The following is a 53,136-nucleotide window of genomic DNA, read 5'->3' on the forward strand; positions in this document are numbered from 1 at the left end:
TTGTCAGCTGTTTGAGGTGCTTTTTCATGGTGTGCAAATCAAGAAAAAATAGCGCTTCAAGCAGCAGTTTGCAAATTTTTCTTCGTGTACAGAGACTTTGCATAGTATTACATTTCTACCCGTTATGCATAAAATTTAATGAATAATGTCCTAAAATAGGTATGAATGCCAGCATCCTGTACCGGGAAAACGATAGCATCCTCGTCAGTTTCATTGACATGTGAATGCCACCATCCAGGTGGTGTTATAAAAGCTTTACCGGATTCCCATTGCATAATCACTGGATTAACATGCTGCCCATTATCGTCTAGTGTCTTACTCATAATCGTATACACACGTCCTTTAGATTTATCAGGTGCATAAAGACATAGATCTAATGCAACAGAATTATGTTGATGTGGTAATTGAATACTTTGTTTAGCAGTAATATTAAATAATGACCATAGAGTTGGGGTTACTGTTTTGGTTAAAGGACAGTCTTCATTAGACAATAAAATACCATTTCTATTTCGCTTTTTAGCATTGAAATCACTATTAAATTGTTTGACAAGTTCTTCAATTTCAGCCCTGCGGTAAATGCTTGAACTAAAAATCCTTGTGGTGGGTGTAGCACCAAGATATGACATCAGTGGTGCATCATTCACCCAATATAACTTTGCTGGTTCTGCGGCATAAATCATAATATTTTCAGTATAAGGAATAGTAATAATATCCCATTGCCCCATTTGGCAACAACCAGATTGTTTTGATGAGACTGTAACTGAACCAGAAATGACAATGAGTAAATTTGATGTGGCATTTGCTTGACAGTTAATATTCTGACCAGTGGAAAGATTAATAAAACTTGCCAAGCACGCTGGTGAAGTTGCAGGATAAGATGTTTCCAACATCACCGATAAATCTATAGGAACAATACCGTTTTCCTGCGAATCCATATAGTGTGGCAAAATTGCTGGCATTTTAACGTTAGCAGCTTGAGTATATTCAAAGTATTGTGGGCGAGATAGATGACTTTCAGTAATAGACATTATTTTCACTCCTATGCTAATTTTCAATTCTTCAGTTGATTAAAATGTATGAGTACCATTACCGTGAACAAGTTTTTTTCAAGGTGCAGAGACATTCTGCCAAATTATCCACGCTGACTCAACTATTCTGACTTATCGGGAGATATATACACTGCAAAATGATTTATGATGCTATTTATAAAATGCTGAAGTAGCATACTACCAGAAAAAGTAAGAGATAAGTAGAAGCTACTACATCTTTAAATGTTGATCAGGTATGATAGATTACCTTTTTATAAATCAGATTATTTTATGGCAAACACTCAAAAAATTGTTCTTGTTGATGGGTCATCTTATCTATTTCGCGCTTTTCACGCATTGCCCCAATTAACCAATCGCCAAGGTGAGCCAACGGGGGCAATTTTTGGCGTGATTAATATGTTAAAAAAATTGCCCAAGCAATTAAATACAGATCATATAGCTGTAGTGTTTGATGCTAAGGGCAAGAACTTCAGACATGATCTTTATCCAGAATATAAAGCCAATCGTAAAGCAATGGCAGATGAACTAAGAGCGCAAATTTCTCCAGTGCATGAGATAGTGCAAAAGCTTGGATTTCCGTTGATTATAGTGGATTCTGTTGAGGCTGATGATGTCATTGGTACACTTGCCAAGCGCTTTGCTAAAGAAGGGCATGAAGTGGTGATTTCAACAGGGGATAAAGATATGGCACAACTTGTCGATGCGCATATTACCCTAATGGATACGATGAAAAATGAAATAACCAATCGCGAAAAAGTCATTGCTAAATTTGGCGTAAATCCTGAGCAGATTATTGATTATTTAGCATTGATGGGAGACCCCTCAGATAACATTCCGGGTGTGCCAAAAGTGGGGCCAAAAACAGCAGTGAAATGGTTATCAGAGTACCAAAGCTTACAAGGTGTAATCAAAAATGCCGATAAAATAGCAGGGAAGGTAGGAGAGAATTTAAGGGAAAGTCTAGCCTTTTTACCTCTATCTTATAAGCTTGCTACCATTAAATGTGATTTGGATTTACCCTATACTGTTGATGATATGCTTTGTGTCCATCCAGATGTTGATTATCTTAAAAAGGCTTTCACACAATACGAATTTAAAGGCTGGTTGCGTGATCTTGAGCAGCAGTCAAATATAATGACTGATACACAAAATCATGAAGTAGAATCTATTAATGTCACATCGAGCTTGAATTATCAGATTCTTCTGACAGAGGAAGATTTCAGTGCTTTTTATGATGAATTTAAAAAGGCAGACATATTTGCCTTTGATACCGAGACAGACTCACTAGATACGTTTAATGTCCGTCTTGTTGGTATATCATTTGCATTAAAGCCGTATCATGCGGTGTATATTCCACTACAACATGATTATGATAATGCACCAATACAACTGTCATTAGATTGGGTTGTTCATAAAATTAAGCCGATTTTAGAAAATGATCAGATCGCTAAAATCGCACAGAATGCCAAGTTTGATCTAAAGGTACTAAGCACAGTTGGTATTAATGCTAAGGGGGTTAAATATGATACGATGCTTGAATCATATGTTCTAAACAGTTCAGTCACTCGCCATGATATGGATTCCTTAGCTAACCATTATCTGCAAGTCAAAACAGTAAGCTTTGAAGAGCTTGCAGGCAAGGGTAAAAATCAGCTGACCTTTAATCAGATCGATATTGCAAAAGCTGGATTTTATGCTGCAGAAGATGCGGATATTACTTATCGTTTGCATGAACGTATTTGGCATACGTTAAAGGATATAGACAGTTTACGTGAGCTGTATATCAAAGAAGAATTGCCGGTGAGTTTTGTTATCGATCGCATGGAGCGTATTGGTGTTAAAGTAGATGCAGATTTATTGAAAGCACAAAGTATGTCATTAGCAGAAAAAATTACCCAGTTAGAAAAAGAATGTATTGAATTAGCAGGTCAGACGTTTAATCTCTCTTCTCCCAAACAATTGCGTGAAATTCTCTATGATCAAATGGGCTTGCCAATTTTGAAAAAAACGCAAGGCGGACAAGCATCAACTGCTGAGGATGCTTTGCAGGAATTGGCTGAGATCTATGATTTCCCGAAGCTTATTATGGAGCATCGTCATTTAACCAAATTAAAGACAACTTATACCGATAAATTGCCATTGATGATTAACAGTAAAACATCACGGGTGCATACTTCTTATCAACAAGCAATAACAAGTACGGGGCGTTTATCATCGACTGAACCTAACTTACAAAACATTCCAATTCGCTCAAGTATCGGCCGCGAGATTAGAAAGGCATTTATTGCTGAGAAGGGATATAAGATTTTAGCAGCAGATTATTCACAAGTTGAGTTGAGAATCATGGCGCATCTATCACAAGATCCTAATTTACTTCATGCTTTTCAGCAAGGTTTAGATGTGCATCGCGCAACAGCTGCTGAGACATTGGGAATTAAGCCAGATGATGTGACTTCAGAGCAGCGCCGTCAAGCAAAAGCGGTTAACTTTGGGCTGATCTATGGCATGGGTGCATTTGGTTTGGCGAAACAGTTAGGTATTCCACGCGGTGAAGCGCAGGAATATATCGATATTTATTTTGCGCGTTACCCAGGAGTCAAGCGCTATATGGAAGATGCCAAAGTGTATGCCATGCAACACGGCTTTGTTGAGACGATCTTTGGTAGACGTTTGCATTTGCCTGAGATTAATTCACGCAATATGGCAAAAAAGCGTGCAGCAGAACGTGTCGCCATTAATGCGCCAATGCAAGGCTCAGCAGCTGATATTATCAAGCGTGCAATGATACTTATCGATAAATGGATTATCAAAGAGCATATTGATGCTAGAATGATTATGCAAGTGCATGATGAGTTAGTATTTGAAGTGAAAGAAGATCAGATAGAGAAGGTTGGTAAAGAGATCAAACAATTTATGGAATCAGCAGTTTTATTAAAAGTGCCGCTTATTGCGGATGTAGGTGTTGGTGATAACTGGGATGAGGCGCATTAAGTAGCCAAAAAATTAAGTTGAATTTCAAGCATTCCCCTTATCCGCGCAGCAAGCTACGCAACCTTTCTCATAAGGGGAGAAGTGACAGATGATGCCACTTGTTTTTTCTGTATTAAGCTAGGAATTGTTCAACAAGCTCACAGGTAAACCATACTCCAACGCCACTGATTTCAGTAGGAATAGGTGCTAAGCCATTCTTATGGCGACATGAAGCCAAGTCCATATGTAACCAACGGATATCTTTACCAACAAATTGCTGTAAGAACTTAGCTGCCAAGATATGATCGGCATTACCCGTGACGTAACATTGTTTCAAATCAGCAATATCGGAATCAAGTGCCTTAAGATAATGCTTATCCATTGGGAAAGGCCAAACTTTTTCAGCACATTTGGCACCGTATTTGACTAAGTTTGGTTGCCAGTCATAGTTGTTACTAAAAATTGCAGAGTATTCAGTGCCTAACGCGCGCACTGCAGCACCTGTTAATGTCGCATAGTCAATAATAACTTCAGGTTTATCTTGGCTTGCTAGACATAAGGCATCAGATAATGCCATGCGCCCTTCGGCATCGGTATCAACCACTTCAATTGTCTTGCCATTTAATGCAGTAACCACTTCATTTGGCAGGAAAGCATGCTCGCCAATGTTGTTGTTGGTAATTGCAAGATAGCAGTGCACCTGGTAAGGTACTTGCAATAGACTCAGTGACAATAAGCTACCAACGGCAACAGCACTGCCCATCATATCGTCATTCATGCCATACATATATTGTGGTTGTTTTAAGCTCACGCCGCCTGTGTCAAAGCAGATACCTTTACCAACAAGAGCGATGCTTTTATTATATTCTTTTGGGGTGTAGGTCAATTTAACAATGCCAGCCACTTCAGAAGCGCGTGCCACTGCACTAAAGGCGCCAGCTCCCATTTTGGCTAAACTTTCTTTGTCATAAAGCGTATATTGCCAGTCCTCGCGTTTGGCGATATCTTCTAATAGATTGATATAAATCTGTGGTGTTAAATAATTAGTTGGGAAAATAGTTAAGCGACGAGCTAGCGCATTACCATTATGCTTAGCTAGTACATCTAAAAAATCACTTTCACTGTAATCACCAATAATATTGATGTTAACCTCTTGTGTCTTATACTCGCGTTTATAATTAGGCATTTCCTCAGTGTGTGCTAATAGTGTACGCATACAGGCATCAGCGGTTGGCTCGCTGGCATGCTCAGCAAGAAAAACAATATTTTTCGCCTTAGCGATATTTACACCTTTAACAAGTTCGGACAAATCTTTAAGCCACAAGTAAAGCTCGCATTCATTAACATTTTCTTTGATGATAATATGGGTGCCTTTGGCATTGGGTAGTTGCGTGTGATAGCCTTTTTTACATTTGGGTGCTTGAGACTTTTTGCGTGAGTAAATAAGCTCACCTGATGGTAAGTTTTGCCATTGCGTTTCATTATCGGCAATCGCGACAATAAGATCTGCATTATGATGATTATCATCAAAGTGAGCAAAAAAGTGTAAGCGTGCTGATGCTAATGTATGTAGTGAATGCATTGATTTAAACCTATTGATAAAACTCATTAGGCACTTAGTATAAACACACTTTTAGGTAGTATGAATCAGAATTACCTATTTTTCGTAATAACTGCATGGGAAACAGCAGAATTATGCTTGCAAAACCAAGATGATGGGCTAAAATAGCCTGAAGTTTAAGGGCTCTTAGCTCAGTTGGTTAGAGCAGCGGACTCATAATCCGTTGGTCGCAGGTTCGAGTCCTGCAGGGCCCACCATCTTTAAATCCTTTCCCCATAATCTTTTGGTCATGTAAACAAAGTCTATAGAGCCATCTATACACTGAGTATGATCATGGGAAAGTTGAGTTGAACTATATACTCGCTTGAGTAAATGTCACTTTATATTCTTGGCTTATCGGTTGACCATCATATTGACAAACTGGTTTTGGATCATATTGTGTCCCTGCTTTGCACGAAGACTTTGGAACCTTACCTGGACAACCTGGCCATGTTGGTGGTGCAAGAGAAACTGCACAGCCATCACAACCTGGGGGAAATACGCCAGGAAGTGTCAGAATTTGACTTAAATTACTTGTGTTTAAGTTTATTGTTTTTCCTCCCGCCATTGATTCCACTTTAACATTAAAGTTTTGTCCATTGACCAAGCTAACATCATAATGATCGCTACCGCCTGAGTTAAGGACAAACTCAACTACCGTTGTTGGGCAGGGACCTAATGGCCAATGACCTTCACCAGAGCTTATATCTAAATGTAAAGTTGATGTGTGCGTAAAACCATCTAAAGGTATTGATTGACTATCGCCATTTGGAATTTTCACATGGCATGTTTGAGCGTTTCCTTGGCCACTGGTATAAAGGCATGGATATTTTAATTTCTTAAAGGATAGTTTAACAGCGGATGGGATAGTTGGGACATTAGCAACCATAAAATAGAAAGTTTGATCTTGACCTGTATTATTGATAATTGAAATTGATTTCCCAGTATTTGGGCTCCCTAATGTATCTTCAGTAATTGCAAATGATACCCCACTGATAGCTATTGCAAAAACACCTAAACATAGTTTGTGCATATTCATAAGTTGACTCCAATATTTTTTGCTTCCTGAGCAAGTATAGTCAATAATTTCTATGGTTCCATGATAAAATAAAAGCAATTGGGTGGGTATATACCTAACAGTTTCAAGACAGCATATGGTGTTGCCATTTAGCGGGAATTACTGTTTCATTGCCAAAAACTTAGTTACAATGCGAGCCTTTATTGTTAGGAGTCTTATCTGTGACCATCGTTAAGAATGCAGCTGTTGTGTTGATTTTGTTATCGATTAGCTATTAAGTATCAAGTGATGAATGAAACGACAACTATTTGTTATACCGCTGAGCAGCAGGCAATTATTGAACATAGCCTATCTCAACATGCGCTGGTTTCTGCAGTCGCAGGTAGTGGCAAAACACAAACTTTAATTGCACGGATTGAGTTTTTATTAAAAAATGCGGTTAATCCTAGCGAGATTCTGGTACTTATGTTCAATAAATCTGCGGCGAATGATTTCACACAACGATTGAATAAACTTAATATCAATGTTCGCATAGATATCAAGACATTTCATGCGCTAGGACTTAAAACCGTCAGTTTCCTAGAACAGAAAGGACTACTGCCAGTGGCACAATTAATCGATAGAAAGAGCATGCTTGAGAAGCTGGTGCGTGAAGCATTGCAAAAAACCAATCAGTTACTCAATGAAAAGGAACCAATAACGCCTGAGATTATTGATCGTTATCAGCAATATATTGGGCTTTTAAAGTCAAGTTTATATCTCAAGGAGATGCTTAAGCAGGTAGAGCCGTCTGAGCAAAGCAAAGTAGAAGCCTTTTTTCGTTTTTATGAGCAGTTAAGGGCATATTATCGTTGGCGAACATTTGATGATTTACTCTATGAACCCATGAAGGTGTTAAGTGCTAGCAAGGCTTTAGCAATGCGCTTTGGCAATCGCTATCGCTATGTGATTGTTGATGAATATCAAGATATTAACGATGTGCAGCAGTCATTGCTTAAATTGATTTCAAGTAATGCTCAATCGGTAATGGCAGTTGGTGATATCGATCAGACGATTTATGAATGGCGTGGTTCGCGGCCCTTTTATATGCTCAAAGGTTTTGTGCAAGATTTTAAAAATGCTAAAACTTACACTTTATCGCAGACATTTCGTTATGGACACTTGTTGTCAGTGATGGCAAATGAAGTGATTCAACATAATAAACAACGGTTAAAAACATTATGTTTTTCAGCACCTGCAGCTGCAAAGAAAACCGATGTGAATATCATTAGTAAAAATAAATTAAAGCTGTTGATTCAAGAGGTTGCCCAAAACATTCGTGATGGTGAGTATAAGCCTGAAGAGGTTACGGTTTTGGTGAGAAAATATAGCTCAGGTGTGTTGCTTGAATTGTCTTGTTTGCAAGAAGGCTTGAATTATCATATCGCTGGTGGTCAGAGCGTGTTTAAACTACCATTAACACAATCAATTTTTGGGTATTTATCGTTAGTTGATCAGGGTAAATATTTCCAGAGACTACCAGATCAGATACGTAAAGAAAAAGTCACGCAAATGTTATCATTTCCAAGTTTGTATCTAAATATCTCACAACTTGAGGGGTTAAGTGAATTACTCTGTGCAACCCCATTAAATCCAACAGTAGCATTGCAAAACTTCAAGCAACATTATGATCTGCCATTTTATCAAATATCACGTGTTAAAGAGCGTCTTGAGCTTTGGCAAAACATGCTTGATGTTAAGCCAAAAGCACCAGCGTCAACAGTGATGAAAATGCTTTATACACTACTGGATCTCACCACCTATTTGGCAAAAAAAGCGGCAGTAAGTCCTGTATATACTGATAGTGATGTTGCTGATGCCTGGCTTAATTTTAGCTTAGAAACAAAGCAAACAATCACTGATTTTTTAGATCATTTTAATGCCTTACAAGTGCAGGCAAGCCTGTCAAAACAGGATAAAAATGGTTTGCTTATTAGCTCAATTCATAAAGCCAAGGGTTTACAATGGCAACACGTGATTCTGTGTGATATGACAGAACAAAGCTTTTTTAGTAATAGCAAAGATAAGCCCCCTACACATGATGAAATAGAAAGTGAGCGCCGTTTGTTTTATGTAGCGATTACGCGCGCGATTTCAAAGCTAAGTATTGTTGCTGGTAATGATGTTGCCAAGCTTAATAAATGGTTTTTTGAAGGTATCAGTGGTGCACCACAGGGCTTACGTAAAACCAATTCAGTACGATTCTTATACGAAAGCCATCTGCATCAATGTGAAATTTTACTGAAAGCACATTTAGATCAAGATCAAATTGCATTAAAATACAAGTCAAAACACAGTGTCTCCATGGCAAACTATCTTAAAAAATTAGCAACAGTATTAGGGGACAACTGTTCTAAACATTAAATCCTTTAGCCTGCCAATCACCATGCCATAAGTTGATTAAAAATAGTCAGACACAATAAAAAATTAATCTGAAACTCTAAACTTCAGTACTCTTAAAATCAGGTAAACTATGGCCAAAACAACTTGCAGATATTTTACATAATAACTCATCATTAATTATTTTTTTAAAATTCTCAGAATAAGAATAGTTTGCCTTAGAGAATAGAAATGCACCCTCTTCGTCCCATGCTGACATCTCAGTTAAATCTTTTGACAGGTAATATGCATGATTTTTTGTCGAATTTATTGTGCCATAGTCTTCAGTTGAATGTAGCATATAAAGTTTATTAGTCGTCGAATAGATGCTTGGGTTATCATATTGATCCTTTTTGTAATCGCGCACTTTTAGTTCTCCTGTTTGTTCTCTCACCACAACTCTCAAATCTTCAATACCATTAGCATGACTTGCCTTCTTAGCTAATATTGGTATTAGATCAATTATTTGTTTACCAGTTAAAATATAGTATGAATTTTCTATTTGCTTATTACCTATTAATATACTTGCAATATCGGCATTATTTAAAGGTATTCCTAGATCTGAAAAGAAATATAACATTGCAGCATGACTACAACATGCTGAAAGTCCTGTGCTTTCTTTGACTACATTGAATAAAACAGGCACCTCAGACTTTTCAATTGGTCTAGGAGATGAATGATCTATGTTTATATCTTTAGTAAAATTCTTGTTGTTAATCGCTTTTTCTAACATGACCAGACTAATTTCTGAGGTAATAATATCTGGAGCTAATTCAAATACATGCCCACCTGGATCAACCCCCATTACTGGGTTATTATTGCCATAGTAATAACCATTAATTAATCCTTGATTATTGAACGCATAACTATCCACCTGCATAAAGCTTCTCAAATATGGATCATAATCACGTGCCTTTAAATAATATAAACCAGTCAATGGATCAAACATATAACCAGAATATTGCAGTGGATTAATAGCAAGATCTAATGTGCCACTGTCTGTCTTCTGAACTCCGTCTTCCGTCTTCTGAACCCCATAAACACTATATTGATAAAACTGCGTATTAGTACCTAATTCACCAATGACAGAATCATGACGGTTGTGTAAAAGCACAGTTGTATCACCATTAACACTACGCACTACCACACTATTAGCGATTAAATACGCGGATGAATGTGCACCATCGCTTGTGTTTAACAGTTGATTATGGCGTGAATAGTAATGCACAAGTATCTGAGTATTGCTTTGCACCACAGCACGCAGACCATTGGCGTAGTAATAATCGCTTTCTTTAGCACCTGAGGCGAGACTTACTTGTGTTAGTTCATTTGCAGTATTATAGCTAAAACGCGCGCGCTTATTGTCCGTAGATATATTACCATTGGAATTATAGTTAATTGTTGAGCTGATCAAAACACTGTGATGATTTACACATTTCTTACCCATTGATTTGATACCATCTAGCGAATATGCCATGCTTTGGGTGATCAAAAGGCATGATATTATCATGGCAATAGATAGCTTAGATTTATTATTTAACATTTTTTACACCATAATTGATTATTTAATATCTTGTTTATAAGTAAATAGGATTGAAATTCATACAGCAGGGTGAAAGTCAATAATAATTTACAGGCAGATGAATGTGCGAATTGAATCAAAATAATCTTGGCAAAATAGCTTACTCATCCTCAGACAATCGTGTTACTTTTACTCATTACCTAAAAAGAATCTTTATTTATGTCTATGTACGAGCAGTTACAATCGTTATTAAAAACGCGTATTTTACTTCTTGATGGTGCGATGGGCACGATGATTCAAGCCTATGATTTAACGGAAATGGACTATAGAGGGCGAATGTTTAAGGAGGTAGACACAGAACAAAAGGGTAATAATGATTTATTGAACTTAACACAACCGGAGATTATTCAAACGATTCATGAAAAATATTTGGCAGCTGGGGCTGATATTATTGAGACCAATACATTTAATAGTACCTCTATTTCTATGGCGGATTACGCACTTGAAGATCATGTCTATGAGATTGCTAAAGCTGGTGCCGAAATCGCTAGAAAAGCCACGTTAAAATACACGACAAAAGATAAACCACGTTTTGTTGCCGGCGTTTTAGGACCAACAAACCGTACGCTATCCATCTCGCCAGATGTTAGTGATCCTGGCTTTAGAAATATTACCTTTATGCAATTGGTTAGCGCTTATCAAGAGAATTTGCGTGGTGTAATTGATGGTGGTGCCGATATTATTTTGGTTGAGACGATTTTTGATACCCTAAATGCTAAAGCGGCAATTTATGCGATTGAAGATTATTTTGAAAAACACGGTATATCGATGCCTGTGATGTTATCAGGGACCATTACCGATCAAAGTGGGCGAACATTATCAGGGCAAACGGTGTATGCTTTCTATTATAGTTTAAAACATGCTAAAGCATTATCGATTGGGCTTAATTGTGCTTTGGGTGCGGATGATTTGTATCCACATATTGAGGCTTTGGCAAAGACTGCCGAGGGGTTTGTTAGCATGCATCCAAATGCGGGATTGCCTAATGCCTTTGGTGGTTATGATGAAACCCCTGAGATTATGGCAGATAAACTCAAACCATTTGTTGAGCACCGTTTGGTTAATATTCTAGGGGGGTGTTGTGGTACAACACCTGAGCATATTGAAGCGATGGCAAAGCTTATTGAAAATGTAGCACCAAGAGCGATTAAACAAAAAGCTAAAACGTTATGTCTATCAGGCTTGGAAAGTTTGGTGGTAACACCTCAAAGCAATTTTATCAATATCGGTGAGCGTACCAATGTCTCAGGGTCATTAAAATTTGCTAAACTTATTCGTGATCAGGATTTTGAAGCAGCCCTTCATGTTGCACAAGAGCAAGTTGAAAATGGCGCGCAAATCGTTGATGTCAATATGGATGATGGCATGCTAGAGACACGAGCTTGTATGGAGCGTTTTTTAAAGCTTATCGCCACGGAGCCTGATATCTCCAAAGTGCCAATGATGATTGATTCTTCTAAATGGGAGGTGATTGAAACTGGTTTGCAACAGATTCAAGGCAAAGGGGTAATTAACTCAATCAGTCTTAAAGAAGGCGAGGCTGAATTTATAAAGCATGCCAAACTGGCTCTGCGTTATGGTGCTGCCATTGTTGTGATGGCGTTTGATGAACAAGGGCAAGCAGACACCTTGCAAAAACGGATTGATATTTGCCAACGAGCATATGATCTTTTAGTCAAAAAGATAGGGTTTCCACCCGAGGATATTATTTTTGATCCGAATATCTTTGCCGTTGCCACAGGTATTGAGGCGCATCACAGTTATGGTATTGATTTTATTGAAGCAACTAAAGAGATTAAAAAGCGCTGCCCCCATGCACGTATCTCAGGAGGCGTTAGCAATGTCTCATTTTCATTTCGTGGTAATAATTTGGTGCGTGAAGCCATTCATTCGATCTTTTTATATCACGCGATTAAAGCAGGTATGGATATGGGAATTGTCAACGCCGGACAAATTACGATTTATGAAGATATTGACCCCAAACTTAAACAATTGATTGAAGAGGTAATTTTAAATACACGCAAAGCGGCGGCTGATGAGCTTGTTGAATATGCGCAAACCTTATCTGGCACAAAAACAGACAAAAAAGAAGATCTTTCTTGGCGCAAGCAATCGGTGAGTGAGCGCTTAAGCTATGCTTTAGTTAAGGGCATTAACCAATATATTATTGAAGATACAGAAGCAGCAAGAGTGGAGCTTGGTAATCCCCTAAGTGTGATTGAAGGCCCTTTGATGCAGGGGATGGATATTGTGGGTGATTTGTTTGGTTCAGGTAAAATGTTTTTGCCACAAGTGGTCAAATCAGCACGTGTCATGAAGCAGGCAGTTGCTTATCTTGAGCCATTTTTGCAAGAAGAGAAATCCCAAGCACAAAAAGCCAAAGGTAAAATTGTACTTGCTACGGTTAAGGGTGATGTGCATGATATCGGTAAGAATATTGTTGGCGTGGTACTGCAATGTAATAACTATGAAGTCATTGATTTAGGGGTGATGACACCCTATCAAAAAATTATCGAAACTGCCAAAAAAGAACATGCCGATATGATTGGTTTAAGTGGGCTTATTACGCCGTCACTTGATGAGATGATCACGGTTGCCAGTGAGATGGAGGCGCAAAATGTCCACTTACCCCTTTTAATCGGAGGTGCCACCACATCAAAGATCCATACTGCTATGAAGATATTGCCAAAACATGATTTTCCAACGGTGCATGTATTGGATGCATCGCGTGCAGTGTCAACGATGGCGAATCTTTTGGGTGATAATAAAGAGAGTTATTATCAGAAGATCAAAACGGAATATGAGCACTTGGTAGCGCATTACCAAAAGAGTAAACAAGCACGTGAAATCTATGCCTATGAGAAATGCAATAGCCAAAACTTGAAATTGGTATTTGATCAACAGACGATCCAAAAGCCTAAGCAGTTAGGGCGATTTGTATTAATGGATTACCCATTGCAAAATCTTGTTGATCGGATTGATTGGAGCCCCTTTTTCCATGCATGGGAATTAAAGGGGAGTTATCCTAAGATTTTGCATGATCCGCACAAAGGGCAGGAGGCGCAGAAACTTTTTAATGATGCCAAACAGATGCTAAAGCAAATTATTAATGAGAAATGTCTTCAAGCCAATGCCGTATATGGCTTGTATCATGCCAATAGTGTTGGCAATGATATTGAAGTATATGATACAAAGGGTTCAACCTTAGCAAGATTCCAGACATTGCGTCAGCAAACGGGTAACCCGAATAAGGCATTTGTCGCATTAAGTGATTATATCGCGCCAAAAGGTCTTAATATCGATGACTATATTGGTGCTTTTGCCGTTACTACGGGGATTGAAACGTCCGATAAACTTAAAACATTTGAGGAAAATCATGACCAGTATAATGCAATTATGTTTAAAGTATTAGCCGATCGCTTGGCTGAGAGTTTTGCTGAGCACTTACATGAGCGCATTCGCAAAGAGTTTTGGGGGTATGCTACAGATGAGTGCTTTGACAATGAGGCATTGATTAAAGGCAAATATCGCGGTATTCGTCCGGCATTTGGTTATCCGGCTTGTCCAGATCACACTGAAAAAGAAACCTTATTTCAGCTATTAAACGCGTCTGAAATGGGGATGCATTTGACTGAGTCGATGGCAGTAACACCTGCGGCAAGTGTTAGTGGGCTTTATTTTGCGCATCCTGAGAGTAAGTATTTTGGTGTAGGGAAAATTGCGGAAGATCAGCTTGAAGATTACGCCAAGCGCAAAGGTATGAGTATTACTGAAGCGGAAAAATGGCTGCGTCCTAATTTATTTTGAGATGCTAAGATTAAACTCGCCTAATCCCCAAAATCCATCTTTCCCAGTGACTGCTTGGTTATTATCTAGTGCTATAAAGCCTTTAATGGTACGAACAACGAGCCAGATTACCCACCAGATATACAAAAGATAACCAATGATAACAAAAGCTAAAACAATCGATAAGATCAGATAAATCAGACCATACCAAAAGGTTTTAATCTGAAAATCAAAATGAGTCTTAAGAGCGGATGTCACATCGTGTTCATTTCTTTTGATATACGCCATGATTAGCCCGATTAGCGCGGTAATGCCGGTAAATAGACCGACGATATAGAGGATATAGATAATTTTGGCATAGGTTTCATTTTTCATAGATGTCCTTGTTTTCTTTACTGTATGTAATCAATAAGAATTAAGTTGAGTTTTAATTATTCCCCTCACCCGCGCAGCGTAAGCTGCACGACCTCTCCCGCAGGGGGAGAGGTGAGAAATAGCGTAACTTATTTCTTCATCATTACTATATTGTTGACGACAGCTTGCCTTAAGCTTGCTAGATCTGCAAGCGTGTCAGTTTGATTAGATATAGCTGCCCTTGACAGAGTCTTTGGGCGCTCATTTGCTAAAACAATGAAACTATTCATTGTTTCTTAACGCATTCGTTATTGGCAAAATATCATCATGCAAAAGTGCTAAGTAGATAACGAAAATTATATAGAAAGCATCTGTGGGGTAGCGATAATAATGATGGACATTGGCACTGAAATCGCTGAAGATAGCAAGCATAATTAGCATGCCTTAATGTTCCATGAATTTACAGCAACTTGCCACACAAAGTGGATTGTCGATTAAAGCCACTGAGAATATTGTTTCATTATTAGCCGAAGGGGCAACTATTCCCTTTATTGCACGTTATCGCAAAGAGATGACAGGTGGGGCAAGTGACACAGATCTTCGAAATTTTTATGAACAGTATCAATATTTACAGAAGTTTGATACGCGTAAAGAGGAAATTATTCACACATTGAGTGAGCGTGGTGTCTATGATGAATTATTAAAAAAGGAATTTGAACGAGCCAATACATTAACTGATTTAGAGGATATCTATCAACCTTTTAAACAAAAGCGCAATACGCGTGCGCAGGTGGCGATTGAGAAAGGGCTGCAACCTTTAGCAGATACGCTACTTAAAGCCTATGATAGTGAGGTGGCATTTTATGATCGCGCTAAGTCATTTGTCAAAAATGGTGTGCAAACCGTTGACGAGGCAGTGCAAGGTGCGATGGATATTGTCGCGGAAATTTATGCTGATAATGCCAAGGAACGCGCCTATGTGCGCGATCAAGTATCGCGTTTTGGTAGCTTACAGGTTAAAGCCACCAAAACATGTAATGACCAAGGTAATTTTGCACAGTTCGACCAGTATCAATCTAATGTTAATAAAATACCTGCACATCGTTTGTTAGCGATTTTTCGTGGTGTGGCTGAAAAAGAGCTAAGCATTAAGATTGACATAGACCATAATCGCTATAAAGAAACGATCACACGTTTTAAGCTACCAAGGCACGCTGCGGGCGTATCAACATTGTTGATAGAGGCTTATTATGATGGCTACAAGCGATTGTTATATCCGTCAATTGAGCGTGAGGTAATCAGTACCCTAAAAGAGAAAGCAGAAACTTCAGCCATTTATGTTTTTGCTGATAACTTAAGTCATTTGCTGATGGTGCCACCAGTTAAGGCACATGCTGTGTTGGGTGTTGATCCTGGGTTTAAAACGGGTGCTAAGTTAGCAGTTATTGATGAAAAGGGCATGTATTTGGCAGAAGCTGTTATATATCCAGCACCTCCGCATAACAAAACAATAGAAGCTAAAAAGATCGTTAATGATTTAGTTAAAAAATATCACATTGATACCGTGGCAATTGGTAATGGTACGGCATCGCGTGAGTTACAAGATTTTTTCGCTAATTATAACAAAGACACAGAACAGAAGCTTCGCTATACCGTTGTCTCTGAAGCTGGTGCTTCAGTTTACTCAGCTTCTGAAGTGGCCGAAGAGGAGTATCCACAGTTAGATGTTACCGTAAGAGGGGCAATTTCAATTGCACAGCGCTTGCAGAACCCGATGGCAGCATTGGTGAAAATTGATCCTAAAGCCTTAGGTGTCGGTCAATATCAGCATGATGTTGATCAAAAGAAACTAGTGCAAAAACTAAGTGATGTTACAGAAGCGGCTGTGAATAGTGTCGGTGTTAATTTAAACACAGCATCAGCACAGTTATTAGCATATGTTGCAGGCTTAAGTCCACGCTTAGCAAAAGAAGTGGTGGCATATCGCAATAAAGTCGGTGGCTTTAAAAATATTATCGAGCTTAAGAAAGTCAAAGGTTTAGGTGATAAAGCATTTGAGCAGTGCTCAGGCTTTATGCGCATTCCTGAGGCGCATGATCTTTTGGATAATACTGGTGTGCATCCTGAGCATTATGCGATTGCTAGAGAACTATTAACAAAATCAAATGATGAGCTAAAGCAGATCGATATTGTAAGTTTTGCCAAAATGCATAATATTGGCGAGCCAACGTTAAGAGATATTATCAAAGAGTTACAAAAGCCAGGCTTTGACCCACGTGATGAATTGCCTGAGGTTAGTTTCAGTGCTGAAGCCTTAGATATAGACTCGCTTAAAGTCGGTATGATGGTTTCAGGTGTTGTACGTAACATCACAGACTTTGGGGTGTTTGTTGATATAGGTTTAAAAAATGATGGTATGATTCATATTTCTAAATTAAGCACTAAGCGCGTCAGTCACCCAAATGAAGTGGTCAGTTTAAATGAGCAACTGCCACAGATTAAAGTCATTAGTATTGACCTTGAACGCCAGCGAGTTGGGTTGAGTCTTGTTGGGTGATATAAAAAATATAAAGAATAAATGATTTAGAAACTATGAGTAACAGTAGAATAACGCGCTTATTGCACCTTGAAAACGATGATGCATATCAGGCGATGAGTATGCCGATTTATCAAGTGAGCACTTTTGACCAGCATAGTAGTAGTGCATTTGAATATTCGCGTGTGCACAATCCAACTCGTCATTATCTAGAAAAACAGCTGGCTATTTTGGATGAAGCGCATGCGGCATTTGCAGTTAGTAGTGGCTTGTCAGCACTTAATATCGTCTTAAGCATGCTAAAAGCAGGTGACGAGCTTATTGTTGGTTGTGATTTTTATGCAGGATTGTCATTTATTTTGGAAGAAATGTGTGAGGATCGTGGTATTATTATTACGCAAATTGACTTACAAGAGCCTAATAATTTATCTCAAGCAATAAGTACAAAAACCAAGATGGTGTTATGTGAGACGGTGTCTAATCCATTACAGAAAATAACGCCTGTTGCTGATTTGGCAAAGATCACTCAAACGAACAATATTTGCTTGGTGGTTGATAATTCTTTAATGTCATCTTATGGCTTTATGCCACTTTTGCATGGTGCTGATATTGCTTTGCAGTCATCTACTAAGTATCTCGTTGGACATGCAGATGTTACCTCGGGGGTGATTGCTACTAATGCACAGTTTAGAGAAAAAATTGCTAAGATTATTCGCCAAACAGGCTATGCGCTGGATCCATTTCAAGCATGGTTGTTATCCAGAAGTTTAAAAACAGTGCATTTGCGCATGGCTGAAATAACCAAGAATACAGCTGCTATTTATGCATTATTAAAAGAAAGTAAATGTTTTAAAAATATCTATTATGTCGGTGATTTAACACAAAAAAACGCACATTGGCTTAAGGAAAATTGTGAATCTTTGGGTGGGCTTTTGGCAGTTGAGTGTTTTGATCAGGCACAGTTTGAGCAATTTTATCAAAAAGTAAAAGCGTATTTCCCAAAAACGGTGAGTTTTGGTGCGGTACACTCATCTTTAAGCCATCCAGCAAGCATGTCGCACAAGGATGTTCAAAAACTGCAACAAATTCAATTACAAGTCTCGCCATGGTTGCTAAGATTATCCATCGGATGTGAGGTATTGGCGGATACGCTCATGGTATTTCAGGAGTTTGTCGATGAATATAATCAAACAGCAAAAGCAGCAAAAACAGAAAATACAAAAGAAAAGCAAGATTGCAAGAAAAGCATCAAGCAGTATTAAAGTCATATCACTTATTTTAGGTATCACTTTAACTGCTGTACTAAGTGCTTGTGCACCGGTTGTGATCGCCGGAGCGGGAGCCGCAGTTGTTGGTAGTAATGTTGCAGGCAGTAGTGTCGATGGCAAAACCAATGCTTCGGATAAATCAATTCAATTCAAAGCGATTTCATTATTAAATGATTACCCAGCGCTTAAGGGTAATTCCAATGTTGAGCCGGTAGTCTTTAATCATATCGTATTGCTATTAGGACAGGTACCAACCGAGACACTTAAAACAGAGATTGCCAATCGCATGGCTAAAATTCCAGGTGTCAAAGTCGTCTATAATCAACTAACCATTGGTGACCCAGTTGATATTGGTGATTATTTGGCAGATAGCTGGATTACGTCTAAAGTGATTTCGTCTTTGGTCTCAAGCGGTGTAAACAGTTTGAAGTTCAAAGTAGTAACCGAAAAAGGCGTGGTCTATCTATTGGGTGTTGTGACCAAAGCAGAGGGTAACAAAGCATCACGTATAGCTGCGAATGTTTCTGGGGTTAAAAAAGTCATTGAAGTGTATGATTATGTGTCTTATCCAGTTGAAGCGCCAAAAGCGGATAAACAAGCAATAGGGAAAGAAGAATGAGTCATTCAATGCAAGGACAGGATGAAATAAAGAGAAAAGAACGAAAGGAAAAAAGCGAAGTTCAATATGATTATGGTGTGTTTATTGGGCGCTTTCAGCCGTTTCATGTCGGGCATTTGTACAACATACGTTACGGATTGTTGTATGCGAAAAAAATTATTATTTTAATTGGTTCAGCTTTTAGGGCGCCAAGTATCAAAAATCCTTTCTCCTATGAACAGAGACGGACAATGATTCTGTCTGATTTGAAAGCTTCTGGTATTGATCTAGAGCGTATTATTATCGAGCCTGTTAGTGATTGGTTTTATAATGAAGCAGGCTGGCGTAATGAAGTACAAGAGCGGGTTGAACAACATGCAAATAAAGGAAGTAAAGTGGCTATTGTTGGGCATCAAAAAGATGCCAGTAGTTATTATCTGAAATGCTTTCCATTATGGCAGCATATCGATGTCACTAACTTTGATAACTTTAATGCAACAGATTTTCGTGTGAAGTTATTCAAGGATCATGTACTGGACCTGAATTATCTGATTGACAATGAGGATAGCAAAGGGAGTTTAAGAGTGTTGCAAGACTATATGCAAACACCAAGCTATAAAGTGTTGTGTGATGAGTTTAATTATATTGCAAATTACAAAGCTTCTTGGCAGGATGCACCATTTAAGCCTGTCTTTGTCACTACAGATGCGATGGTGCTATGCAACAAGCATTTACTACTTATTCAAAGAAAACAAGCACCAGGCAAAAATCTATGGGCATTACCCGGTGGTTTTTTAGATCAAGATGAGCGTATTATTGATGGTATATTGCGTGAGCTCGAAGAAGAAACAACACTGTCTATCTCTTTAGAAACAATAAATCAAACCTTGCTTGCTCAAGAGGTTTTTGACCATCCTGATCGTTCACTACGCGGACGTGTTATAACACATCTGGGGCTGATTATATTATCTGAAAAGCATTTGCCAAATGTTATTGCGCAAGATGATGCAAAGGCGGCAAAGTGGATTGAATTAAGTGAAGTACTTGAGAAGATGTCAGATTGTCTTATGGATGATCACTATCAGATTATTAAGTTTATGGCGTCTAAATATGAGTTGATTATCTAATTGATGTGAGATATTGCTGATTTTTAATGCAAACATTTTATTTTTTAAAATCTCCTACTAGACTTAAATACAACTAAGATGTGTTTGCAACCTAAAGGAGATAAGTTATGAAAAAAATGTTATCGATTATCGTTATAGGAATATTTTTAAGTGGCAATATGGCTTTTGCAGCTGGTACTGATTTTCCAGCAAATTCTGTTATGGGTAATAAGCTAATGAAAAAAGATTTTCAATCATCATCTGTACAGCGACAAAAAGCAACGGTATATTTTCAAGAAACAGATTTATAGAATTTGTATGTAGAAGTTTAGAGTAATGCATCCCTTTTACTCAATTCAATGGCATTGATAGAATTTATGAAAATTTTATTTGACTGAGTATGCTTTTTGCGCTAATTTCTTGCGAGAAAATAAGACAAATTATTTTCACCTTCCCCCTACTCAATGGTTAAATAAAATAGGAACTAAATATATTTATGAAATTCCATAGAAAAATGATTTTTAAAGCATTTTCATTATTAAGTATATCTGCTACAGCTTTAGCACTAAGTGCTTGTGGCGGTGGTGGTAGTTCTGGTGGTTCTGCTGCTTCACTGACATCTTTGAGTGTGAATTTGGATACGGCTTTAGCACCTGGTGAGTCAGCACAAATCAGTTTGCAGACTTCTTCGGATGTCTCAAGAGTTGGTGTTAATTATCAGCCTGTCAATATTGCAAAAGTGATATCAAGTATCAGAACGTTGGTTGGCTCTGACTTTGAGAAATACTTTACGATTAGTAATGGTAATTGTGGCACTGAGTTACAAGCTCAAGGTGGTGAGTGTCAGTTACAAATTACAAGAAATAATGCTCCTAATGAAGGCACCACTACACAGGAATACACTAGTACAATCACCATAAATGGTGTTGAGCAAAGTATGAATATTGGCTATGAGCTAATTGGTACGAGATTTACCATTGAAAATGGCAATAATCTAAAAGTTACTCTGTATACCAATGTCGAAGAAGCAAATGCACCAATGTATTTTGCAGTAGATAATGCGACAGCACAATTGGCTTTATCACAAGAAAGTCAATCTTTTTGCTCGCTGACAAAAGTAAGTCAATCAGATAGTCCTGTATACAAGTTAGTTAATAATTCGCAGAAGCATGAGCTGTGTACCTTGGTAGTAACAAATGCAGCAAATGGAAAATTAATGAAAGCCTATTGGCAGTATCAAAATAATAAGCTAACTATCCCTGTCGTTAATGGCAAGTTTGCTATCAATAATAATGTCTTAACGCAAGTGACAAATTAACTTCACTTTGATAAAAACTTTATGGATTAAGCTTGGATAAGGATGTCTGCTGCTAGTATTATTTCAGATGGACTTATGCGCTTGTTATACAAATCTGCTGTTGATTATAATTAATTTAAAATAATTCCTTGAAAAGCGCAAAAGCGCCCGCAATTGTTACGCCGTAATAAAAAACCTAAAAAATAATTTAAGGCGTATCAATGTCACACAAACATCCAAAGCAGCACGAAGAAGATTTTGAGTTGATGGCAGGAGAAACTGCTGAACAAGAGACGACTGAATCTCAAGATATGGTTGATGAAGTCATTGCACTTCGCAAGGAAAATGAGTCGCTTAAAACAACGATTGACAACATGCAGGAAACGGTTGCCACTGCCGATGATAAAGTATTGCGTGCCCATGCTGAGATGGAGAATATTCGTCGTCGTGCACAAAAAGATGTTGAGAATGCACATAAATTTGCCTTAGAAAAATTCGCTAATGCATTGTTGCCTGTGCTTGATAGCATGGAGAAAGCTGCTGAAGTCTCAGCTGAGTCTGAGGAAGCCAAAGCAATGTCTGAAGGTGTCATATTGACGATGAAAATGTTAGTGGATACGCTAGAGAAATTTGGTGTGACACAGCTTGACCCACAGGGTGAGGTGTTTGATCCGAATAAACATGAAGCGATGGCAATGTCACCTAACCCTGAAATGGATGACAATATGGTGATGAATGTGTTTCAAAAGGGCTATGAACTAAATAATCGTGTTATTCGTCCGGCACGTGTATTGGTGGTTAAAAATTAAGAAATAATCAAAATAAAAACAAATAAAAACTTGAAAAATAAAAACGCGTCAACATATTTTTGAGCGTTGAAATAAAAGGAGATCGTAATGGGTAAAATTATTGGTATAGATTTAGGTACAACCAACTCTTGTGTTGCGGTAATGGATGGCAAAACTGCTCGTGTTATCGAAAATGCAGAGGGTGCGCGTACAACCCCTTCCATCGTAGCATATACTGAAGGTGGTGAGATTCTAGTAGGGCAAGCAGCTAAGCGTCAAGCGGTAACGAATCCACACAATACACTATTTGCCGTGAAGCGTTTGATAGGACGCAAGTTTGACGAGAAAGTGGTGCAAGATGACATCGTTAAAAAAGTCCCTTATAAAGTAATTAAAGCCGATAATGGTGATGCTTGGGTTGAAGTGTTAAAAGATAAAAAAATGGCTCCCCCGCAAGTATCGGCTGAAGTATTGCGTAAAATGAAAAAAACCGCAGAAGACTTCTTAGGTGAAACCGTCACAGAAGCCGTAATTACTGTTCCTGCTTACTTTAATGACGCGCAACGTCAAGCAACAAAAGACGCAGGTCGCATTGCTGGCTTGGATGTTAAACGTATTATTAATGAGCCAACAGCAGCGGCACTTGCTTATGGTATGGATAAGCAAAAAGCAGATCAAACGATTGCCGTTTATGACTTAGGTGGTGGTACATTTGACGTATCTATTATCGAGATTGCTAATGTTGATGGCGATAGCCAAATCGAAGTATTAGCAACCAATGGTGATACTTTCCTAGGTGGTGAAGATTTTGATGTTGCGTTAATGAATTATCTCATTGACGAATTCAAGAAAGAAAGCGGTATTGATCTACACAATGATACGCTAGCTCTGCAGCGTTTACGTGAAGCAGCTGAGAAGGCTAAGATTGAATTATCATCCGCGCAACAAACGGATGTTAACTTGCCATATATCACAGCGGATGCAAGCGGTCCTAAGCATTTAAATATCAAAGTAACACGCGCTAAATTTGAATCACTGGTTGAAAACCTAGTTAAACGTTCGATTGATCCGTGCAAAAAAGCATTGCAAGATGCTGGTTTAAAAGTATCTGAAATTACCGATGTGTTGTTAGTTGGTGGTCAAACACGTATGCCTAAAGTGCAAGAAGAGGTTAAAGCATTCTTTGGTAAAGAGCCACGTCGTGATGTTAACCCTGATGAGGCTGTTGCTATGGGTGCAGCTATTCAAGGTGGTGTCCTAGCCGGTGATGTGAAAGACGTGTTACTTCTTGATGTAACACCATTATCATTAGGTATTGAGACTATGGGTGGTGTGATGACTAAGTTGATTGAGCGCAACACGACGATCCCAACGAAGAAATCACAAATTTTCTCAACAGCAGAAGACAATCAACCAGCGGTTACGATTCATGTGTTGCAAGGTGAGCGTGAAATGGCGTCTGCGAATAAGTCATTGGGTCGATTTGACTTATCTGATATCCCACCAGCACAACGTGGTATGCCACAAATTGAAGTCACTTTTGATATCGATGCCAATGGTATCTTAAATGTATCAGCAAAAGATAAGGCAACAGGCAAAGAACAGAATATCGTGATTAAAGCATCAAGCGGTTTGTCTGAAGATGATATTAATAATATGGTTCAGGATGCTGAAGCAAATGCTGAAGCCGATAAGAAGTTCCACGCGTTAGTCTCAGCACGCAATACAGGGGATAACTTATTACATAGTGCACGTAAATCGTTAAAGGATTTGGAAGATAAAATCTCTGAAGATGAAAAAGCGAAAGTTGAAGCTGCATGCACTGAATTGGAAGCTGTGTTAAAGACAGATAACAAAGATGACATCGAAGCAAAGACTAAAGCATTAGAAGAAGCATTTTCACCGATTGCGCAAAAAGCCTATGAGCAGGCACAAGGTCAAGCGAATGCTGAATCCGGAGCTTCAACGGAAGAGCCAAAGCAGCAAAAAGCAGATGATAATGTCGTGGATGCTGAGTTTGAAGAAGTTAAAGATGATGATAAAAAATAATTGATTTAAATAAACTATAACTTTTAACTTGAAAAATGCGGGCATGTCCCGCATTTTTTATAGCGTTTTGAATTGAACTAGAATAATGGTAGTACTATGCCTAGAGATTATTATGAAATATTAGGGGTATCTAAAAGCGCAACAGAGCAAGAGCTTAAACGTTCATATCGTAAATTAGCCATGAAATATCATCCGGATAGAAATCCTAATGATAAAGATGCGGAAACGAAGTTTAAAGAAGCGTCTGAAGCTTATGAAGTTCTAAGTGATCCACAAAAGCGTGCCGCTTATGATCAATTTGGTCATGCTGGTGTCAATCAAGGCGGTGGCCACGGTGGCTTTAGTGGCGGGCAAGGGTTTGGTGACATCTTTGGCGATATCTTTGGTGACATTTTTGGTGGCGGTGGTCAAAGATCAGGGCGTTCATCGCGTGCACAAAGCAGGCGTGGCAATGACTTGCAATATAATCTAGAGATTACACTTGAAGAAGCAGTACACGGCACGACCAAGAAGATCAAAGTGCCAACCTATGTTTCGTGTGATAGCTGTCATGGCTCAGGTGGCTCTGGTAAGCAAACATGTGGCACATGTCATGGCGCGGGTGCTGTGCGTATGTCACAAGGTTTCTTTTCAGTTGAGCAGACATGTCCTACTTGCCACGGTGCCGGCTCTACGATTAAAGATCCATGTCGCGCTTGTCATGGTCAAGGACGCAAGCAAGATGTTAAATCACTTTCTGTGAAAATTCCAGCAGGTGTTGACACAGGTGATAGAATTCGCTTATCAGGTGAGGGCGAGGCTGGTGAAAATGGCGCACCTGCGGGAGATCTATATGTTCAGGTGCATGTTAAAGAGCATGCGATTTTTGAGCGTAATGGTTCTGATCTGTATTGTGAAGTGCCAATTAGCATTATGACAGCGTGCTTGGGTGGTGAGCTTGATGTGCCAACGATTGATGGTAAAGTGAAGCTCAAGATTCCAGCTGAAACACAAACAGGTAAAATGTTTAGGCTACGAGGCAAAGGAGTTAAAGCCTTGCGTGGCAATAGCATGGGAGATTTGATGTGTAAGGTGACTGTAGAGACACCAATTAATCTCAATAGTAAACAGCGCGAATTATTAGAGGCTTTTGGTGAGTCCATTGGTGAGCATCAAACGCATTCACCAAAATCAAAATCCTGGTTTGATAATGTCAAAGAGTTTTTTGCTGGGAATTGATGATTTTATTTTATGCATAATCTGTATTGGTCTGGATATAATCTGACGTAAAAAATCAAATGGATATTTGTTTTTATGATGATGTTTAGTAAGTTTCTTCACTTACATTAAGGTCGCAATAACAAATAAACGCATTTTCGGTATACTGGCAAGTAAGATAATCAACTGAGATTTTGACGGGTGTCATTTGTATATAGATGTTGTCATTTAAAGTGGAAATATGTAGTTTCGCTGTTTCGCTCATTTTTGTAGTATCATTTTGGTTAAATAAAACAAGCTCGTACACGTTAACTGCATTAATACCAAGCGCTTTTTGCCTATCTTGAATCAATAGAGTGCTATTATATATTTCTTGCAGCGCTATCTGGCTTAACGCAGCAACTGCAATATCGTTTTCGCTTACTAACGTTGGACTAAAGTCGATTGCTTGAATTTGTTGTAAAAGACGCTTTATGCCCAGATAATAATGATCAGTTGCAAGCCCTAATTCGCAGCGGCTAGTGATTTTTAGATTAAGTATTGCTTGCGCTAAGTTTTCAGTATTATTTTCTTCATAAAGGGTATTTCCTGATGCCGCATAGTGAATATTGTTGATAAAATTTTTACCCGAGTTTTCTATTTCTTCCAGAATACCATTTGAGTCAAAGTGAGATTTGCTTGGGTCATCAAAGGGAAGTTTGTCTTTTATTGTTAGAGGGTTCTCAACGTCAGCTAACATATAAGACCAAAAAGAAACAGGGTTTGATAGCCAAGCTAAATCTGTAATCCCATCAATAAAGCTTGCAGTATAATGCGCAAGTGCTTTTTGGTTATCCACCCATGATTCAGCCACTCCTGTGATAAAGCCATCACGCTCTATATTTTCTCGTGTATTTCTAGCTAGGCTTGCAGACTTATCTACTAGTTCGACCATCATGACAACATCAGCTGCTTTACCTGCAGCCTTTGCAATTTTGGCTCCTTTGACTGCGATAGATTCTGACTTTAAAACTTGACTTGTTTTCGTACTTATAGGCGCAATATTTTCTGCTATTGTAAGAGAAGTAATTTTATCTGGTTGATGAAAATTGCTAACAACAGAGCGAAACTCTAAGCTATCGATCTCACTGGCTGTATTTTTAGCTGTTTTATAATCAAAATCTGAGGTTGATTTTGCCGTTTTGTAGTCAGATTGAGAAGCATTTTCTACAGATTTAAATGCATTATTATCAGAAGCACTAATAGCACCATCAATATTCTCTGTAGCTATTTTGTGCGTGGTTTCTTGATTAAATTGGATAAGATTTTCATAAGTTAAGGGTGCTGGTTTTTTAGGTAATCTTGCTTTTAATATTTCAATGGTCTCATTTTCCCATTGTTGTAATTCGTCTGCAGATAACCTTAATGTATGTTTACTTGGAGTTAATTGGCTAATTTGTGTTTTTAATTCTGGGTATTTTGCAATTAAACGATCTTTAAGTGCTTGTTGAAGTTGTGGGTAAATGTTCATCAGAAAATCACTTTCAAATTTAAATGGATCATTAAGCCATTGCCTGATATCGTCTTGATTAAATACTTTATCCTTTAATAAATGTGAAAAATTAGGATGTTGATTTTGAATACGTTGCTTGAGTAGATTTCTCAATGTTTGATAGTTGGTGTCTATAATCTTGTGCCCATATTGGTTTTTAATCCAGCGACTTAAAAAATTATCTTGTACGCCTGGGTGAGTACGTTCGTGTGCTAAAGCTAAGTCAGCTAAATCATCAGGCAAAATTTGAGCGGGATTCATATGATCTTCAATAGTTTGATTAAGTAACTTCTTACTGCCGCGATATAAACCTTTTAGTTTCTGCTGCATAGATAGATAATTATCATAGGTGTTAAGATATGATTGCTTTAAGTCAGGATAAGGAATGTGTGCTTTAGTATAATTTAATTGAAAGGGAGACTTAAAACCAATATGATCACGATATCCTAAGATCTTCATCTCAATATCAACTTCTTTTATTTTAAAAAGATCTAGGTTTTTATGTTTAGAAAAAAGCTTAATATCATTAGGGAAAACAACCTTACGATCACCCAATATTTCTTTGAATTCATCAGCAGTTTTAACGCCATATTCTCGAGTGATTGCTTTTAGGATATTATTAGCATTGTCATGGACAATGATTTCTTGGGCAGTTGCAAGCTTTAACTCATTCTCAAGCTGAAGATATCGATCAGATAATATATTCCCTGATTCAATCTCATATAGCAATTGTCCATACAAATCATCACGCCAAGTGTGTGCTCGTAATATAGAGCGTTCGCCTAAATCTTGCATGTATTCCATTTTTGCTGATGCAATTTTGTGAATATCACGTTTACTAGATGGTGTGTTTTTAAGGCCAGATTGAATCTCTCGTGGGTAATCTGGGTCTAAAGCGCCTTTTTTAAAATTATCAGATAGAATTTTGGTTTCACGGTCAGACAAAGAGGAAATAGGCTTCTCTAAAAAGTCTGCAGTTTGTCCGTATTTAAGTAGATGACTTTTTATTTTGAACAACTCTGCATCACGCTTAAGTTTAAGTGCATTAAATGCAGTTATCTTAAGGTTCATTGTGTTAGTTTGGACTTTGGTTATAGCATTTTTTAGCTCTACTGTCGTATCAGCAAGTGTATTTTCTATTGCTTTGACCCGTTGGCTAAAAGCGCTATTTTGCATTTGATTATTTTTATTGCGTTGAAAAATGGTATGAAGAAGTGGTATGTTCTTTGTCGACACAAGATGACGTTTAGGTTTTACTCTTTCTTGGGATAATGTGTTAGCGGTTAGATGAGACATGAGCTGTCTTACAATCTTTTGATTAAAAGTCGTGATGGTAGAATCGGTTAGTCTGTCGTTTGTAAATGACATATCATAAAATGTTTGGTGATTATCTGCTATAAATAGCGTAGGACTTAAGAGTTTAACTAATTGGTAATGTTGTGGCTTTTGATTGTTATGTGTTGTAGATTCTGGTTGAAGTGCATAAAGTAGTGACAGCTGCCCTTTTTCGTTATAAGCAAAGCCACTGATTGTGTTGTCTAGCTCTTTGATCATGATAATTTGATTATTATGATAGAAGTATTGTTCACTAAAATATTGTGTTTGATTTTTTTGTTCAACGATATAATCAATATGTGTTAATTGATGATGTTTATAGCTGAATTGAACATGGATGGTTATATCGTCATTAAATGGTGTTAGTCTAACAAGCGATAAGCGATCTAAAGCATCTTTCTTGGCAATAATCTCTGCACTTTGGTCAATGGATTGCTTCAATTGAATTAAATTTTTGTGATAGACAAGGTCATAACTTATGTTGGAGTCAGTATGAATTTTGGTTAACGCATAGGCCTGATAATCATATTCATCCCAATGATCAGTATCTGCATTTAAGAGTAGTAGACCGCTTTTCTTATCGTAATAGTAGCGCTCTCCATCTAGCTGATCAAAGCGGTATACGTTGCGTAGAGACCCTTCAACTTCCATGGTTTCATTAACAGTATTATCTTCTTTGCTGTAAATGCAAGAAAGGTTATTCGTTAGCAATAAGGTGTTAAACGATGGTATAGCAGCAGTATAATCATTTAACTGTTGATCAGGAGTCGATGTGAAATGATTGCTACAATAATATAAAGAAAGATATTCAAGTAGTTTAATGATAGTGCTACTACTAATGGGCATAAGTATTTTTTGGAGATAAGTTGTGGGCTTAAGCCATAGAACTTCTCTTGGTTCAGTAGCAGATGTATTTGGAAACTTGATTTCTTGTACGGTAATAATAGAACCATTTAGTGTAAGTCGATCATTTATTACGGATAGTTTTATTTTTTCCGGATTCATCACCAGGTTATTTGTCAATATGACTGTATTGCCTTTTTTCTGCAGTTGATAGGCAGGCTGTACATTCTTATTTATGCTTATAGTAATTATCTTTTGTGCGATATTGTAGTCTATGTTAATAGTTTGTTGATCTATTTGGTAACTTTTAAGCTGATAAATATTTATATGTTGCTCATCTTTTAAAAAATGCAGCGTAATATCTTGGTGTGTAATGCTTATAGTATTGTTAGATAGATTCGTTTGAAAGCCATGAAGTACAATAGTATCACCAAAATAATGCAACATATATTTGCCATTATCATAGTGAATAAAGGGGATTGAGAGCTGCCATTGTGATAATGCAAAGTTAGTTAACATATTAGTTGTCACATTATTGTCTGTATTAAGGAAATAGCCGATTGGAAGAAGTAAGTTATGATCAGTATATACATTTTGGTGCATAATGGGCATTAATGGAAAAACGGTTATATTTTTATTTTCCGCATAGAAATATTTAAATGCCTTAGATTGTTGAGCAAATTTCCAGTTAGTAAGGATTTGATGTGTATAATTTATATTAATTCCACAAGCAGCTTTTATGAGCAAGATAGCCTGACATATTAACAGTAGAAGACGCATAATTTTATACCCCGCTATTTAAAGGTTAAGCTCTAGAATTTAAAAGCCATTGCTTATTCTATAAGCTTGTTATATCGATCTGTCAGATATGCGGGGTTATCTAACTAGAAGTGTAGATGGTTTTTTATTTAATGGGTGTTTTTATTCTAAAATATGATCGTTTTTTTTTGGGTGATTACATGTTGTCTGCTCTAGTGGCATGCGTTTCATTTGGCTTAGAAATGTCTTAGGCAACTTTCATTCTTTAACGTTGGAAAGCGAATAAGTTTTTATCAAGCCAAAATTCAAAAAATCTCCAATCTAGTAACAACAAGCAATTATTAATTCTTTTTAAGCACAGACAGAAATGCTTCTTGTGGCACTTCAACGTTACCGACTTGCTTCATACGTTTCTTACCGGCTTTTTGTTTTTCAAGTAGCTTGCGTTTACGTGATACATCGCCACCATAACACTTAGCAAGAACGTTTTTACGCATCGCTTTCACGGTACTTCTAGCGATAATGCTGCCGCCAATCGCCGCTTGAATGGCAACTTCGAACATCTGTCTTGGGATAAGCTCTTTTAAGCGTTCCACCAACTCACGTCCTTTATAAACGGATTGATCTTTATGAACGATACTGGCTAGAGCATCGACTTTCTCACCATTAATGAGAATATCTAATAGCACCATATTGGCGGCTTCATAACGTTGTAATTCATAGTCAAGCGAGGCATAGCCGCGACTAACGGATTTTAGGCGATCAAAGAAATCAGAAACCACTTCAATCATCGGGATGTCATAGACAATAGATACTTGGCGACCTAAATAGTTCATATCCACTTGCGTACCACGTTTTTCAACACAAAGTGTGATAATTGCACCGACATAATCCTGAGGTACTAAAATAGACGCACGAACGATTGGTTCACGTACCTCAGCAATGGCGGAAGGTTCAGGTAGCTTTGATGGGTTATCTACTTCAATTTCTTCACCATTTTTAAGGGTTACTTTATAGATAACCGTTGGTGCAGAGGTAATAAGATCAAGATTATATTCACGCTCTAGACGCTCTTGAATAATCTCCATATGCAAAAGTCCCAAAAATCCGCAACGAAAGCCAAAGCCAAGTGCTTGAGAGACTTCAGGTTCAAAGAAAAGAGAGGCGTCATTTAAGCTTAATTTTTCCAATGCCTCGCGAAATGCTTCAAAGTCATCTGCACTAATCGGGAACATACCAGCGTATACTTGAGGTTGAACACGCTTAAATCCTGGAACAGGTTTATCCGTGGGGTTTTTGGTAAGTGTCAACGTGTCCCCTACAGGGGCACCATGAATATCTTTAATGCCGGCAACGATAAAGCCAACTTCACCAGCTTTTAGTGCTTGTTGTTTATGCATTTTGGGTGTAAAAACGCCAAGTTGATCGACTTGATAGCTTTGTCCTGTCGACATCACTTTAATTTTGTCTCCTACTTGCAGCTGGCCATTGCGAATTCGTACTAATGAAACAACACCAAGATATGGATCGAACCACGAATCGATAATTAATGCTTGTAATGGTGCATTTAAGTCACCAACAGGTGCTGGAATTTTAGCAATAATCGTCTCTAAAACATCCTCTACACCCAAGCCGGTTTTGGCACTGCAAGTTGTGGCACCGACGGCTTCAATGCCAATAATATCTTCAATCTCAGCACAGACACGTTCAGGCTCAGCTGAAGGGAGGTCAATTTTATTAAGTACTGGGATTACTTCTAGGTTTTGCTCAATCGCGGTATAGCAGTTGGCAACTGTTTGTGCTTCAACGCCTTGGGCAGCGTCAACCACCAATAGCGCACCCTCGCAAGCAGCTAGAGAACGTGATACTTCATAGGAGAAGTCAACATGTCCTGGTGTGTCGATAAAGTTCAGCTGATAGGTTTGTCCATCTTTTGCTGTATAGTTTAAAGTAACACTCTGTGCTTTAATGGTAATACCACGCTCGCGCTCAATATCCATTGAATCAAGGACTTGTTCTTTCATCTCGCGGTCAGTTAGGCCTTGACATACTTGGATAAATCGATCAGAGAGCGTTGATTTGCCGTGGTCAATATGCGCAATGATGGAAAAGTTTCGGATGTGTTGCATAGCAGCTTGTGTAGTAGATATTTTGTTATGGCGAGCATTATGCCGAAAAAATGATATAAAAGGAATCATCAGTTGCGTGGCGAATCTGTTTACCTTTATCAAAAACGTAGTTTGCGTATAAAAATCCAACTATTGTCCTTTGTTATAGCCAAGGATAGTGATAGAATGCCTGCCAGCGGCGTAAGCTGCGAGGTAAATAACCTTAACTAAAATTATTATAACTATTAAAGAACAATAAAGAGGATATTACTATGTCTAGAATCGCATCTTTGCAAGACCCGTTTTTAAATGCGTTAAGAAAAGAGAAAATTTCTGTATCAATTTACTTGGTAAACGGTATCAAATTGCAAGGCGTTATTGAAGCGTTTGATCAGTTTTCTATCGTGTTGCGCAACAGCGTCAATCAGATGGTTTATAAGCATGCGATCTCAACGGTAGTTCCTGCTAAAGCAGTACGTTTGGTTTATAGTAATTACAATCCAAATCATAGTCAGCAAAGCCACAATTCAGATCAAGAAGATGACTTTGAGTCTATGGATGAGAGCGCATTTGAAGAGTCATATGATGATGTCAACGATGCAAATGACCACTATAGCCAGCAATCTGCACAACAACAATAATAGTTAACTACACAATTTAAGAGGATCTTTCTTTGGAGATCTTTCAAGAACATGAGGTAGGTGAGAACTGCCTGCTTATTGATATCAATTTTTCATCCAAACCTGAATTAAACGCCGAACTTTCTGAGCTCAATGGTTTAGTACATGCTGCCAATTGGCAAATTGTGCAGACTATTAGTGCAAGGCGTGCGCAACCTGACCCTAAATACTTTTGTGGTAAAGGTAAACTAGAAGAGATTAAAGCAATAGTTGAAAAGCATGAGATTGATCTAGTCGTCTTTAATCATAGTATTACACCATCTCAAGAGCGTAATATTGAAAAAGCATTACACTGCAAAGTAATTGATCGTACGCGTTTGATCTTGGAGATATTTTCACAGCGCGCGCAAACGCATGAAGGGAAACTTCAGGTAGAACTGGCACAGTTAAATTATGCAGCCACGCGTCTTGTGCGTGGTTGGACGCATTTGGAGCGGCAAAAGGGTGGTATTGGTGTTAGGGGAGGTCCAGGAGAGACCCAGCTTGAGCTAGATCGACGACTTTTGCGTCAACGAATTGCTCAAATTGAGAATCGTCTTGAAAAAGTTAAGAAACAACGCGGATTAAGTCGTGCATCACGTCAAAAAAATGACGTGCCAACGATTGCCTTTGTCGGTTATACCAATGCCGGAAAATCGACATTGTTTAATCAGTTAAGTGGTGCAAATGTTTTAGCCAAAGATCAATTATTTGCAACTTTGGATCCCACTTTGCGTCAAATTAATGTGCCTAAATTAGGTGAAGTTGTGTTATCCGATACCGTAGGATTTATTCGCAATTTGCCACACGATTTGGTTGAGGCATTTTGTGCAACGCTTGAAGAGGCGATTGAAGCAGATCTTCTGGTGCATGTTATTGATTATGCTGATGTACATCATCTTGCATATATCGAGCAAGTGAAATTAGTGCTAAAGCAGATTCATGCCGATAATAAGCCAATACTTAATGTCTATAACAAAGTTGATTGCTTAGACAATTTGTCACCACACATTGTCTATCATAAGGATCGTCCTGCTGATGTTTATCTTTCAGCACAAACCGGTAGAGGTGTTGAGTATTTATATGAATCGATTGCTAAGCACTTTAACCAAGAGTGGCTCAAAGGTGTTTTAACTTTAATGCCACATGAAGGCAAGATCCGTGCAGTCTTTTACCAACTTGGTGTGGTTGAAAAAGAACAGATCAATAGTTCAGGTGAATGTCAACTGACAATCCACATTGCCAAAAGTGATTTTGATGCGATATGTCGACATAATAAACTTGAGTTAATAGCAAAATTTAGTCACCATTAAAAGCACTGAAAGAGCAAATCAAAAGTAGTATCTATGGCATTGAAATTTTTGTCACGACATAAGGTCTTTAATCAAGGTCCACCGGACTTGGAAGAGGCGATTCGTCGATTTCTGGGCAAGGGACGTAAACAGGGTAATAACGCATCTGACAATAATCACGGTGGTGACCATAATAACAACAGTAACAACAATAATGATAATAATGAGCCGCCACGCAAGGATGATCATCAGCGTAAAAGCATTTACTCGCGTAGTGCCGATCAAAAACCATTGCCGGTGAAAAAAATCGCCATTGGTGTGATTGCTGCTATCATTATTATCTGGGCAGGTATGGGCATTTATGTTGTACAACCGGCGCAACAAGCCGCTGTACTGACCTTTGGTAAATTCTCAAGTATTGAGGGTCCTGGGATGCATTGGCATGCCCCGGGCTTTGTCAGTGTCATTAAAAAAGATGTCGAAGTATTAAATACGATTAAGCTTGATAAGCAAATGCTGACTTCTGAAGAGAATATTGTACATGTGTCATTCTCAGTGCAATATCGTATTGGTAATTTAGAAGATTACTTATTTGCCACCAATAATCCTGAACTTATCTTGCGTCAAGCACTTGAAAGTGCGGTACGTCAAGTCGTTGGTGAAAACAAACTAGAGAAGATACTTACCACCTCAAGAACCCAAATTACTTTAGAAGTGCAAAAAGAATTAGAGAAGCTATTGAATAAGTACAGAACTGGCATTTTGGTCAATGAAGTGATCATGCAACCAGCGCAAGCACCGGCTGAAGTCAAAAGTGCCTTTGATGATGTAATTAAAGCACGTGAAGACCGTGAGCGCGTACAAAACGAAGCACAAAGCTATGCCAATAAGGTTGTGCCAGTGGCTAAGGGTCGCGCGCAGCGGATCATGGATGAAGCACGTGCCTATCAGGAAAAAGTGGTGCTTGAAGCACAAGGTAACGTAGCTAACTTCAGTCAATTGTTGCCAGTGTATCAGCAAAATCCAAGAATTATTGAAAATCAATTATATTATCAGACAATGGAAAATATCTTTAAAAACAATAAGCTTTATATCGTCGATGGCGATGGTGCTAAAAATCTATTCTATGGTGATACATTATCACCGCTGGCAATTTCTTCAACCGTTCAAGGAGGTCAGCGATGAGCAATAAATCAATGGGTTTGATCGTCGTTGTAATCATTGTATTGTTGTTAATATTCAGTTCGATGTTTCGTGTCAACCAAGGAAATGAAGCTGTGATCTTAAAGCTTGGCGAACTAAACCAAACCAGTGATGGCCAGGTTAAAGTATACACTCCAGGGCTGCACTTTAAAATTCCACTGATTGAACAAGTCAAAATCTATGATATGCGTTTACGCACACTAACGGTGGATTCATCGCGCGTGGTGACCAATGAGCAAAAAGATGTGATCATCGATGCGTATCTAGAGTGGAAGATTAATAATATTTCTCAGTTCTATCGTAGTGTCTCGGGTAATGACTCAAGGGCTGAATTGTTATTAAGGCAATTCTTAGAAGCGTCGTTGCGTGCTGAGGTCGGTAAGATCGATATTCAAGGTTTGATCAATAATGAACGCGATCAACTGATGCAAACGTTAACCAAAAGCGTACAAGAGCAAGCTAAAAAGATTGGTATCGATGTTGTTGATGTACGTATTAAGCAGATTGATCTACCGGAAACAGTGACTGAGTCGATTTACCAAAGAATGCGCTCAGAGCGTCAAAAGGTAGCTGCATCTATTCGCGCGCAAGGTGAGCAGATGTCGGAATCTATTCGTGCCGATGCCGATGCCACCGTGACGATCACTCTAGCAAAAGCCGATCGCGATGCTAAAGAAATCAAAGCCAAATCCGATGCAAAAGCGGCTGAAATTTATGCGGATGCTTATGGCAAATCCGAGCGTTTCTATAATTTCTGGCGCAGCATGCAGGCTTATCAGATTAGTTTTAGTGGCAAAAAAGAGGATGTATTTATCTTAAAACCAGAAGGGAAGTTCTTTAGTTACTTTAATTCCTCCAATTTGCCTGCGGTAGTAAAAACCGCACCAGCACCGGCAAAATGATAATTTATATAATTCGATTTTCTCTGTTAATTCTTCTTGGAAATAAAAATATCTTATAATAATTCGTCGTATTGCTGGTTTTTTATTATTCTTTGGACGTTTAAACTATACAATAATATTAAATTTATGGAATAATGTTTAGGCGTTGTTTATAGCGCATTTAGAGCATTCGTCAGTGGATAGCTATTATGTGTTGTTAATGTTGGTTATAACTAAATTATATACCGCTCGTAAATCATTTTGCGGTGTTCGGTGCCGAAGAAGTTTTTGATGCTTTTGGGTGATTGGATTGCAGGTAATAGCTAGGACTATTGCCAAAGTTCAATCACCAAAAAGGGCGTAAAATTCAATGGCAGAAATGCTGTAAAATGGTTTATGAGCGGTATACTATGTAAGCGTGGACTGAGCATAAGTTGAAGTTCCTTGGTTGTTTCTAGAGTTGCCCTTTGACTTTGTCGAGGGTGCGATCGATAACCTGGGGTAAATGTTTAATCATAAGCTTAATATTAAGTAAATAAAGAATAATAATAAAAATGGGGCGGGCAAAAGAGAAATGAGTGTTGAGAAATTAAACTGGTCAGATGCGCGCATCTTGATGCACAAAGCCAATCCAGAGTTTGTAGCATTGCTAGATACTGTAGATGGCATTGAAAAATATGCGTTTACCAAATACAGCTATCGCTATGGTGATTTAGTCGGTGATGCTAATTATTTCTACGACCCGGATGGTAATACTGTCTCTGATAATATCCCTTTTGGCATGGTTGTTAAAAAGTCGATGCAGTTTTTTATGGAGCTAGGGGAGTATATTATCCCTGGTGAGTTGATAGTGCCAGGGGATTTTGCCTATATGAGTCAATTCTCCTATACACAAAAAATTAATATATTATCAACATGGAGTATGTGCGCAGGAACCAGAGTCCCAATTATAGTTAGTATCTATAAGCAATATTCAAAGTATGCTAGGATGCAAAGTGCCATGGGTGTAACTGAAGAGCTTTACTCGCCTTCTAATGATGGCACTGACTTTTCTGTTATTCGAAACATTGCTAGAGGGTTAAAGAGTGATTGGCGGTTTGTCTATATTGGATTTTCTGATGAGTTAACGGCATTGTTAAAAAGTAATAGTGATACTTGGCATATACGAGAATATATACTAAAGAAATTAATGAGAAGCAATCTATCGTCAAATACAAAGAGCTTATATCAAGATATTATTTTAAATTACATTAAAGTCCATCATTCAAGTATTAAGAACTTTTATTACTTAAGTAATGTTATAAATCATGTGCTTGATGCAGTTTGTGGCTATAGTATGATTCATAGATTAGCGGATAATGATATGACGTTACCATTACAAGAGATTCAGCAAGCATATCATGCGTTCTACAGGCCTAAGAATCCTCCTTTTATTTTGACCTCATCCAATTTTGCGATTAATCAAGATTATATACATTATTTTAGTATCCCGTACCATACGATGATGTATCGCCCAGAGCACATTGCCAATATTGTGGAGCTTTGCGTTAATGTCAAACGTTTAATTAGTGTATACTCAGGCGAGTTAAGTAATATCCCAATTGTGGGAGGTGGCGTGCTTTTGCAAAAACTGTCATCTATTAAATTCTCTGTCATAGCAGATCGACCCAATACATTTCAAAAGACCGATGATGTATTGCTGCTAAAGGAGTTGCCATTACACTGCAAAGACCTTTCAAAACAATTAAATAGTTATAGTTTATTAGATAAGAAATACACCATGCCTCAAAGATCAAGTTTCTTTTCCGGTGCCATCAACATGAGCTTTGAGTAAAGGTTTATTAGGCTTCGTTAAAAAAAGTACAACCATGCGCTTGATGACCAATGCAGCTAAACATATTCGTTCCCCCTTTTTTTAGTTATTCAAAAACATAAGTTCCCCTTATCAGATGATCGAATTTTACAAGGTTTTCAAAGGGAAGTTAATCGATTTTTCTCTGGTTTTTGTTGAGTTTCGTAATTTTCCACTCTATTAAATGCTAGGTTTTGCAATTATATCCTAAAATATAAACTATACTTATAATACGGATTATTAAGAGCTAAGGGTTAATCAATGCAATGGCGGCAGGTTATACTATATTGTGCAATTGCAACCTTTTTGTCTGGATGTAGTTTTTTGTTGCCATCAAAAAAGGTTGAGCGCAATGATCATTGGCAGAGCTTTAATAGTATTCAAACGGTTTATGATGAGGTGCTTCCAAATAAAACAACATTGCCTGAGCTGAATCATATGGGCTTTGATCCGTATGTTGCTAATAATGTGAAGATTGAAAACTATCTAGATATTCGCCTTCGTTTTGACCCGCTAAGTACGGGTAAGAACATTCCAGAGCCTGTAGCTGAGTGTCTTAGCCTATATAAGCGCTGTCAGGCATATGTTGTTAATGTCGATTATGAATACGAAGATCGCATTGGTAATGCGTTTTTAGATTTAACCGGATTTCGCAAAGAGATACTAAAAAAAGGTTGGCGCTTTCAAGCGGTATTTATTATCCAGGATCAACTAGTTGTTTATAAGCTTTGGTCGGGTGAGCCTAAACGCAAAGCATATATTGATGAGGTTAGGCCGCTTGGGCCCTTGCAAAGCTTAGATGATTTAATCACAGGTCCTGCAATTTCATTTTGATGTTGAAGAAAAGGGAAAACACACTGCCTTGAAGTATTACGCTACCTCGAACGTGTTACAGTACCCTGAGCGTAAGTCGAAGGGTCTTTAAGAGTTGAATTAGCAATAAAATAATGCGTTTGGCTTCGACTCACGCTCAGCCAACGTTGTTGTAAGAATATTCGTTTTAATTACGCGCGAACAAAGTCAGCGTGTAGGATTTTTGGCTTAAATGGGTGGCGTTGTAATGCTTTGATCTTAACGCTTTCAGCTTTGCCATTAATATCGATAGTAACCGTTGCTGTATAGAATGCCTTGTTTTCAGTAGCATGTAAGATCTTGTTATGATCAAGCGTGATAGCAGTTGCTTTAGAACCGTTGCCGTAGATAATGGCAGGAACTCTTCCTGCTTTACGTAGGCGGCGGCTCGCACCTGTACCTGTTTCAGTTTTTAATTCCGCGTGTAGCGTAAATTCTGTCATTTTAATTTCCTTAAAATTTATATTTAAAGTTAATTTTTATTTTAAAAAAACCTTCTTATCATGCGACCCTGATGAGAAAGCTCGTGGATTCTAACAAAAAAGCTAAGGAAAGTTAAGACTTAAATCAAATCACAAAACATTAAGCTAATAGATTCTTCATTATTGGTGCGACGAATAGCTTCTGAGAGCATGGGTGCTAATGATAGGGTTTTGATTTTCTTGCATTTAAGGGCTGCGTTATGCAGGGGAATAGAGTTAGTGACAACTAGCTCCTCAAGGACCGAGCTTTCAATATTCTCAATTGCTTTACCAGATAACACAGGATGCACACAGTAAGCTGAAACTTTTTTAGCACCATGATCAATAAGTGCTTGTGCAGCTTTGCATAGTGTGCCCGCCGTATCAACGATATCATCAACGATCAAGCAATGACGTCCATTGATATCACCAATGATATTCATGACTTCGGATTCATTAGCCTTTTGACGACGCTTATCAATAATTGCCAAATCGGTGTTAAGTGCTTTTGCCATGGCGCGCGCGCGTACCACGCCACCGACATCAGGGGAGACGACAATCGGGTTTTCTAAACGGCATGAGCGAATATAGTCTAATAAAATCGGTGTGCCATAGACATTATCTAATGGAATATTAAAAAAACCTTGAATCTGCTCGGCATGGATATCAACCGTTAATAAACGATCAATGCCAGCACCGGTTAACATATCAGCAACAACACGCGCTGAAATCGGTACACGCGATGAGCGTACACGGCGATCTTGGCGAGCATAGCCAAAGTAGGGAATAACAGCGGTGATGCGTCCGGCAGATGAACGCCGCAATGCATCGGTTAAAAACATCAACTCCATGATGTGATCATTAGTTGGTGGGCAAGTAGATTGTACGATGAAGACATCACGACCTCTAACGTTGTCAATGATCTCAATATGAGATTCGCCGTCACTAAAGGTGGAAACTGTAGCGCGTCCTACTTGTACACCCAAAAAGTGGGAGATTTCTTCAGTTAGCGCGTTGCATGCGCGCCCACTAAAAAGCATCAGATCTGACATGGCGTTATCCTAAAATTTGATTGCTGAAATTTGCTTAGAGAATATACCCAATTTTGAAAAAATATAAAGGTTTTTTTAAAGAACAATTTTATTCGACATGACTTAAGCGCGCAGGATGCCAATGGTCAACGTACATCTTAGTAGTACCTGCAATGGCTGCTGGAATAACGAGAATATTAAAAAAAGGAATCATCAAAAATACAGTGGTGATAAAACCAAAGCCTAAGCTTAGAGACTTTTGTTGAGAGAGTTGCTTTTTCATTTGTGGAAAGCTGATTTCATTATTATCAAAAGCATAATCAGCATATTGCACAACGTTAAACCAACATAACAGTACAAACCATAAAACACTGGTAAAAAGATTTATCACTGGAATGAAGTAACATAAGAAAATGATCAAAACCCATGGTAAGAAGGATAATAGCTTTTTAAATTCGCGTGCGATGGATCTAGGTGCAATAAGCATAAGTTTAGCAAATGTAAGCTTACTACCAACCTCTCGTCCTGTGAGTTTTTTTTGGATTTTCTCAGCAAGAAAACTATAAAAAGGTGAAGCAATAATAAGAGCAATCGCAGTAAAGAGATAAGCACTAAATAATAATAGCGCCAAAATAGCAATGATGTAAATCAACCAGCTAAACCATGTGAGCCAGCTAGGTAGATGAGTATCCACCCAGCTGATTAATAAAGAGACTTCATGTAGGCTAAACCACCACAGCGCAATAAAGATAATGGTATTAATAATAAGTGGCACAATTGTATAGCGTTTGATTCCTTTCTTAAAAATAAGTGTTAGTCCCGCGAAAAAATAGCTTATGCCACTGTTATCACCTTGGTGCTGGGCCATGATTATTCTCCCGTTACATTGGCAGTGTTTTGATAAAGGTGAGTTAATAGTGCCTGTTCTTGTGCTGTAAAATCTAGTGCTTCTTGACCAGAAAGACTAAAGTTTTGTTGGGTGTAGATTGGATTTCTACTTTCGAAATAAGTTTTTAGATTAAAATATTTATTGGCATTACTTTTAAATGCAACAATTTGTCCATGTTTAATTTCAAGCGTGATGTCGTCACCTTCAAAAACAAAATTGCGACTAAAGGGCAAGGTTTTGCCAAAGCGCCATTGCCAAGTGTGCAAGGTGTTTTTTTCATTGATAACCTGTTTATTTTCCATATATTCGGGGATATAGGTGATGTGTTGATTAAACTGATTTAAAAAACAATTACGGATTTTCTCAACGTTAATGTTTGGATTGACTGTTGCCAAGTTAATAACGCTTGAGCGCTTTGAGTGCACCCCCTTGGCCGTTAATGACTTATCAATGTTATGATGCAAATAGTGATATAGCTTGCTGGTATCAGCATTGATCAGTAAGGTGCCATGATGAAAGGATTTGTCTTTGGTCTCACGAAAAGCGCTTCCTGAGATTTTATAATCAGTATTTTCATGTGTTACTAAGATATCATTACGCTCGGAAGCATAAGCGTTGATGCCGCAGTTTTTAAGTACATTAACAATCAGTGCCAGATTTGCTTTTTTGTCGTAATCTTTGGATTTTGCCATAATAGTGTAGTTTAAATTACCCAAATCATGATAAACCGTACCCCCTCCGCTTTGGCGGCGGACAATTGGGATATTACTATTGTTTAAAGCATCAATATTGCACTCGCGCCAAGGGTTTTGGGCCCGTCCCATAATTACACAAGGGGCGTTTTGCCATAAATATAAAATAGGCGTATCCGTCAACATTTCACGAAAAAGCCAGTTTTCAACGGCAAGGTTATAAAAAGGGTTATGACTTGTAGCAATATAAACATTCATACGATAGTTTGTGTGACTTATTAAGCTTTGATAAAGTGGCAGTTTATACCCATCATAAAATATTTTACAGCGTTTCTTTCTGTTGATTTAAATTTGATATGTCAAAAAATTAAAATTATTCTTTCCCCTTACGTTGCTGTATACTGTTTATTCTTTTTTGGTTTATTAATAACTCATTTAACAATTCATTATGGGGTGAAAAATGTTTACAACTAAAACAAAGCTATTTATTGGCATGGTGATGTCATTGCTTTTGCTAACGCAAAGCATGGCTTATTCGATGCATGGTGTAGATTCAATTAATAACATGAGTGTAGATAACCATTCAAATGCTTTAGCAGCATCAGCAATTCAGTATGATGCTACTGGTGATCTGGCAAGAGATAATAAAAATATACAATATAGTTACAACAGTGCTAACCAGTTAACACAAATAAAATTAGCATCAGGTAGTGGCGAGAGCTATTACTACTACTCTAATGGTTTGCGTGCAGTCATTCACAGTAATAATCGAACACTTGTGCATTATTATTCACGTCATGGTCAATTACTAAATTCCACCGATGGGATACAATCATCCGCGTATTTAATTGCAAATACGGTGAGTGTGCGTAGTATTGATGGCACTGCAATAACTCTGCTACATAACCGTCATGGTTCGGTGATTGGTCAGTTAAGTAATAAGCCACAGTTTTATCAGTATGGAGTGTATGGTGTTCAGAAGACGGAGGGCAGAGGACAGAAGGCGGAAAATGGCAGTGAATCATTAAATCTTGCAACCAATCCTCTTCGATATTCGGGCTATATGTTTGATCCATTAACCGGTTTATATTATCTCAAAGCGCGTGATTACGATCCAAGTTTAAGAAGCTTTATGCAAGCGGATAGTTATGCTTTTAATAGCGATGGGTTAATCAATGGTTATTTCTATGGTAATAACAATCCATTAATGGGGATTGATCTCAGTGGGCATGTTTTTGAAACACTTGCTAAAACTGCCTTAACTATAGATGGGGTTGATCTAAGTAAAACAGAGCCTGTTGAAAATAATGATGATTTTAATGTTGACCAACAAACTGCACAATCAACTCAATGGTCACCAGGAGACCAAATGCTTCCGGAAGATACCCGCTTTATCCGCACATTAAAAGGAGGAGGCTATGCACAAGAGATACGAATATTTAAAGATGCACAGAATAATGAATGGGCTCTAAAAATAATGAAGAGTCATGATAATAATCTTGATCGTACAGAACTTAATACACCAGAAAGAAATGCGAAGGTTTTAAATAAGTTAAACGGAGATGGTTTTGCCTTTGCTGTGAAATATAAAGGTCAAGAGCATTTAGTAACAAGATATGTCAAAGGTAAAGAGGTTGAACCCCAAAAAATATTTGAATACTTTTGGGATGCATTAACTAATGAAGGTGGGATGTATATGTACGATTACTATGTCCCGGGAAATGCTCGCTATGGAGATAATGACGAAATTGTCATTATTGATGCGGATCAAATTGTGCAATTTCCTCCTATTTCTCCCAGAAGCAAAGAGCTTATAGATATAAAATATTTGCAGAGCTCAACAATAGGGATAAGACGTGCAGTTAACAACAATCCTACACTTGATTTCGATGAGATAGTAAATCGCTTTGCAGCGCTCAGTTTAGAAGATCAAACTTGATCTGATAGACACTCTGTTTTAGCAAAATGATAAGTGAATTTTGCATATTTCATTTTATATTTTGGCAAGACTGCTATTAATCATTGCATTAGCTGCCATCACCAGTGGTGAGATAACTTCAGCAGCACCCAAAGATTTTGCTTTGTTAATATTATTTTTTTGATTGATACGAATGGTGATTTTAGCTGCCTTTGCTGGTTGATGATCATTTAAAAACTCATTAATACTCAATAAAGTAATAATATTATCAGCATCTTTTTCGTAAGCGATAATCACTGCATGGGCATCGACAATGCTTGCCTTATCGAGAATATCAGGATCGTTGGCATTACCATGAAGTGTTAAAGATTTAAGCGCAGCACTATCAGCGGTTTCACTGTGTTCGCTATCGATAATGAGAAAGCTTTTGTTTTGTTGTTGCAATTCACTGATAATAATATGCGTTAAATCATTTAAGCCACAAATAATCACATGATCTTTCATATGCTTTTTCCCTTTGTTAAATGTTTGAAATAGATTTTGCAAGCGATCGATAAAGGCACTAACGATAAAGGTTAAAACAGCAGCAAATGCACCTAATCCTATAAAAATCATTGAAACAACGAAAAGGCGTGCCTCATCAGTAATCGGTGTAATATCGCCATAACCAACAGTGCTATAAGTGACTACAGTAAAGTAGATAGCATCTGGCCAATCTTTAATACTATTGAATTGATCGCGTAGTAGATAAGCACCAACCACGCCATATAGGAATGCCAAAATAAAGGACAAAATAACGATAAATTGGGCGTAACTGAGTTTGATGGTTTGCGAGCGAACATTAAATACTTTCCAGCTAATGCTAAGTCCAACAATCTCAACAAAATAAAACCAAGTCAAAAAACCTGAGCGGTAATGCACAAAGATATTGGTCAAGAAAAGAGTAATTAGCATTAATAATGCTAATATCCAGAAAAAACGTAAGCGCCGATAAATCCCACGACCAATCAGTAACATTAAATAGCCAATAAAACAGGATATAACCGTATTAAACTCTTTGAACCCTTGTCCTGCGATAATATGGTTAACTAATTGCACCCCTTCATCATGAATGGCTGCTTCAATAAAAGGAAAGACACCAACCAAAATGGCGAATATACCATTTAAAAAGAGTAAAATAGCAAAGAATAAGGGAATGTTGAAGCGCATGAGCCTTTCTTTGAAAAGGTGTGCTAACCTTGGCATAAGCTATCCTTAGTGTTGGTGAGATCGCTGTGTAATAGATATTCCATATAAACATAGACAACATTAACATAAAGTTCAATATGAAACGTGCTTAAGGTAGGTAATGATGCGTAAATAAGTTGTATGAGTTATTACCTCTGGTTTTGAGGGGACGCTCGTACAGCTTGTGCTGCACGGGAGTAACTGAGTTAAAACTCAATTTGTTTTTACTTATTACTCGGCATATTTTGTCTTTGTTATAAGCACCGCCATAAGGTTTGGTCTTTTGATTTTTTATCTAGAAGTTTTAGATAGTCATCATGTGCTTCACACTGTGGATGTAGGGTCAATAGATCAACCAAGTTAAGCGTTTTATCTGCAGAAGTTAATATATCTTTATTAGTCGATGTGCTTGCATTGTTATTATCTTCAGCAGTTGGCGTCATAAGACTAAATAAATCCAGTTGTCCCCCGGTCATCATCAAATAGACATCTGCAAGAATCTCAGCATCCAGAAGTGCGCCATGCAGTGTGCGATGTTTGTTATTCACGCCATAGCGTGAGCACAGTGCATCGAGTGAGTTTTTTTGTCCTGGGTGCTTCTGGCGTGCCATGATTAAGCTATCAATAATATGGCAGTGGCGTTCAAGCTCTCCCCATTTATTAGGAGATAATAATTGCAACTCCCAGTTTAAAAATGGCACGTCAAATCCTGCATTATGAATAATCAGTTCAGACTGACCAAGGTACGTCATAATCTCATCAATTTTGTCACTAAATAGTGGTTTGTCAGCTAAAAAATCATTGCTTAAACCATGGACTTGCAAGGCGCCTACCTCAACTTCAATGTCGGGTTTAAAGTAAAAGTGTAAGTTATTACCGGTTAATTTGCGATCGATCATTTCAACGGCACCAAGCTCGATGATGCGATGTCCTGATTTAAAGTCAAAGCCTGTAGTTTCAGTATCCAAAAATATTTGTCGCATGATTTTAATTCATCAGATATAGAAAAGTATGCCAAGGAGTATAGCGAATTTGGGTAAGGTTTGACATAATGGTTTGTGTTATTTTAACCAAAATAAAGGACAGGAAGATGAAGACAATTTTATTAGCAATCGGGTTATTGTTATCAGTGAATGCTGCACTGGCATGTTCAGGCAAGGAGCAAATTAATATTTTATTTACCTCGCAGCAAGGAGATAATGTATCACATAAAGACTATGCAAGTTTGGGCAAGGCATTATTTACCAATCAAATGATCGCTGATGAGCTGCATGCTTATAATGTGACGATTAATCATAAAATCGGTGAGATTGTTTTGGATATTGAAACACAAAAAACGTCTATCCAAACAATGTTAAAAGAAATCAAGCCTTTATTAAAAGAGCACGGGTTTAAAGTGTTACGCACTTCTTTTGAAACGCCAATTGAACGTGCTAATGCAAGGAAGTCGATGCCGCCAAAAGAGCCTACATCAAGTGATGTCATCGCTAATTAATAATAAAAATAAGCTGTATCATCGTCAAATTTTAAAGGTCGCGATCCTGGCAAGCTAGATTGTTGACTTGCCTGTAAGCAATCCAAAACTCTCGATAGTAAGCTTAGCAAATTCAAACTGGTAATTTTGGGTAAGAGTTTTTAGCTTAATTAAAAATTTAATGCGTCTTTGAAGTAGATTAAAGATTGCAAGTCCTCAGATTATCCTTGCTGTTATATTCCTTGTTGATACTCAAATGGGGGTCGAGTTTCAGCTGCCTTTGCTATCACTTAACTGGGGTATTGTCGTGATAACAAAGCATAATCTGAGGAGTGCTTAGATCATAATAAATAATTATAACCATGTCCAGTGTAGTAGCATTAAATTTTTATAAAAAAATTCACATGTATATAAAACAATCAATTTTGTGCGGGTATTTTTTGCATGAAATGTACTGAAGAGAATGGGGTTTAAGGCAGAAATATATGCAAAAGATTGTTTAGGAATCGCTGACCAAGCTCAGTCGGTATAAAGTATCCTGATTCTCTTGTGAGTAACTTACGAGTAATTGCCTCATTGAGTTGTGCTGTAATATCCTTAATACTAAGTCCCGTGGTCTTTTCAAATTGCATGACTGAAAAACCACACTGTAAGCGTAGCGCATTTAACATAAACTCATAAGGGCGCGCATTAGTGGCAATATCACAGCTACCATAGGGAAATTTTTGTTCGATCATATACAGTTTTGGATTTTTGCGTTTCCAGTGGCGTCTGAGAATACCTGTTTCAGGCAAAGTAATCTTGCCATGGGCGCCTGCGCCAATACCGATATAATCACCAAACTGCCAATAGTTTACGTTATGTTTGGCTTGATACTCATTATCCTTACAATAAGCAGAAGTCTCATATTGTGTAAACCCAGATGATTTAATCAATGCTTTGCCTTGTTGCTCAATAGTGAATAATAAATCTTCGCAAGGTAATTTTGGCGGTTTGACAGCAAATGCAGTATTGGGCTCTAAAGTTAATTGATACCAAGATAAATGTGTTGGCTTTAATGCCAACGCTTCGCGCAAATCAAATAGTGCATCATCAACACTTTGGTCAGGTAAGCCGTGCATTAAATCAATATTAAAATTATCAAATCCGGCATGAACTAATTCATCAACGGCGTTATAGACATTTTGTGCACTGTGAATACGACCAAGCGCCTTTAATTTATCATTTTGTAGACTTTGCACGCCAAGTGAGACGCGATTAATGCCCATGGTTTTATAGTCGGTGAATTTACCGTGTTCAATCGTGCCAGGGTTTGCTTCGATGGTAATCTCAGCACCTTTTGCAATAAATTTGTGCTTAAATAAATACTCAAAAAGTTGTGATAATTCAACACTGGGGAATAAAGAAGGCGTTCCTCCTCCTAAAAAAATGCTTTCAAATTGTCGATTTTGTAGATCACTCATGTGGCTCTGCAAATCAAGTAATAACGTTTGTAAGTAAGTCTCGGCTGGGATGTTGCCTTTTAAGTGATGTGAGTTAAAGTCACAATAAGGGCATTTTCTAACACACCAGGGAAAATGAATGTAAAGGCTTAAAGGAGGGAGTTTTAGCATAGAAAAGGAGAAAAAGAGAAATTATTTTGGCTGCCCAATGCGAATAACGAGTACGTCACAATGTGCTCGTTGTAACACACCATTTGCTGTTGAACCAATAAAGCGCTCAACACCATAACGACCATGGCTACCGATAACAACAATATCACAATTAAGTTCTTCTGCGAGCTTAACAATTTTACGCTTAGGTGAGCCATGTAATAAATGAAAGTCTGCCTCAAGGTCAATTTGTGCTTCAAGTGCTTTTAAATGCTTGAGATTTTCTTCTTCTAGGTAATCTTCTAAATCTGAGATAGAGGGCACCCCTGATGCCATATAGTAAGGGATATGTGGTAAAACATTGACGACACTTAGTTTGGCATTATTACGTTTCGCCAAGGCAACAGCTTGTTCAATCACGGGTTTGTTATCAGCGTGCAAGTCGGTTGCCAGTAAAATATGTTTGTAATTTTTCATCCTCAATCTCCAATACTGTGTTTTAACGGTACTAATGCTAGTCATTCTAAAAAACTTCCCTTGTAAAAGATAGTCAAAGCACCGCTAAAAATAACAATGAGTCATAAATAGCAGTTGAAATCTTAGGGGTAAAATTTTAAGCTAGCGGCTGTTTTGTTTTAATTTGTTTTCTAAACAATAAAAGTCAAAGATAAAAAGAGGTCATTCTCAATGAATATGAATATGAGTAAGCTCATGCAGCAAGCGCAGAAAATGCAAGATCAGATGAAAAAAATGCAAGAAGAGCAAGCAAAGCTAGAAGTAATAGGCGAATCAGGTGCCGGTCTTATTAAAATCACCATGACAGGAAAACATGATGTTAAACGTGTTGAGATTGATCCAAGCTTGTTAACAGAAGACAAAGAAATTCTTGAGGATTTATTGGCTGCTGCCGTTAACGATGCCGTTCGTCGTGTTGAGGAAAACAATAAAGACTCGATGTCAGACATGACTCAAGGTTTAAATTTACCCCCTGGATTTAAATTTCCATTTTAAGCATGCGCTTTTAAGTTTAATTTGCTATGCAAAAGTTATTTTCCCCCAGAATCGAAAGCTTGATCGAGTCGCTTAAAGTGTTGCCAGGTGTCGGGAAAAAAACCGCACAACGCATGGCCATTCAGTTGTTGGATAAAAAACAACAAGCAGCACATGAGTTATCTCAAGCGATTGAGAATGCCCTTGTTGCCATAAAGCACTGCCAGCAATGCAATATGCTGTGTGAAGAGGAACTTTGCCATATTTGTAGTAGTGCAAGACGCGATAATACACAGCTATGTATCGTCGAAAATATGCTTGATATGATGGCGATTGAATCAGCGGGTGTGTATGGTGGCAAATATTTTATCTTGCATGGTAGGATCTCACCTTTGGATGGAATAGGCCCCAATGAGCTTAAACTGCCTAAACTTAAAGCGCTTGTTGCAAGCCTTGAAGTAAATGAAATTGTCATGGCATTGAGTCCGTCTGTTGAGGGTGAAACAACAGCACATTTTATTTCAGATATGTTAAAAGAATATCGATGTACGATCTCACGTATTGGTTTTGGTGTACCATTTGGCGGTGAACTTGAGTATCTTGATCAACAGACATTAACCCATGCCTTTAAAGCACGGGTCAGTTTTTAGTTTGTGTAAAAAAAGCGCTATTCAACTGCTTCTGTTATCGTTATAATTTTGGCGTTTTAGATAAAATTATAGTGAAAATATGCAGATTTCATCCTCAAAATCGCTGACGCTATTGCGTTTGGTAATGATTAATATTATTGCCGTTGATAGCTTACGTAATATTTCAATTACCGCGCAAGCCGGTTGGGTCGTGGTGAGTTTCTATATTTTGGCGGCGATTGTTTTTTTGATTCCATGTGCATTATTAACGGCAGAGATGGCAACAGGCTACTCTAAAAATGGTGGAATCTATCTCTGGACAAAAGAAGCCTTTGGTGCCAAAACAGGCTTTGTTATTTTATGGCTGCAGTGGGTTTATAACCTTGTGTGGTTCCCCTCAATCTGTGGTTTCTTTGCAGGGATTATTGCTTATATTATCGCACCTTGGTTTGGCTTAAACCCTAATGAACTTGTCATGAGTCCATCGTATATGATTGGCATGAGTTTGTGCATGTTTTGGGTAGCAACTATTATTAATTTATTTGGCATTAAAACCTCAAGTACCTTAAGTGTAATTGGTGCAATTGTAGGGACCTTAATGCCGATGCTATTAATTATTGGTTTGGCATTATTTTGGGTGCTATCAGGACAACCTATTTTAAAGCCACAAACGATCTCTGATGTATTACCAAGCTTTGCAAATATTGGCAGTTGGGGATTATTCTTAACGGTAATGTTTAGTTTGTTTGGTTTAGAGATGAGCTCCATTCATGCGGGAAATGTTAAAAATCCTAAGAAAAACTTCCCTAAAGCGCTACTGATTTCCAGTATTGTTATTTTGCTGTCGCTTATCTTGTCCAATATTGCGATTTTTACCGTTAATAGTGATACCGGTGGTCAGGTGGATATTGTTACAGGGCTTATGGCGTCGTTTAATTATTTCTTTACGCAGTTTAATATGCCATGGATGTCAGATGTTATCGCATTAACCTTGGTGCTTGGTGCCTTTACAACAGTTGCTGCTTGGATTATGGGGTTATCACGTGCTTTTACAGTTGCTGCTGAGGATGGACTCATTAGTAAAAGATTGGCACGAACTAATAAATATGAAGCGCCAAGTAAAGTACTTATTTTGCAAGGCATTATCTTTTCACTGTTTTGTTTAAGCTATGTCTTGATGCCAAGCGTCAACTCGGCTTATTGGTTTTTAAGTGCATTAACCGCACAACTTGCTGTATTAGCCTATATTGGCATGTTTGCCGCGGCGATTAAATTACGTCGCCAAAATCAACCAAAACCTGGACAATATGTTATTTTTGGTGGTGTAAAAGGGACTATAACAATGGCAGTTTTGGGTTTTATTGGCTGTGTTATTGCTGTTAGTGTTGGCTTTATCCCAACTTCAGATGTTACGATGTCAGCATTAAACTTTGATCTATTATTGCTCACAGGGATTATCATAGCGTTAGTGATTCCTTATGTTATAACGCGGAATTATCAAGCAGGATAATTGGTTATCAAACATAAATTAACTGTTAGCTCAAAGCCAGGGAGGACACCGCACCCTGAGGGAAGTCTATCTCGTGCCCTGAGCGAAGTCGAAGGGAATGCAAAGATCTCTATAAGGGCTTCGACTGACGCTCAGCCCACGTTTATGTAATACAGTTGTGGGCAATATTGCTGTTTGCAGTGCGCTTATGCGTAAGAAGGATTTTCCAAAAATTAAAGAATAAAATTTGATCTTTAGAGATAATGATCTAGGCTTAATCCGAGGCAACTCTATTTTATATCCCCCGCGCTTAACTTCTTATCATATGGATTGATTATGCTAAAAGCTGATTTTTGAAGGCTTGGAAAAAATAAGCAACTAATGAAACTGATAGAGCTCATTGGTAAACGCATTTAACCAAATGAAGGCGGGTAGGCAACGTATATGTTAGCAAATACAGGTAATAGAAAGCACAAGCGTTTCAAATTGATAATAATTTTATTTTATGGATTTTTGCTCTTGTTTTGTGTAGTGACGTATATATCAGACAAATTGGCAACAGGGGTTTTTGCCAGTGCACCCATTGATTTATCCAAACCTTCTGAAGTGACGCTGGATTATTTTATTTGGTTTCCTGGGCGGTATGAAATTGATATTCGTTTTCAAAAAGAAAGTCAAGAATCATTAAAACTCATTGACGGTCATATCCCTGATTATTTAGATGAGTGCAATAATTGCCAAAAGTTTAAACTTGAGTGGTGCATATATCAACAACTGAAAGTGGTTAATTGTAGAGTCAAAACGTTGTTAAGTGAGCCGTTTGGTGGGAGATATTCCAGAAGTCATATTGCTAAATCAGTGGCTAGGGTCATTCTGCCATTTGGATCTCAAAGAATGGAGGTTAAATACTTGGGTGGGCTTGAGGTTTTAAATAAGTTAGCTCCTGAAGTGCGTCTAATGGCTGGTAGTTTTAAAAGACCTGTATCAACTTTAGCCAGTTTCCTTATGTTCTTAGGAGTAGGTTCCTTTGTCATTTTACTAGTAAGCTTGGTTATTGGGCTATTAATTCTTTGTATATTCTTGGTAAAAAAAATATTAAGAAAGCTAAAGAAAGATATTAAGTTTAATTAATTCAATTAATGAGGAGAGATAAAAATGTTAGAGATAAGTTCTGAAAAAGAAAATTGTGATTCCAAATATAGTTTTTCATTATACTCTGATGGTTTAGGAGGCTATGACGGATATCACACTTGGATAAAGCTTTCAAATGGCACCAATACTTACACATATAGCTTTGGACCTTTGGGTGATGTTTCTTTAGGTGAGTTATTATTACCTTATGCAGTGCCGGGCCATATGAGTCGTCATGAACCAGAAGATAGAGAACGAGAGTCGAAATCCTATACAGGATTCATTTCTAAGCAGAGATATGAAATGATGAAACGTATGGCAGACTCGTTGACTAGCAATCCTCCTAACTATCAGTTATATCAGTACAACGGAGATAACTGTGTTGAGGTTACTTCAAAAATACTAGAGGCAGGTAGAATAGATATATTAGAGAATTTAGTAACCCCAAGCATTGTTGTAGCTAGAATTTATCTACTTTATGCCACACTACAGGACAGTAGCCACTGAAGCCCTTTATTTTTAAGTGTTTTCATGTCATTTTTGTTTTGCTAAAAACGTAATAAAAAGAAGCATGGAACACGCAAAGGAACTTCAGCAGCTACTTAAGCATTATTTTAACGATACTCGTCATACTTTAGAATGCCTAACTTACATTATTTTAGGATTATTTGTTGTGCGAAGT

The 53,136-nt window shown here is 37.9% G+C and carries 40 protein-coding genes and 1 tRNA gene; 26 read left to right on the top strand and 15 right to left on the bottom strand.

Translation table 11 applies throughout. The features are described from left to right. Positions 1-122: 122 nt before the first annotated feature. On the bottom strand, positions 123-1,028 hold the full coding sequence (locus tag DNK85_RS02040) for a cupin domain-containing protein (RefSeq protein ID WP_235842348.1): 906 nt from the start codon (positions 1,026-1,028) through the stop codon (positions 123-125). Between the two features lie 291 nt (positions 1,029-1,319). Between DNK85_RS02040 and polA the strand changes: the two genes are divergently transcribed. Further along, positions 1,320-4,040, top strand: a complete 2,721-nt coding sequence (gene polA, locus DNK85_RS02045; RefSeq protein WP_119327956.1) for a DNA polymerase I — start codon at positions 1,320-1,322, stop codon at positions 4,038-4,040. Between the two features lie 112 nt (positions 4,041-4,152). Here the strand turns inward: polA and DNK85_RS02050 are convergent, their stop codons facing one another. Beyond that, complete coding sequence (locus DNK85_RS02050; protein WP_162896474.1) at positions 4,153-5,601, bottom strand: M17 family metallopeptidase; 1,449 nt, start codon at positions 5,599-5,601, stop codon at positions 4,153-4,155. A 159-nt stretch (positions 5,602-5,760) separates the two neighbouring features. On the opposite strand from DNK85_RS02050, the gene DNK85_RS02055 reads away from it, so the two are divergent. Then, positions 5,761-5,837: transfer RNA gene (locus tag DNK85_RS02055), tRNA-Ile, on the top strand. Between the two features lie 95 nt (positions 5,838-5,932). Here the strand turns inward: DNK85_RS02055 and DNK85_RS02060 are convergent. Continuing rightward, entirely contained in the window at positions 5,933-6,658 is a 726-nt protein-coding gene (locus tag DNK85_RS02060; protein ID WP_119327921.1) for a hypothetical protein, read from the bottom strand. A gap of 267 nt (positions 6,659-6,925) precedes the next feature. Here DNK85_RS02060 and DNK85_RS02065 point away from each other — a divergent pair, with 267 nt between their 5' ends. Then, positions 6,926-9,040, top strand: a complete 2,115-nt coding sequence (locus DNK85_RS02065) for an ATP-dependent helicase (RefSeq protein WP_119327922.1) — start codon at positions 6,926-6,928, stop codon at positions 9,038-9,040. Between the two features lie 76 nt (positions 9,041-9,116). Here DNK85_RS02065 and DNK85_RS02070 read toward each other — a convergent pair whose 3' ends face one another. Continuing rightward, on the bottom strand, positions 9,117-10,598 hold the full coding sequence (locus DNK85_RS02070) for an RHS repeat domain-containing protein (protein ID WP_119327923.1): 1,482 nt from the start codon (positions 10,596-10,598) through the stop codon (positions 9,117-9,119). A gap of 198 nt (positions 10,599-10,796) precedes the next feature. On the opposite strand from DNK85_RS02070, the gene metH reads away from it, so the two are divergent. Beyond that, positions 10,797-14,444 (top strand): methionine synthase, encoded by a 3,648-nt coding sequence (gene metH, locus DNK85_RS02075; protein ID WP_119327924.1) that lies wholly within the window; start codon positions 10,797-10,799, stop codon positions 14,442-14,444. Here metH and DNK85_RS02080 read toward each other — a convergent pair. After that, a complete protein-coding gene (locus DNK85_RS02080; RefSeq protein ID WP_119327925.1) occupies positions 14,436-14,798 on the bottom strand; it encodes a DUF4870 family protein in 363 nt (120 codons plus the stop codon). The two genes, metH and DNK85_RS02080, sit on opposite strands and share 9 nt — an antisense overlap. A gap of 433 nt (positions 14,799-15,231) precedes the next feature. On the opposite strand from DNK85_RS02080, the gene DNK85_RS02085 reads away from it, so the two are divergent. From DNK85_RS02085 to dnaJ, 9 genes are all read left to right on the top strand, one after another. Continuing rightward, positions 15,232-17,334 (top strand): helix-hairpin-helix domain-containing protein, encoded by a 2,103-nt coding sequence (locus DNK85_RS02085; RefSeq protein WP_119327926.1) that lies wholly within the window; start codon positions 15,232-15,234, stop codon positions 17,332-17,334. 35 nt (positions 17,335-17,369) lie between these two features. After that, positions 17,370-18,575, top strand: coding sequence for a trans-sulfuration enzyme family protein (locus DNK85_RS02090; protein WP_119327927.1), 1,206 nt, complete (start codon positions 17,370-17,372; stop codon positions 18,573-18,575). Continuing rightward, the gene (locus tag DNK85_RS02095) at positions 18,490-19,200 is read left to right on the top strand and encodes a BON domain-containing protein (protein WP_119327928.1); all 711 of its coding nucleotides are present in this window, start codon (positions 18,490-18,492) and stop codon (positions 19,198-19,200) included. Before DNK85_RS02090 ends, DNK85_RS02095 begins: the two co-directional genes overlap by 86 nt. After that, a complete protein-coding gene (locus DNK85_RS02100) occupies positions 19,197-20,306 on the top strand; it encodes a bifunctional nicotinamide-nucleotide adenylyltransferase/Nudix hydroxylase (protein WP_235842349.1) in 1,110 nt (369 codons plus the stop codon). The genes DNK85_RS02095 and DNK85_RS02100 overlap by 4 nt, the downstream gene beginning before the upstream one ends. A 107-nt stretch (positions 20,307-20,413) precedes the next feature. After that, on the top strand, positions 20,414-20,596 hold the full coding sequence (locus DNK85_RS02105) for a hypothetical protein (RefSeq protein WP_119327929.1): 183 nt from the start codon (positions 20,414-20,416) through the stop codon (positions 20,594-20,596). A 185-nt stretch (positions 20,597-20,781) separates the two neighbouring features. Continuing rightward, a complete protein-coding gene (locus DNK85_RS02110) occupies positions 20,782-21,603 on the top strand; it encodes a hypothetical protein (RefSeq protein ID WP_162896476.1) in 822 nt (273 codons plus the stop codon). A gap of 200 nt (positions 21,604-21,803) precedes the next feature. After that, positions 21,804-22,391, top strand: coding sequence for a nucleotide exchange factor GrpE (gene grpE, locus DNK85_RS02115; RefSeq protein ID WP_119327931.1), 588 nt, complete (start codon positions 21,804-21,806; stop codon positions 22,389-22,391). A gap of 87 nt (positions 22,392-22,478) precedes the next feature. Next, complete coding sequence (gene dnaK / locus DNK85_RS02120; RefSeq protein WP_119327932.1) at positions 22,479-24,419, top strand: molecular chaperone DnaK; 1,941 nt, start codon at positions 22,479-22,481, stop codon at positions 24,417-24,419. Between the two features lie 96 nt (positions 24,420-24,515). After that, positions 24,516-25,637 (top strand): molecular chaperone DnaJ, encoded by a 1,122-nt coding sequence (dnaJ, locus tag DNK85_RS02125; protein WP_119327933.1) that lies wholly within the window; start codon positions 24,516-24,518, stop codon positions 25,635-25,637. Between the two features lie 85 nt (positions 25,638-25,722). Here dnaJ and DNK85_RS02130 read toward each other — a convergent pair whose 3' ends face one another. Beyond that, positions 25,723-29,844: a hypothetical protein gene (locus DNK85_RS02130; protein ID WP_162896477.1), complete on the bottom strand. Its 4,122-nt coding sequence runs from the start codon at positions 29,842-29,844 to the stop codon at positions 25,723-25,725. A 581-nt stretch (positions 29,845-30,425) separates the two neighbouring features. Next, complete coding sequence (gene lepA / locus DNK85_RS02135; RefSeq protein ID WP_119327958.1) at positions 30,426-32,213, bottom strand: translation elongation factor 4; 1,788 nt, start codon at positions 32,211-32,213, stop codon at positions 30,426-30,428. 251 nt (positions 32,214-32,464) lie between these two features. On the opposite strand from lepA, the gene hfq reads away from it, so the two are divergent. From hfq to DNK85_RS02165, 6 genes are all read left to right on the top strand, one after another. Beyond that, the gene (hfq, locus tag DNK85_RS02140; RefSeq protein ID WP_119327935.1) at positions 32,465-32,833 is read left to right on the top strand and encodes an RNA chaperone Hfq; all 369 of its coding nucleotides are present in this window, start codon (positions 32,465-32,467) and stop codon (positions 32,831-32,833) included. Positions 32,834-32,865: 32 nt separating this feature from the next. Next, positions 32,866-34,164, top strand: coding sequence for a ribosome rescue GTPase HflX (gene hflX / locus DNK85_RS02145; protein WP_119327936.1), 1,299 nt, complete (start codon positions 32,866-32,868; stop codon positions 34,162-34,164). Positions 34,165-34,197: 33 nt separating this feature from the next. Next, positions 34,198-35,328, top strand: a complete 1,131-nt coding sequence (hflK, locus tag DNK85_RS02150) for an FtsH protease activity modulator HflK (RefSeq protein ID WP_119327937.1) — start codon at positions 34,198-34,200, stop codon at positions 35,326-35,328. Then, positions 35,325-36,248 (top strand): protease modulator HflC, encoded by a 924-nt coding sequence (gene hflC / locus DNK85_RS02155; protein WP_119327938.1) that lies wholly within the window; start codon positions 35,325-35,327, stop codon positions 36,246-36,248. The genes hflK and hflC overlap by 4 nt, the downstream gene beginning before the upstream one ends. 553 nt (positions 36,249-36,801) lie before the next feature. After that, positions 36,802-38,061 carry a hypothetical protein gene (locus DNK85_RS02160; RefSeq protein ID WP_119327939.1) on the top strand — a complete coding sequence of 420 codons (1,260 nt, stop codon included), beginning with the start codon at positions 36,802-36,804 and terminating at the stop codon, positions 38,059-38,061. Positions 38,062-38,340: 279 nt separating this feature from the next. Next, a complete protein-coding gene (locus DNK85_RS02165; protein WP_119327940.1) occupies positions 38,341-38,913 on the top strand; it encodes a hypothetical protein in 573 nt (190 codons plus the stop codon). 170 nt (positions 38,914-39,083) lie between these two features. On the opposite strand, the gene rplY is transcribed toward DNK85_RS02165, so the two are convergent. From rplY to DNK85_RS02185, 4 genes are all read right to left on the bottom strand, one after another. Beyond that, positions 39,084-39,374 carry a 50S ribosomal protein L25 gene (gene rplY, locus DNK85_RS02170; protein ID WP_119327941.1) on the bottom strand — a complete coding sequence of 97 codons (291 nt, stop codon included), beginning with the start codon at positions 39,372-39,374 and terminating at the stop codon, positions 39,084-39,086. Between the two features lie 119 nt (positions 39,375-39,493). After that, positions 39,494-40,444, bottom strand: a complete 951-nt coding sequence (locus DNK85_RS02175) for a ribose-phosphate pyrophosphokinase (RefSeq protein ID WP_119327942.1) — start codon at positions 40,442-40,444, stop codon at positions 39,494-39,496. Between the two features lie 88 nt (positions 40,445-40,532). Beyond that, positions 40,533-41,291 (bottom strand): sulfate transporter CysZ, encoded by a 759-nt coding sequence (cysZ, locus tag DNK85_RS02180; RefSeq protein WP_119327943.1) that lies wholly within the window; start codon positions 41,289-41,291, stop codon positions 40,533-40,535. Positions 41,292-41,293: 2 nt separating this feature from the next. Further along, positions 41,294-42,262, bottom strand: coding sequence for a lipoate--protein ligase (locus DNK85_RS02185; protein WP_119327944.1), 969 nt, complete (start codon positions 42,260-42,262; stop codon positions 41,294-41,296). A 202-nt stretch (positions 42,263-42,464) separates the two neighbouring features. Between DNK85_RS02185 and DNK85_RS02190 the strand changes: the two genes are divergently transcribed. Continuing rightward, positions 42,465-43,943, top strand: a complete 1,479-nt coding sequence (locus DNK85_RS02190; protein ID WP_119327945.1) for an RHS repeat-associated core domain-containing protein — start codon at positions 42,465-42,467, stop codon at positions 43,941-43,943. 54 nt (positions 43,944-43,997) lie between these two features. Here DNK85_RS02190 and DNK85_RS02195 read toward each other — a convergent pair whose 3' ends face one another. Next, complete coding sequence (locus tag DNK85_RS02195; protein WP_119327946.1) at positions 43,998-45,167, bottom strand: NAD-binding protein; 1,170 nt, start codon at positions 45,165-45,167, stop codon at positions 43,998-44,000. Positions 45,168-45,403: 236 nt separating this feature from the next. Next, entirely contained in the window at positions 45,404-46,132 is a 729-nt protein-coding gene (gene dnaQ / locus DNK85_RS02200; protein WP_407919657.1) for a DNA polymerase III subunit epsilon, read from the bottom strand. Between the two features lie 107 nt (positions 46,133-46,239). Here dnaQ and DNK85_RS02205 point away from each other — a divergent pair, with 107 nt between their 5' ends. Further along, positions 46,240-46,644: a hypothetical protein gene (locus DNK85_RS02205; protein ID WP_119327948.1), complete on the top strand. Its 405-nt coding sequence runs from the start codon at positions 46,240-46,242 to the stop codon at positions 46,642-46,644. Between the two features lie 449 nt (positions 46,645-47,093). Here the strand turns inward: DNK85_RS02205 and hemW are convergent, their stop codons facing one another. Continuing rightward, positions 47,094-48,236 carry a radical SAM family heme chaperone HemW gene (hemW, locus tag DNK85_RS02210; protein WP_119327949.1) on the bottom strand — a complete coding sequence of 381 codons (1,143 nt, stop codon included), beginning with the start codon at positions 48,234-48,236 and terminating at the stop codon, positions 47,094-47,096. 21 nt (positions 48,237-48,257) lie between these two features. Then, positions 48,258-48,692 carry a universal stress protein gene (locus DNK85_RS02215; RefSeq protein WP_157968199.1) on the bottom strand — a complete coding sequence of 145 codons (435 nt, stop codon included), beginning with the start codon at positions 48,690-48,692 and terminating at the stop codon, positions 48,258-48,260. Positions 48,693-48,902: 210 nt separating this feature from the next. Here DNK85_RS02215 and DNK85_RS02220 point away from each other — a divergent pair, with 210 nt between their 5' ends. The 5 genes from DNK85_RS02220 to DNK85_RS02240 all read left to right on the top strand — a co-directional run bounded on the left by DNK85_RS02220 (position 48,903) and on the right by DNK85_RS02240 (position 52,961). After that, on the top strand, positions 48,903-49,226 hold the full coding sequence (locus DNK85_RS02220) for a YbaB/EbfC family nucleoid-associated protein (RefSeq protein ID WP_119327951.1): 324 nt from the start codon (positions 48,903-48,905) through the stop codon (positions 49,224-49,226). Between the two features lie 26 nt (positions 49,227-49,252). Then, entirely contained in the window at positions 49,253-49,855 is a 603-nt protein-coding gene (gene recR / locus DNK85_RS02225) for a recombination mediator RecR (protein WP_119327952.1), read from the top strand. Between the two features lie 79 nt (positions 49,856-49,934). Beyond that, entirely contained in the window at positions 49,935-51,344 is a 1,410-nt protein-coding gene (locus DNK85_RS02230) for an APC family permease (protein ID WP_235842350.1), read from the top strand. 423 nt (positions 51,345-51,767) lie between these two features. Then, a complete protein-coding gene (locus DNK85_RS02235) occupies positions 51,768-52,454 on the top strand; it encodes a hypothetical protein (protein ID WP_119327953.1) in 687 nt (228 codons plus the stop codon). 24 nt (positions 52,455-52,478) lie between these two features. Further along, on the top strand, positions 52,479-52,961 hold the full coding sequence (locus DNK85_RS02240) for a hypothetical protein (RefSeq protein WP_119327954.1): 483 nt from the start codon (positions 52,479-52,481) through the stop codon (positions 52,959-52,961). Positions 52,962-53,136: the final 175 nt, after the last annotated feature.

Source organism: Cysteiniphilum halobium (genome assembly GCF_003574425.1).
Lineage (GTDB): Bacteria > Pseudomonadota > Gammaproteobacteria > Francisellales > Francisellaceae > Caedibacter > Caedibacter halobius.

Coding starts and splice junctions, on each gene's coding strand:
- DNK85_RS02040 (WP_235842348.1), bottom strand. CDS start 1,028: ATGTCTATTACTGAAAGTCATCTATCTCGCCCACAATACTTTGAATAT.
- polA (WP_119327956.1), top strand. CDS start 1,320: ATGGCAAACACTCAAAAAATTGTTCTTGTTGATGGGTCATCTTATCTA.
- DNK85_RS02050 (WP_162896474.1), bottom strand. CDS start 5,601: ATGCATTCACTACATACATTAGCATCAGCACGCTTACACTTTTTTGCT.
- DNK85_RS02060 (WP_119327921.1), bottom strand. CDS start 6,658: ATGAATATGCACAAACTATGTTTAGGTGTTTTTGCAATAGCTATCAGT.
- DNK85_RS02065 (WP_119327922.1), top strand. CDS start 6,926: ATGAATGAAACGACAACTATTTGTTATACCGCTGAGCAGCAGGCAATT.
- DNK85_RS02070 (WP_119327923.1), bottom strand. CDS start 10,598: ATGTTAAATAATAAATCTAAGCTATCTATTGCCATGATAATATCATGC.
- metH (WP_119327924.1), top strand. CDS start 10,797: ATGTCTATGTACGAGCAGTTACAATCGTTATTAAAAACGCGTATTTTA.
- DNK85_RS02080 (WP_119327925.1), bottom strand. CDS start 14,798: ATGAAAAATGAAACCTATGCCAAAATTATCTATATCCTCTATATCGTC.
- DNK85_RS02085 (WP_119327926.1), top strand. CDS start 15,232: ATGAATTTACAGCAACTTGCCACACAAAGTGGATTGTCGATTAAAGCC.
- DNK85_RS02090 (WP_119327927.1), top strand. CDS start 17,370: ATGAGTAACAGTAGAATAACGCGCTTATTGCACCTTGAAAACGATGAT.
- DNK85_RS02095 (WP_119327928.1), top strand. CDS start 18,490: ATGAATATAATCAAACAGCAAAAGCAGCAAAAACAGAAAATACAAAAG.
- DNK85_RS02100 (WP_235842349.1), top strand. CDS start 19,197: ATGAGTCATTCAATGCAAGGACAGGATGAAATAAAGAGAAAAGAACGA.
- DNK85_RS02105 (WP_119327929.1), top strand. CDS start 20,414: ATGAAAAAAATGTTATCGATTATCGTTATAGGAATATTTTTAAGTGGC.
- DNK85_RS02110 (WP_162896476.1), top strand. CDS start 20,782: ATGAAATTCCATAGAAAAATGATTTTTAAAGCATTTTCATTATTAAGT.
- grpE (WP_119327931.1), top strand. CDS start 21,804: ATGTCACACAAACATCCAAAGCAGCACGAAGAAGATTTTGAGTTGATG.
- dnaK (WP_119327932.1), top strand. CDS start 22,479: ATGGGTAAAATTATTGGTATAGATTTAGGTACAACCAACTCTTGTGTT.
- dnaJ (WP_119327933.1), top strand. CDS start 24,516: ATGCCTAGAGATTATTATGAAATATTAGGGGTATCTAAAAGCGCAACA.
- DNK85_RS02130 (WP_162896477.1), bottom strand. CDS start 29,844: ATGTTAACTAACTTTGCATTATCACAATGGCAGCTCTCAATCCCCTTT.
- lepA (WP_119327958.1), bottom strand. CDS start 32,213: ATGCAACACATCCGAAACTTTTCCATCATTGCGCATATTGACCACGGC.
- hfq (WP_119327935.1), top strand. CDS start 32,465: ATGTCTAGAATCGCATCTTTGCAAGACCCGTTTTTAAATGCGTTAAGA.
- hflK (WP_119327937.1), top strand. CDS start 34,198: ATGGCATTGAAATTTTTGTCACGACATAAGGTCTTTAATCAAGGTCCA.
- hflC (WP_119327938.1), top strand. CDS start 35,325: ATGAGCAATAAATCAATGGGTTTGATCGTCGTTGTAATCATTGTATTG.
- DNK85_RS02160 (WP_119327939.1), top strand. CDS start 36,802: ATGAGTGTTGAGAAATTAAACTGGTCAGATGCGCGCATCTTGATGCAC.
- DNK85_RS02165 (WP_119327940.1), top strand. CDS start 38,341: ATGCAATGGCGGCAGGTTATACTATATTGTGCAATTGCAACCTTTTTG.
- rplY (WP_119327941.1), bottom strand. CDS start 39,374: ATGACAGAATTTACGCTACACGCGGAATTAAAAACTGAAACAGGTACA.
- DNK85_RS02175 (WP_119327942.1), bottom strand. CDS start 40,444: ATGTCAGATCTGATGCTTTTTAGTGGGCGCGCATGCAACGCGCTAACT.
- cysZ (WP_119327943.1), bottom strand. CDS start 41,291: ATGGCCCAGCACCAAGGTGATAACAGTGGCATAAGCTATTTTTTCGCG.
- DNK85_RS02185 (WP_119327944.1), bottom strand. CDS start 42,262: ATGAATGTTTATATTGCTACAAGTCATAACCCTTTTTATAACCTTGCC.
- DNK85_RS02190 (WP_119327945.1), top strand. CDS start 42,465: ATGTTTACAACTAAAACAAAGCTATTTATTGGCATGGTGATGTCATTG.
- DNK85_RS02195 (WP_119327946.1), bottom strand. CDS start 45,167: ATGCCAAGGTTAGCACACCTTTTCAAAGAAAGGCTCATGCGCTTCAAC.
- dnaQ (WP_407919657.1), bottom strand. CDS start 46,132: ATGCGACAAATATTTTTGGATACTGAAACTACAGGCTTTGACTTTAAA.
- DNK85_RS02205 (WP_119327948.1), top strand. CDS start 46,240: ATGAAGACAATTTTATTAGCAATCGGGTTATTGTTATCAGTGAATGCT.
- hemW (WP_119327949.1), bottom strand. CDS start 48,236: ATGCTAAAACTCCCTCCTTTAAGCCTTTACATTCATTTTCCCTGGTGT.
- DNK85_RS02215 (WP_157968199.1), bottom strand. CDS start 48,692: ATGAAAAATTACAAACATATTTTACTGGCAACCGACTTGCACGCTGAT.
- DNK85_RS02220 (WP_119327951.1), top strand. CDS start 48,903: ATGAATATGAATATGAGTAAGCTCATGCAGCAAGCGCAGAAAATGCAA.
- recR (WP_119327952.1), top strand. CDS start 49,253: ATGCAAAAGTTATTTTCCCCCAGAATCGAAAGCTTGATCGAGTCGCTT.
- DNK85_RS02230 (WP_235842350.1), top strand. CDS start 49,935: ATGCAGATTTCATCCTCAAAATCGCTGACGCTATTGCGTTTGGTAATG.
- DNK85_RS02235 (WP_119327953.1), top strand. CDS start 51,768: ATGTTAGCAAATACAGGTAATAGAAAGCACAAGCGTTTCAAATTGATA.
- DNK85_RS02240 (WP_119327954.1), top strand. CDS start 52,479: ATGTTAGAGATAAGTTCTGAAAAAGAAAATTGTGATTCCAAATATAGT.